This window comes from Pedobacter sp. UYP1 (assembly GCF_040547305.1).
Lineage (GTDB): Bacteria > Bacteroidota > Bacteroidia > Sphingobacteriales > Sphingobacteriaceae > Pedobacter.
Genome location: NZ_JBEPPL010000002.1, coordinates 57,672 through 114,559, shown reverse-complemented (window position 1 = coordinate 114,559; position 56,888 = coordinate 57,672). Strand labels below are relative to the sequence as shown.

Annotated in this window: 61 protein-coding genes (1 of these 61 only partly in view); 42 read left to right on the top strand and 19 right to left on the bottom strand. The window is 39.5% G+C overall.

Annotation, left to right across the window (positions count from 1 at the left end; translation table 11 throughout):
* The 5 genes from ABIB30_RS04480 to ABIB30_RS04460 form a co-directional block, all read right to left on the bottom strand.
* On the bottom strand, positions 1-5 hold the beginning of the coding sequence (locus ABIB30_RS04480) for a DMT family transporter (RefSeq protein WP_354299582.1). The gene continues 322 nt to the left of window position 1, outside the view; only the first 5 of its 327 coding nucleotides appear in the window; its start codon is at positions 3-5; the stop codon falls past the left edge of the window.
* A gap of 70 nt (positions 6-75) precedes the next feature.
* A complete protein-coding gene (locus tag ABIB30_RS04475; RefSeq protein WP_354299580.1) occupies positions 76-642 on the bottom strand; it encodes a Crp/Fnr family transcriptional regulator in 567 nt (188 codons plus the stop codon).
* Between the two features lie 9 nt (positions 643-651).
* The gene (locus ABIB30_RS04470; RefSeq protein WP_354299577.1) at positions 652-1,077 is read right to left on the bottom strand and encodes a hotdog fold thioesterase; all 426 of its coding nucleotides are present in this window, start codon (positions 1,075-1,077) and stop codon (positions 652-654) included.
* Positions 1,074-1,577: a DinB family protein gene (locus ABIB30_RS04465; protein WP_354299574.1), complete on the bottom strand. Its 504-nt coding sequence runs from the start codon at positions 1,575-1,577 to the stop codon at positions 1,074-1,076. Before ABIB30_RS04465 ends, ABIB30_RS04470 begins: the two co-directional genes overlap by 4 nt.
* The gene (locus ABIB30_RS04460) at positions 1,525-2,772 is read right to left on the bottom strand and encodes a sensor histidine kinase (protein ID WP_354299571.1); all 1,248 of its coding nucleotides are present in this window, start codon (positions 2,770-2,772) and stop codon (positions 1,525-1,527) included. Before ABIB30_RS04460 ends, ABIB30_RS04465 begins: the two co-directional genes overlap by 53 nt.
* 89 nt (positions 2,773-2,861) lie before the next feature.
* On the opposite strand from ABIB30_RS04460, the gene gltX reads away from it, so the two are divergent.
* From gltX to ABIB30_RS04420, 8 genes are all read left to right on the top strand, one after another.
* Entirely contained in the window at positions 2,862-4,370 is a 1,509-nt protein-coding gene (gltX, locus tag ABIB30_RS04455; protein WP_354299569.1) for a glutamate--tRNA ligase, read from the top strand.
* A gap of 71 nt (positions 4,371-4,441) precedes the next feature.
* A complete protein-coding gene (gene ypfJ / locus ABIB30_RS04450; protein WP_354299567.1) occupies positions 4,442-5,284 on the top strand; it encodes a KPN_02809 family neutral zinc metallopeptidase in 843 nt (280 codons plus the stop codon).
* Positions 5,285-5,305: 21 nt separating this feature from the next.
* A complete protein-coding gene (locus tag ABIB30_RS04445) occupies positions 5,306-6,430 on the top strand; it encodes a hybrid sensor histidine kinase/response regulator (protein WP_354299565.1) in 1,125 nt (374 codons plus the stop codon).
* A gap of 15 nt (positions 6,431-6,445) precedes the next feature.
* On the top strand, positions 6,446-10,039 hold the full coding sequence (locus ABIB30_RS04440; protein ID WP_354299563.1) for a response regulator: 3,594 nt from the start codon (positions 6,446-6,448) through the stop codon (positions 10,037-10,039).
* Between the two features lie 23 nt (positions 10,040-10,062).
* Entirely contained in the window at positions 10,063-10,434 is a 372-nt protein-coding gene (locus ABIB30_RS04435) for a response regulator (RefSeq protein ID WP_068404814.1), read from the top strand.
* A complete protein-coding gene (locus tag ABIB30_RS04430) occupies positions 10,435-11,262 on the top strand; it encodes a CheR family methyltransferase (RefSeq protein ID WP_354299560.1) in 828 nt (275 codons plus the stop codon).
* A complete protein-coding gene (locus ABIB30_RS04425; protein ID WP_354299558.1) occupies positions 11,262-11,825 on the top strand; it encodes a chemotaxis protein CheB in 564 nt (187 codons plus the stop codon). Before ABIB30_RS04430 ends, ABIB30_RS04425 begins: the two co-directional genes overlap by 1 nt.
* Before the next feature lie 13 nt (positions 11,826-11,838).
* A complete protein-coding gene (locus ABIB30_RS04420; protein ID WP_111632832.1) occupies positions 11,839-12,207 on the top strand; it encodes a response regulator in 369 nt (122 codons plus the stop codon).
* A gap of 57 nt (positions 12,208-12,264) precedes the next feature.
* Here the strand turns inward: ABIB30_RS04420 and ABIB30_RS04415 are convergent, their stop codons facing one another.
* From ABIB30_RS04415 to ABIB30_RS04400, 4 genes are all read right to left on the bottom strand, one after another.
* Positions 12,265-13,113, bottom strand: coding sequence for an IS3 family transposase (locus tag ABIB30_RS04415; protein WP_354300777.1), 849 nt, complete (start codon positions 13,111-13,113; stop codon positions 12,265-12,267).
* On the bottom strand, positions 13,113-13,268 hold the full coding sequence (locus tag ABIB30_RS04410; RefSeq protein WP_354299554.1) for a hypothetical protein: 156 nt from the start codon (positions 13,266-13,268) through the stop codon (positions 13,113-13,115). Before ABIB30_RS04410 ends, ABIB30_RS04415 begins: the two co-directional genes overlap by 1 nt.
* Positions 13,250-13,651 carry a helix-turn-helix domain-containing protein gene (locus ABIB30_RS04405; protein WP_354299551.1) on the bottom strand — a complete coding sequence of 134 codons (402 nt, stop codon included), beginning with the start codon at positions 13,649-13,651 and terminating at the stop codon, positions 13,250-13,252. Before ABIB30_RS04405 ends, ABIB30_RS04410 begins: the two co-directional genes overlap by 19 nt.
* A gap of 81 nt (positions 13,652-13,732) precedes the next feature.
* Positions 13,733-15,424 carry a DUF8614 domain-containing protein gene (locus ABIB30_RS04400; RefSeq protein ID WP_354299549.1) on the bottom strand — a complete coding sequence of 564 codons (1,692 nt, stop codon included), beginning with the start codon at positions 15,422-15,424 and terminating at the stop codon, positions 13,733-13,735.
* A 116-nt stretch (positions 15,425-15,540) separates the two neighbouring features.
* Here ABIB30_RS04400 and ABIB30_RS04395 point away from each other — a divergent pair, with 116 nt between their 5' ends.
* A complete protein-coding gene (locus ABIB30_RS04395; RefSeq protein ID WP_354300776.1) occupies positions 15,541-16,371 on the top strand; it encodes an N-acetylmuramoyl-L-alanine amidase in 831 nt (276 codons plus the stop codon).
* 59 nt (positions 16,372-16,430) lie between these two features.
* Here the strand turns inward: ABIB30_RS04395 and ABIB30_RS04390 are convergent, their stop codons facing one another.
* Positions 16,431-18,092, bottom strand: coding sequence for a glutamine--tRNA ligase/YqeY domain fusion protein (locus ABIB30_RS04390; RefSeq protein ID WP_354299547.1), 1,662 nt, complete (start codon positions 18,090-18,092; stop codon positions 16,431-16,433).
* A gap of 79 nt (positions 18,093-18,171) precedes the next feature.
* Here ABIB30_RS04390 and ABIB30_RS04385 point away from each other — a divergent pair, with 79 nt between their 5' ends.
* From ABIB30_RS04385 to ABIB30_RS04355, 7 genes are all read left to right on the top strand, one after another.
* Entirely contained in the window at positions 18,172-18,591 is a 420-nt protein-coding gene (locus tag ABIB30_RS04385; protein ID WP_354299545.1) for a cobalamin B12-binding domain-containing protein, read from the top strand.
* A gap of 3 nt (positions 18,592-18,594) precedes the next feature.
* Positions 18,595-19,377, top strand: a complete 783-nt coding sequence (locus tag ABIB30_RS04380; protein ID WP_354299543.1) for an enoyl-CoA hydratase/isomerase family protein — start codon at positions 18,595-18,597, stop codon at positions 19,375-19,377.
* A 167-nt stretch (positions 19,378-19,544) separates the two neighbouring features.
* Positions 19,545-20,951 (top strand): sigma-54-dependent transcriptional regulator, encoded by a 1,407-nt coding sequence (locus tag ABIB30_RS04375; protein ID WP_068404834.1) that lies wholly within the window; start codon positions 19,545-19,547, stop codon positions 20,949-20,951.
* Positions 20,952-21,165: 214 nt separating this feature from the next.
* A complete protein-coding gene (locus ABIB30_RS04370; protein ID WP_068404836.1) occupies positions 21,166-21,432 on the top strand; it encodes a YtxH domain-containing protein in 267 nt (88 codons plus the stop codon).
* 76 nt (positions 21,433-21,508) lie between these two features.
* A complete protein-coding gene (locus ABIB30_RS04365) occupies positions 21,509-21,889 on the top strand; it encodes a phage holin family protein (protein ID WP_354299540.1) in 381 nt (126 codons plus the stop codon).
* Positions 21,873-22,313 (top strand): hypothetical protein, encoded by a 441-nt coding sequence (locus ABIB30_RS04360; protein ID WP_354299537.1) that lies wholly within the window; start codon positions 21,873-21,875, stop codon positions 22,311-22,313. Before ABIB30_RS04365 ends, ABIB30_RS04360 begins: the two co-directional genes overlap by 17 nt.
* Before the next feature lie 180 nt (positions 22,314-22,493).
* On the top strand, positions 22,494-23,024 hold the full coding sequence (locus ABIB30_RS04355; RefSeq protein ID WP_354299534.1) for a TlpA family protein disulfide reductase: 531 nt from the start codon (positions 22,494-22,496) through the stop codon (positions 23,022-23,024).
* An 81-nt stretch (positions 23,025-23,105) separates the two neighbouring features.
* Here ABIB30_RS04355 and aspS read toward each other — a convergent pair whose 3' ends face one another.
* Positions 23,106-24,851 carry an aspartate--tRNA ligase gene (aspS, locus tag ABIB30_RS04350; RefSeq protein ID WP_354299532.1) on the bottom strand — a complete coding sequence of 582 codons (1,746 nt, stop codon included), beginning with the start codon at positions 24,849-24,851 and terminating at the stop codon, positions 23,106-23,108.
* A gap of 148 nt (positions 24,852-24,999) precedes the next feature.
* On the opposite strand from aspS, the gene ABIB30_RS04345 reads away from it, so the two are divergent.
* From ABIB30_RS04345 to ABIB30_RS04325, 5 genes are all read left to right on the top strand, one after another.
* On the top strand, positions 25,000-25,557 hold the full coding sequence (locus ABIB30_RS04345; protein ID WP_354299529.1) for an RNA polymerase sigma factor: 558 nt from the start codon (positions 25,000-25,002) through the stop codon (positions 25,555-25,557).
* Positions 25,547-26,089, top strand: coding sequence for a hypothetical protein (locus ABIB30_RS04340; protein WP_354299527.1), 543 nt, complete (start codon positions 25,547-25,549; stop codon positions 26,087-26,089). The genes ABIB30_RS04345 and ABIB30_RS04340 overlap by 11 nt, the downstream gene beginning before the upstream one ends.
* Positions 26,086-27,366, top strand: coding sequence for a DUF4097 family beta strand repeat-containing protein (locus ABIB30_RS04335; protein ID WP_354299525.1), 1,281 nt, complete (start codon positions 26,086-26,088; stop codon positions 27,364-27,366). Before ABIB30_RS04340 ends, ABIB30_RS04335 begins: the two co-directional genes overlap by 4 nt.
* Before the next feature lie 78 nt (positions 27,367-27,444).
* Positions 27,445-28,227, top strand: a complete 783-nt coding sequence (locus tag ABIB30_RS04330; RefSeq protein WP_354299523.1) for a TerC family protein — start codon at positions 27,445-27,447, stop codon at positions 28,225-28,227.
* 44 nt (positions 28,228-28,271) lie between these two features.
* Positions 28,272-29,327: a nucleoid-associated protein gene (locus ABIB30_RS04325; RefSeq protein WP_354299521.1), complete on the top strand. Its 1,056-nt coding sequence runs from the start codon at positions 28,272-28,274 to the stop codon at positions 29,325-29,327.
* A 3-nt stretch (positions 29,328-29,330) separates the two neighbouring features.
* Here ABIB30_RS04325 and ABIB30_RS04320 read toward each other — a convergent pair whose 3' ends face one another.
* Both ABIB30_RS04320 and ABIB30_RS04315 read right to left on the bottom strand, forming a co-directional pair.
* Positions 29,331-30,242 (bottom strand): bestrophin family protein, encoded by a 912-nt coding sequence (locus ABIB30_RS04320; protein ID WP_354299520.1) that lies wholly within the window; start codon positions 30,240-30,242, stop codon positions 29,331-29,333.
* Between the two features lie 83 nt (positions 30,243-30,325).
* Positions 30,326-31,513 (bottom strand): class I SAM-dependent rRNA methyltransferase, encoded by a 1,188-nt coding sequence (locus ABIB30_RS04315; protein ID WP_354299519.1) that lies wholly within the window; start codon positions 31,511-31,513, stop codon positions 30,326-30,328.
* A gap of 90 nt (positions 31,514-31,603) precedes the next feature.
* On the opposite strand from ABIB30_RS04315, the gene ABIB30_RS04310 reads away from it, so the two are divergent.
* The 3 genes from ABIB30_RS04310 to ABIB30_RS04300 all read left to right on the top strand — a co-directional run bounded on the left by ABIB30_RS04310 (position 31,604) and on the right by ABIB30_RS04300 (position 33,104).
* The gene (locus ABIB30_RS04310; protein WP_068404862.1) at positions 31,604-31,939 is read left to right on the top strand and encodes a tRNA-binding protein; all 336 of its coding nucleotides are present in this window, start codon (positions 31,604-31,606) and stop codon (positions 31,937-31,939) included.
* A gap of 5 nt (positions 31,940-31,944) precedes the next feature.
* On the top strand, positions 31,945-32,418 hold the full coding sequence (locus ABIB30_RS04305; RefSeq protein WP_354299518.1) for a nucleoside deaminase: 474 nt from the start codon (positions 31,945-31,947) through the stop codon (positions 32,416-32,418).
* Positions 32,419-32,498: 80 nt separating this feature from the next.
* A complete protein-coding gene (locus ABIB30_RS04300; RefSeq protein WP_354299517.1) occupies positions 32,499-33,104 on the top strand; it encodes a superoxide dismutase in 606 nt (201 codons plus the stop codon).
* A gap of 56 nt (positions 33,105-33,160) precedes the next feature.
* Here ABIB30_RS04300 and ABIB30_RS04295 read toward each other — a convergent pair whose 3' ends face one another.
* Positions 33,161-34,093, bottom strand: coding sequence for a hydrogen peroxide-inducible genes activator (locus ABIB30_RS04295; protein WP_354299516.1), 933 nt, complete (start codon positions 34,091-34,093; stop codon positions 33,161-33,163).
* Between the two features lie 67 nt (positions 34,094-34,160).
* Positions 34,161-35,090 carry a GDP-L-fucose synthase gene (fcl, locus tag ABIB30_RS04290; protein WP_354299515.1) on the bottom strand — a complete coding sequence of 310 codons (930 nt, stop codon included), beginning with the start codon at positions 35,088-35,090 and terminating at the stop codon, positions 34,161-34,163.
* Between the two features lie 117 nt (positions 35,091-35,207).
* Here fcl and trmB point away from each other — a divergent pair, with 117 nt between their 5' ends.
* The 6 genes from trmB to polA all read left to right on the top strand — a co-directional run bounded on the left by trmB (position 35,208) and on the right by polA (position 40,763).
* Complete coding sequence (trmB, locus tag ABIB30_RS04285; protein ID WP_354299514.1) at positions 35,208-35,858, top strand: tRNA (guanosine(46)-N7)-methyltransferase TrmB; 651 nt, start codon at positions 35,208-35,210, stop codon at positions 35,856-35,858.
* On the top strand, positions 35,858-36,184 hold the full coding sequence (locus ABIB30_RS04280) for an MGMT family protein (protein ID WP_354299513.1): 327 nt from the start codon (positions 35,858-35,860) through the stop codon (positions 36,182-36,184). The genes trmB and ABIB30_RS04280 overlap by 1 nt, the downstream gene beginning before the upstream one ends.
* 47 nt (positions 36,185-36,231) lie before the next feature.
* Positions 36,232-36,573 (top strand): carboxymuconolactone decarboxylase family protein, encoded by a 342-nt coding sequence (locus ABIB30_RS04275; RefSeq protein WP_041882030.1) that lies wholly within the window; start codon positions 36,232-36,234, stop codon positions 36,571-36,573.
* Positions 36,574-36,582: 9 nt separating this feature from the next.
* Entirely contained in the window at positions 36,583-37,146 is a 564-nt protein-coding gene (locus ABIB30_RS04270) for a DNA-3-methyladenine glycosylase I (protein WP_354299512.1), read from the top strand.
* The gene (locus ABIB30_RS04265; protein WP_354299511.1) at positions 37,147-37,842 is read left to right on the top strand and encodes a CPBP family glutamic-type intramembrane protease; all 696 of its coding nucleotides are present in this window, start codon (positions 37,147-37,149) and stop codon (positions 37,840-37,842) included.
* Positions 37,843-37,949: 107 nt separating this feature from the next.
* Positions 37,950-40,763: a DNA polymerase I gene (gene polA, locus ABIB30_RS04260; protein WP_354299510.1), complete on the top strand. Its 2,814-nt coding sequence runs from the start codon at positions 37,950-37,952 to the stop codon at positions 40,761-40,763.
* 99 nt (positions 40,764-40,862) lie between these two features.
* Here the strand turns inward: polA and ABIB30_RS04255 are convergent, their stop codons facing one another.
* From ABIB30_RS04255 to ABIB30_RS04240, 4 genes are all read right to left on the bottom strand, one after another.
* Complete coding sequence (locus ABIB30_RS04255) at positions 40,863-41,540, bottom strand: metal-dependent hydrolase (RefSeq protein WP_354299509.1); 678 nt, start codon at positions 41,538-41,540, stop codon at positions 40,863-40,865.
* Positions 41,541-41,558: 18 nt separating this feature from the next.
* On the bottom strand, positions 41,559-41,864 hold the full coding sequence (locus ABIB30_RS04250; protein WP_354299508.1) for a YbaB/EbfC family nucleoid-associated protein: 306 nt from the start codon (positions 41,862-41,864) through the stop codon (positions 41,559-41,561).
* Positions 41,865-41,966: 102 nt separating this feature from the next.
* A complete protein-coding gene (namA, locus tag ABIB30_RS04245) occupies positions 41,967-43,043 on the bottom strand; it encodes an NADPH dehydrogenase NamA (RefSeq protein WP_354299507.1) in 1,077 nt (358 codons plus the stop codon).
* Between the two features lie 118 nt (positions 43,044-43,161).
* Positions 43,162-44,316, bottom strand: coding sequence for a M28 family metallopeptidase (locus ABIB30_RS04240; protein ID WP_354299506.1), 1,155 nt, complete (start codon positions 44,314-44,316; stop codon positions 43,162-43,164).
* A 161-nt stretch (positions 44,317-44,477) separates the two neighbouring features.
* Here ABIB30_RS04240 and ABIB30_RS04235 point away from each other — a divergent pair, with 161 nt between their 5' ends.
* The 12 genes from ABIB30_RS04235 (at position 44,478) to ABIB30_RS04180 (ending at position 56,832) form a co-directional block, all read left to right on the top strand.
* Entirely contained in the window at positions 44,478-44,912 is a 435-nt protein-coding gene (locus ABIB30_RS04235) for a hypothetical protein (RefSeq protein ID WP_354299505.1), read from the top strand.
* 428 nt (positions 44,913-45,340) lie between these two features.
* Positions 45,341-46,048 carry a GNAT family N-acetyltransferase gene (locus ABIB30_RS04230; RefSeq protein ID WP_354299504.1) on the top strand — a complete coding sequence of 236 codons (708 nt, stop codon included), beginning with the start codon at positions 45,341-45,343 and terminating at the stop codon, positions 46,046-46,048.
* A gap of 79 nt (positions 46,049-46,127) precedes the next feature.
* The gene (gene argG / locus ABIB30_RS04225) at positions 46,128-47,321 is read left to right on the top strand and encodes an argininosuccinate synthase (RefSeq protein WP_354299503.1); all 1,194 of its coding nucleotides are present in this window, start codon (positions 46,128-46,130) and stop codon (positions 47,319-47,321) included.
* A complete protein-coding gene (gene argC, locus ABIB30_RS04220; protein WP_354299502.1) occupies positions 47,311-48,282 on the top strand; it encodes an N-acetyl-gamma-glutamyl-phosphate reductase in 972 nt (323 codons plus the stop codon). Before argG ends, argC begins: the two co-directional genes overlap by 11 nt.
* Positions 48,283-48,372: 90 nt before the next feature.
* Positions 48,373-49,506, top strand: a complete 1,134-nt coding sequence (locus ABIB30_RS04215) for an aspartate aminotransferase family protein (RefSeq protein WP_354299501.1) — start codon at positions 48,373-48,375, stop codon at positions 49,504-49,506.
* Complete coding sequence (locus ABIB30_RS04210) at positions 49,503-50,468, top strand: Rossmann-fold NAD(P)-binding domain-containing protein (RefSeq protein WP_354299500.1); 966 nt, start codon at positions 49,503-49,505, stop codon at positions 50,466-50,468. The genes ABIB30_RS04215 and ABIB30_RS04210 overlap by 4 nt, the downstream gene beginning before the upstream one ends.
* A gap of 68 nt (positions 50,469-50,536) precedes the next feature.
* A complete protein-coding gene (locus ABIB30_RS04205; protein WP_354299499.1) occupies positions 50,537-51,496 on the top strand; it encodes an alpha/beta fold hydrolase in 960 nt (319 codons plus the stop codon).
* 3 nt (positions 51,497-51,499) lie between these two features.
* Positions 51,500-52,288, top strand: coding sequence for an acetylglutamate kinase (gene argB / locus ABIB30_RS04200; protein ID WP_354299498.1), 789 nt, complete (start codon positions 51,500-51,502; stop codon positions 52,286-52,288).
* Position 52,289: 1 nt separating this feature from the next.
* The gene (gene proC / locus ABIB30_RS04195) at positions 52,290-53,108 is read left to right on the top strand and encodes a pyrroline-5-carboxylate reductase (protein WP_354299497.1); all 819 of its coding nucleotides are present in this window, start codon (positions 52,290-52,292) and stop codon (positions 53,106-53,108) included.
* 3 nt (positions 53,109-53,111) lie between these two features.
* Positions 53,112-54,179, top strand: coding sequence for a M20 family metallo-hydrolase (locus ABIB30_RS04190; RefSeq protein WP_354299496.1), 1,068 nt, complete (start codon positions 53,112-53,114; stop codon positions 54,177-54,179).
* A gap of 41 nt (positions 54,180-54,220) precedes the next feature.
* Entirely contained in the window at positions 54,221-55,552 is a 1,332-nt protein-coding gene (gene argH / locus ABIB30_RS04185; RefSeq protein WP_354299495.1) for an argininosuccinate lyase, read from the top strand.
* A gap of 26 nt (positions 55,553-55,578) precedes the next feature.
* Positions 55,579-56,832, top strand: a complete 1,254-nt coding sequence (locus ABIB30_RS04180) for a pyridoxal phosphate-dependent aminotransferase (RefSeq protein WP_354299494.1) — start codon at positions 55,579-55,581, stop codon at positions 56,830-56,832.
* The last annotated feature ends 56 nt before the right edge of the window (positions 56,833-56,888 follow it).

Below are 56,888 nucleotides of genomic sequence, written 5' to 3'. Positions count from 1 at the left end.
TTCATAATTTAATAATTTGATACAAAAGTACGACCTGCAGCTGGCGTGGCTTTTTACAAATGTTAAAAAATGAAACTATTTGATCTCTGCTCTGATTCTGCTCAGGGTAACTTGTGTAACCCCAAGATAAGAGGCAATATGGCCTAAGGGGATTCGCTGAATCAATAGAGGGTCTGTTTGCAATAGATCAATATAACGTTCTTTAGCAGGCTTAAACAAGCGGCCAATATAACTTTCCTCAGTTTTAATCAAGATAAGCTCTGCCAGCTTTCTGCCCCAGTTGGCCAGTTCTGTGTGTGTATTATATAAAGTTTCCAAAGCTTCAGTTTTTAATTCGTAGAGCCTGCAGTTTTCCAGCAGCTCTATACTTTCATAACCAGGTGTATTGTTAATATAGCTATGGTAGGAAAGAATAATATCACCCTCCATGCCGAACCAGAAGGTGATCCGGTTGTCTTTGCCGTCCACATAGGCACGCGCCACTCCGTTCTCTATGAAATATAAGGAGCGTTCTAACTTTCCGGCCCTGATAATCAGGTGGCCTTTGGGCAATTCTACTTCCTTTAATTCTTTCAACAACAGATTCAAATGCACTTCCTTTAACGGATAAATGCCTTTTATGGACTCCAGCGTATTTTGCAAAACTTTTAATTATCTTGTTTTAGGGATGATAGCAACTGTCAAACGGCTGATACAATTCATTTTTCCCCTGTCATCGTAAATCTTGATATCCCAGATATGTGTTTTCGCCCCTTTATGGATAACAGTACAAATTCCGGTAACTTTTCCACTTTTAACCGGACGTAAATGATTGGCGTTGATTTCAAGCCCTACGGCCTGGTACAATTCAGGATCTATACACATGAAAGAAGCAATACTGCCCAGGGTCTCTGCAAGTACTACAGAAGCCCCGCCATGCAATATTCCTGCAGGCTGATGCGTACGTTCATCTACTGGCATGGTTGCAGTTACCGAATTCTCACCAATTGCTGTAAATTGTATGCCTAAGAGTCCTCCTAAATGGTTTTTGGGTCTGTCATTAAGCTGCTGCGGGGTAAATTCGGTAAACCAGATCATAAGTATCTTTCGTTAATGATTTGTGTGTGGTGCATTAAATGTCCGGCGATCACATAAAGTAAAGCACGAACAGAGATTTGTCTTTCGGAAGCTGTTCCGCTGCGTTTAAGGTCGTGTTCATTTAAAGATTTAAACAAATATAGGTTCGCTTTTCTCAGCAATCTGAATTCTTCTGCAAAGCTGGTCAGGTCCCGGTCAGAAAAGTGTGCATGTGCTACATAATCATCTTCCTCAAAACCCGGTAAAGCAGTTTGCTCCAGGCGGGAAAAACAAGTTAAGCGGTAAACTAAAATTCTTTCGGTATCAATAATATGTCCTGCCATCTCTTTCAGCGTCCATTTACCTGCTGCATAAGCATAATCAGCCTTTGCGGTCAATGTGCTTAAGAAATCAGCAAACTCATCAGCCTGACGTTCCAGGAGTTCAATAATATCACTATTAACTTTTTCAATGTAAGTCAATGCCCATGCCGGGTATTCGTTTGGTTGAGGTCGGTTCATATTTAATACTGCTTTTTAGGATGATGCGAAATGTGGTTCCTTTGCCTAATTCAGAGTCTTTGACGAAGATCTGACCACTATGATAGTTCTCTACAATTCTTTTGGTTAGGGATAGTCCCAATCCCCAGCCTCTTTTCCTTGTGGTATAACCCGGTTGGAAAACGGCATCAAATTTAGATCTCGGAATACCTTTTCCTGTATCTGTAATGTCTATGAATACTTCTTCTTTGGCCAGATGCTCAATAATATTGACCGTAATGTGTCCTTCATTCTCAATGGCATTTGCTGCGTTTTTGAGCAGATTCTCCGTCACCCAGTCAAACAATGGGATGTTGAGCATGGCACGTACCTGATCGTCGCCGGTAATGGTGAAAATTACTTTGTCAGAAGTCCTTAACTGGAAATACTGGATGAAATTACTGATCACAGAATAAACGACATGATCTTCCAGTACGGGTTTCGAGCCAATCTTGGAAAAACGGTCTGTAATCACTTCCAGTCTTTTGAGATCATTCTCCATTTCAGCAATCAATGGGTCATCTTCAGCGTTAAAACGAGATTTCATCAGCTCTATCCAGGCCATGAGTGAAGAAATAGGCGTTCCCAGCTGATGGGCTGTTTCCTTTGCCATCCCTACCCACACCTGATCTTGCTCAGAACGTCTGGCAGAACTGAAGGCTACATAGGCCGTCAGTAAGAACAGGCCAATTACACCAAGCTGAATAAACGGGAAATAGCGTAATTGCGTTAAAATAAAAGAGTCTTTATGATAAATGTGCCATATTTTACCATCCAGACCGATAATTGGCGTACCCGGATGCTGCAGTTTCATTTGCCTCAGCTCCCTTTCAAAATAGGCAGGATCGTATGTTTTCTTGTATTGTTTTTCCACACCATAGTTGGTCTTTGCAGAGTCCAGGCCCTGATAGGAATTGATCAGGCCATCTCCATCGGTCATAATTACCGGGAGTTTCGTGTTTTTGGTAATCGTTTCAATCAGATCGGTAAAGCGGTCATCGTCATACATGACTAAAGACTGCTCGGTTACTTTTACATAAAGCTGAAACTGCACTTGTTCTTCGCGCTCCATCTTTTTAACGAAAAAGTCACTGTAGAACACCGATGCGGTTCCAATTACAATCGCAAAAATAAGGAGGAAGAACTTCCAGCGGCGTTTTTTTTCGTAGGGATTCATAGAATATGCAGGCAAAATACAAAATAGCATTCAAAAAGATATCAATAGAACGGTAAGCGCTTAAAAAATATATCTTTGTGATTCATAATATGGAAAAGAAAGTTAGAGTAAGATTTGCGCCCAGTCCGACAGGGGGCCTTCATTTAGGCGGTGTACGCACGGCTTTATTTAATTATTTATTCGCCAAAAAATACAATGGTACATTTGTATTACGTGTGGAAGATACGGATCAAACCCGTTTCGTAGCCGGAGCAGAGGAATATATCGCTTCATGTCTGGCCTGGTGTGGCATTCATCCTGATGAAAGTCCGCAGGTTGGTGGTGAATTTGCACCTTACCGTCAGAGTGAACGTAAACCAACTTACAAGCAATACGCTGATCAGTTGATTGCTGATGGCTTTGCATATTATGCTTTTGATACTCCTGAAGAATTAGATGCTAAACGTAAAGAGATTCCTAATTTTCTATACGGGCTGTCTTCCAGAATGAGTATGAGAAATTCGTTAACTCTTTCTGATGAAGAGGTTGATGTTCTTTTGAAAAATAATACGCCACATGTTGTCCGCATTAAAATGCCGGCAGATGAACAGGTGTCTTTTATAGATATGATCCGCGGGCTGGTTACTTTTGAAACCAATCTTGTAGATGATAAAGTGCTTTTAAAAGCTGATGGAATGCCTACGTATCACCTTGCTGTTGTAGCTGATGATAAAGCAATGGAAATCAGTCATATTTTTAGAGGTGAAGAATGGTTACCTTCAGCACCAGTTCATATTTTATTATGGAAATACCTGGGCTGGGAAGCTGAAATGCCAAACTGGGCACATTTACCGCTTATCTTAAAACCAGACGGAAATGGTAAATTAAGTAAACGTGATGGTGACCGTTTAGGTTTCCCTGTTTATGCTCAGAACTGGACAGATCCTAAAACCGGAGATATGACCAAAGGTTTCAAAGAGCTTGGTTTTATGCCTGAAGCTTTTGTAAACTTGCTGGCGATGTTAGGCTGGAATGACGGAACTGATCAGGAGCTTTTCACTATGGCTGAACTGATTGAAAAGTTTTCTGTAGAAAGAATCAGTAAAGCAGGAGCTAAATTTGACTTTGAGAAAGCTAAATGGTATAATCATGAATGGATCAAAAAAACTGATGCTGCCGGCTTGCTGGAAACCGTTAAGCAAGAGTTTGCTGCAAAAGAATTCACTTGGTCAGATGATGCTTTTGCCTTAAAAGTGATTGAGCTGATCAAAGACAGGTGTAACTTGTTAACTGATTTTGTTGCGCAAAGTGAGTATTTCTTTAATGCACCTGTGGCATACGATCTGCCGGCTGTACAAAGTAAATGGACAGCTGAAAAAGCAGCATTCTTTACAGCATATATTCCTATGCTTGAAGATGGATTAACTGCTTTAGAACTTGAAGATAAATTTAAGGCTTTAGCTGGGGAACATAGCCTGAAGCCAGGAGAATTGATGCTGCCATTCCGGATTATGCTGGTTGGTGGAAAATTTGGTCCTGGTGTTTTCGACATTGCAGTAACTTTAGGCGCTGAAAGCACTAAGAGCCGGATTTTGGCTGCTTTGACGGCATTTGGATAAGTTCTGGAATTATTTAAATTCAAGACAACAATTGACCTTAATATTTGTTATAACTGATTAACGCAAAAAATATGAAATGGTTCGGTAAGGGTAGTGATAATATAGAAGACGCAAGGGGTTCCTCTGGAGGAAAAACGTTGTTAGGCGGTGGTATTGGCCTGATTGTCGTGCTGGTCGGCTTGTTTTTTGGCACTGACCTTACCGGTCTGGTTTCACAATTACCTTTGGGCGAAACCCAGCAGGTGGAAGTTAAACAAGGGTCAAATACTGACCCTGAGCTGAAATTTGTGAGCGGAGTACTGGAATCTACAGAGCAGGTCTGGGATGAAGAGTTTAGTAAAATGGGCAAAACTTATGAGCATCCTAAACTCCAGGTATTTACAGGAAGTGTAGAGTCTGCCTGTGGTCGTGCAGATGCCGCGGTAGGTCCCTTTTATTGCCCCGGAGATCATAAAGTTTATATTGACCTTGGTTTCTATACAGACTTAAAAGACCGCTTTGGTGCAGCAGGGGATTTTGCACAGGCTTACGTTGTAGCACATGAAGTTGGCCATCACGTACAAAACTTATTAGGAATATCGGAGAAATTGGAACGCGCAGGTGGTTCGTTATCCAAAACAGAATACAATAAACTTTCTGTCAAACTGGAATTACAGGCCGACTTTTTTGCTGGTCTTTGGGCCAATCATGCACAAAAACTTAAGGATTTTGAATTAGATCCCGGAGATTTAGAAGAGGCACTAACTGCTGCAAATGCAATTGGTGATGATAAACTACAACAACAATCCAGCGGACAGGTTGTTCCTGATGCTTTTACACATGGCACTTCAGCTCAAAGAATGTACTGGTTCAAAAAAGGATTTGATACCGGGGATATCAACCAGGGAGATACCTTTACTAGTAATCAGCTTTAAAATTATTATTTATTTATCATAATGATCCTAATTGTAGACGATACACCAGAGAATCTGATCTCACTAAAAAAAGTTCTCGAAAGACACAATTTTGAAGTCGATACAGCTTCCTCGGGAGAAGAAGCTTTGAAAAAAGTACTCAAAACGGCTTATGTATTAATCATATTAGATGTTCAGATGCCCGGAATGGACGGTTTCGAAGTTGCAGAAGCCATTGCGGGATACAGTAAGGCTAAAGAAACAGCGATCATCTTTTTATCAGCCGCAAATACTGAGCTCAGCTTTATCACGAAAGGCTATTCTTCTGGCGGATTGGATTATATTACTAAACCTGTGGATATCAATATCCTGCTCTTAAAAGTGAAAACCTTTTACAGGATTTATGAGCAAAGCAGGAAACTTATAGAAATTCAGAAAACCCTGCTCGAAGAAATAGAATTCAGGAAAAGGGCTGAAAGAAAAAAAGATGAATTTATCAGTATTGCCAGTCATGAGTTAAAAACCCCTTTGACCAGTGTGAAGGGCTATGTGCAATTATTGGAAAGAAGTGTCGATAAAGGAGATATCCCGACGGTAAAAAAGCATTTAAAAAAGGCGCAGCTGCAATTGGATAAGCTGAGCGACCTGATAGCTGATTTACTTGATATTTCTAAAATTGAGAGTGGAAAACTGAAATTCAATAAACAATATTTCAACCTGAATATCCTTCTGGATAATATTCTGGAAGTCATCCACCAATCTAATCCTGAATTTACTATTATAAAAACAGGACACGTTCCTACGGAGATTTTTGCGGATGAAATGCGCATTGAGCAGGTCATAGTGAATTTTTTGACCAATGCTATTAAATATGCTCCCGGAACAACTGAAGTTCATATTAATATAACAGTTGCAGAGGACCGGGTAACTGTGGCAGTTAGAGATTTCGGTATAGGAATCGAACCAGAACAGCAAAAGAATGTTTTTGATAAATTTTACCGGGTAGAGGAAACATCGATCCATTTCCAGGGTTTGGGAATTGGTTTGTATATTTCTGCCGAAATTATCGAAAGACATGGAGGCACAGTAGGTGTAAATAGTATTCTAGGAGAGGGGTCTGAGTTTTACTTTAATATCCCTTTAATTTCAACAACGGAGACAGCTTAAAAATATTTCCTTTTTATGATCAAGAAAACATTGAAAAATAACCTTCGCTTTGGATTAGGGTTGTCTTTATTATTGCTTTTTATCAGTTCTTTTGCTTCTTATGTAAGTATCAGTAACCTGATTAAAAATTCAGACCTGGTTTCTCATAGTAATGCAGTGATCAGGCATACTGACAATGTTATATCTACTTTGAAAGATGCTGAAACTGGTCAGAGGGGCTTTTTGCTAACTGGCGAAGAAGTCTTTCTTGAACCTTATAATGGAGCCAAAGCTGAAGCAATCCGCTTGCTGGATACCCTGCAGCACCAAACCAAAGATAATGCCGCACAGCAGGCGAACATTGAGAAACTGAGAGAAATTATTGACGGGCGTTTAGGTGTACTTGAGAAAACTATTGCGATCAAAAGAAAAGGTGGGTCTGTCAGTATTGGAGATTTGCTTACTGGTAAGGCATATATGGACAAGGCCAGAATGGTCGTTAAAACAATGCAGACCGAAGAACAGAGTTTACTGGCTAAACGTACTGCAAGTCAAGGTAGATTAGCTGATTTTACACCAATTTTAATTATTCTGGCTGCAATCCTGGCTATCTTAATTACCATCTTCTTTTACCGGAGAGTGTCAACTGATTTCGACGCTAGAATCAAATTACAAGAAGAACTGGAAGAAACGAATAAAGAAGTTGATCACCGGATCCAGGTCATACAGGAAATAGCTGCTCAGATATCCAGTGGAAATTACCAGATCAGACTGGATGAAGTTTCAGAAGATGGCTTGGGAAGATTGGCAGTATCTCTCAATTCAATGGCTGAATCGTTACAATATTCTTTCTCTTTACTGGCTGATAAAGAATGGTTACAGTCTGGTATTGCGAACCTGAACGACAAAATGGTTGGCGAGAAAAACGTAGAAACGCTGGCCAACGATATTTTAGAAAATATTATTCAGCACACCAGCGCTCAGGTAGCAGCTTTTTATCTTTTAGAAAATGACCGCGAGCTGCATATGGCAGGAAGTTATGCCTTGCTGGCAGATCAGCAGAAAAAAACGCTGAAAGAGGGGGAAGGGCTTGTTGGTCAGGTATTAAAATCTGGCAAACAGATTTTGCTGAATGATATTCCTGATGGAGAGCTAACCATTAGTTATGCAGCTGGAAATACAAAACCTAAAAATATTGTTGCAGTACCTATAATCAGGGATAATATTATTGTTGGTGTAATGGAATTTGGCTCTTTGAATACTTTCAGCCAATTGCAGCTTGACTTTTTCAATAACATCGCAACCAATATTGGTGTAGCTGTCCATGTGGCACAAAACCGTAAAAAACTACAAGAATTCCTGGAAGAAACGCAAGCGCAGGCAGAAGAATTACAGGCGCAGCACAGTGAACTTGAAGGTCTGAATGCCGAATTGGAAGCACAGACTCAAAAAATACAGACCTCAGAAGAAGAACTCCGGGTACAACAGGAAGAGCTTTTACAAAGTAACCAGGAGCTGGAAGAAAGAACAACCTTGCTGGAGGAGAAAAATCAGATGATCCATGAGCACAATGTGGAGATTCAGCAGAAATCTGAACAGCTGGAACAAAGCACGAAATATAAATCAGAGTTCCTGGCGAATATGTCTCATGAGTTAAGGACACCGCTGAATTCGATTCTGCTGCTGTCTAAATTAATGTCTGATAATGAAGAACTGGATCCGGAATATATCGAATATGCTGAGGTTATTCAGAGTTCAGGGCAAGGCCTGCTTGGTTTGATTGACGAAATCCTTGATCTCTCTAAAATCGAAGCAGGGAAGATGAAATTGGAACTGGCGGATATCAGTCTGAATGAAGTGTCTTCAGATATGCGTTCTTTATTCAACCCGATAGCAAAAAACAAGAATCTGGAATTCAAAATCGAACAGGATAGCGAGTTGTCAACGCTTCATACCGATAAAATGCGTTTGGAACAGATTTTAAAGAACTTATTGTCCAATGCGATCAAGTTTACAGCTAAGGGAAGTGTAATCTTGACTATCCATAGCGATCAGGCAAATAATGCAATGATCTTCAAAGTAACGGATACGGGAATTGGTATTCCCGCAGCTAAACAAGGATTAGTTTTTGAAGCTTTTCAGCAGGCCGATGGGTCTACCAGAAGGAAGTTTGGCGGAACAGGGCTTGGACTTTCAATCAGCAGAGAGCTGGCTAAGTTATTAGGTGGTGAAATAGAATTAACGAGTGCGGAAAATGCAGGCAGTACGTTCATCCTTACTTTACCTTTAGATGGTATTGCGGCCGAACTCGAAGAAGAAATTCATGCAACCTATGATTACAGTGATGTTGAGGTTGTTGAATCATCAGGAATAGCATTACCTGAACGCTTTACAGTAGATCATATTCCGCAGGAAATTGAAGATGATCGTGCAAATATTGTCAAAGGAGATAAAGTTATCCTGATTATTGAGGATGATACTTCTTTTGCCAAAGCATTGTTAACTTTTACCCGTAAAAGAAATTACAAAGGAGTCGTTGCGGTAAGAGGTGATATTGGTATAGAGCTGGCTAACCACTTTAAGCCCTTAGCGATTTTGCTGGATATACAACTACCAGTAAAAGATGGATGGCAGGTCATGGAAGAATTGAAAGCGAATCCGGCAACAAGGCCTATTCCTGTACATATTATGTCTTCTCTGGAAGTGAAAAAGGAAAGCTTGTTGAAAGGAGCTGTTGATTTTATCAATAAGCCGGTCGCATTAGAGCATATGCAGCAGATTTTCCAAAAGCTTGAATATGCATTAAGCCGTCATCCTAAAAAGGTATTGATTGTGGAAGAAAATCAACAGCATGCAAAAGCATTAAGCTATTTCTTAAGCAACCATGCTATACAAACAGAGGTCGTAAATAATGTGGCACAGAGTGTCGATGCGCTACAGCGCAAAGAGGTGGACTGTGTAATTCTGGATATGGGTATTCCGGATAAAAATGCTTACCTGACTTTAGAAACGATTAAAAAGAGTGAAGGGCTAGAGAACCTTCCTATCATTATTTTTACGGGAAAAAATCTATCTCAGGGCGAAGAACGCAGAATTAAGCAGTATGCAGATTCTATTGTTGTAAAAACGGCGCACTCTTATCAGCGTATCCTGGATGAAGCCGGTCTATTCCTGCACCTGGTAGAAGAAAAGTCGGCAGAAAGCAAAGCAAAGAAGGCAACGGAAACTTTGGGTGGCTTATATGAAGTGCTGCACAATAAGACGGTATTAATTGCCGATGACGATGTCAGGAATATTTTTTCTCTGACTAAAGCATTGGAACAACATAAGATGAAAGTATTGGCCGCTACTGACGGAAAAGAAGCGCTGCAATTACTTAAAGAGAATCCATCGATAGATCTTGTCCTGATGGACATGATGATGCCGGAGATGGACGGATATGAAAGTACTAAAGAAATCAGAAAAATAAGCGCATTTAAACATTTGCCTATTTTGGCTGTTACAGCGAAAGCAATGATGGGAGATAGAGAAAAATGTATCGCTGCGGGTGCATCTGACTATATCTCCAAGCCAGTCGATGTAGACCAGCTAATTTCGTTATTGCGTGTATGGCTTTATGATAAAAATTAAAAAAAACCACCGTCTTTTAAGATATGGAAAAGAATAGAAAAGTATTAATAATAGATGACGATAACAGGAATATCTTTGCTTTAAAAGCAGTGTTAAAATCTAAAGGTTATCAGTGCATTTCGGCCATTGGTGGTGAGGAAGGTTTACAATTGCTGGAAGAACAAAAAGATATTGCAGTGGTATTAATGGACATGATGATGCCAGGAATGGACGGTTATGAAGCGATGGCTATCATGAGTAAAGATCCTGAATTAAAAGAAATCCCTGTCATTGCTGTTACAGCGCAGGCGATGCTTGGAGATAAAGAACGCTGCCTGAATGCGGGCGCAGTTGGTTATGTATCTAAGCCAATTAATGTAGACAGCTTAACCGATTTATTAGTTAAATATATTTAGATGAGCCAGGAATTATCTGTAATTACTGACGAGCAAGTTGAAATCTTGCTGGCAGATTTGCTGGAACATTACGGATATGATTTTACAGGTTATTCCAAAGCGTCTATTAAAAGGAGAATACTCAGATTGTATTCTCTGGATAAGCAGGTAAGTTTTGCAGAGTTCCGGTATACTATAAATAATGATACCACTTATTTTAAAAGGTTTGTAGAACAGATCACGGTTAATGTGACCGAGATGTTCAGGGATCCGGGTTTTTTCAAGACTTTAAGGGATGTTGTACTTCCTAAGCTTGGAACTTATCCCTTTATAAGAATTTGGCTGGCTGGTTGTTCAACAGGCGAGGAGGCCTATTCTATTTCTATTATTCTGAAAGAGCTGAATTTATTGCACAAATCATTAATTTACGCAACAGATTTAAATCCTGTAGTGCTGGAAAAGGCTGCGCAGGGAATGTTTGCGATGAGTCAAATGAAACAATATTCAGAGAATTATATTTTATCGGGTGGTGCGAAAGATTTTTCGAGTTACTATACTGCGAACTACTCTCTGGCGAAGTTCAGCGAGGATTTAAAAAGCAGATTGATTTTTTCTACACATAATCTGGTTTCTGATCACTCTTTCAATGAATTTCAGCTAATTTTGTGTCGTAATGTCCTGATTTACTTTGACCGGGATTTACAACATAAAGTTTTAAATCTTTTTGACGAAAGCCTGGAAGGTCTTGGTTATCTTGCATTAGGAAGTAAGGAGACACTTGATTTTTCTCCGCTTTCAAAAAACTATAAGCGGGTTCCCGCAGAAAAAATCTGGAGGAAAGTAGGTTAATGAAAGATTGTGAGGCATTAATTATAGGAGGCTCAGCCGGAAGCCTGGATGTACTGTTAAAAGTGCTGCCAGGACTTAGCCCTGCGCTTAGTTTTCCTATTATTATTGTAGTGCACAGAAAACATGGAGCAGACTCGCTGCTACCAGAATTACTTTCAGGAAGAACCAGCCTGATTGTGAAAGAAATTGATGAAAAAGAACCTATACTGGCGGGCACAATTTATGTTGCGCCGTCAGATTATCATACATTGATCGAAAAAGACAAAAGTTTTTCACTCGATTATTCAGAAAAAATAAATTATTCCCGCCCGGCAATAGACGCTACCTTTCAAACAGCTGCTGAAGTTTACAGAACTAAATTAGTGTGTTTATTGCTCTCAGGGTCCAATTCTGACGGGGTTAACGGGTTGATCAGTGTAAAAGCCTGGGGTGGAATTACTGCAATTCAGGACCCTGCTACAGCCCAGGTTTCTTACATGCCGCAGCAAGCTGCAATTCATGCTAAAATAGATTACACTTTACGCATTGAAGATATGACAGAATTCATAAATTTGTTGTCCTAATCTATACTGTTAAATGGCCGAGCAAAAAAAAGTATTCATTTTTGACGATAATACCGACATACTTGAATTATGTACATTTATTCTGGAAGATGCAGGTTACGAAATCAAAACCTCTTCTACTTCGAATAATATCATAGAACAGGTTATGGCCTATATTCCGGATATTATCTTTATGGATAACTGGTTACCTGACGTGGGTGGTATTGATGCCACCAGAGCGCTAAAAAGTGATGAGAAACTAAAGAATATTCCGGTTATCTATTTTTCTGCCAACAATGATGTAATGTCTCTGGCAGATGAGGCGGGTGCAGATGGTTATCTTTCAAAACCTTTCGATATTCAGGAATTGGAGAATATCATTTTGAAACACCTTCCTGCCTAAACTTCTTTGAATAAAAAAGGCCGTCATACTAGACTGACCCCAAAAAGTTGGACGAAGTTATGCAATGTTTTTAAGGTAATGAGTTCGGTATTCCACCGGACTCATTCCATTTAAATTAAGCCTTACTCGATCCCTATTATAATATTTAATATACTTTCTAATCTCAGAATGTAATTGTGATACCGAGTTATATTCATTTAGATAAAATAATTCTGATTTAAGCACTCCAAAAAAGTTCTCAATTATAGCGTTATCCAGGCAGTTTCCTTTTCTGGACATACTTTGCATTATCTGTTTATCTTTTAGTTTTTTCTTATACTTCTCTAGCCTGTACTGCCAACCCTGATCAGAATGAAGAATTGGTTTTTCATGGTTTTTGATTTTCCTGAAACCTTTATTGAGCATATCCAAAATCTGCCCATAGTTAGGCGATGTAGATAAGTTATAGCTTATAATCTCCCCATTAAACAGATCAATTATTGGCGACAGGTATAGCTTTTTCCCTTTTACTTTAAACTCAGTTATATCAGTGGCCCACTTTACATTAGGCTTGTCAGCAGTAAAATCCCGCTGTAATATATTATCCGCGGCTTTGCCAATTTCCCCTTTATAAGGCTTATATTTTTTGCCCCTTATCTTACTCTTCAAACCTATCTGCTTCATGATTTTAGCAATGGTTTTAAAGTTTACAGGGATGTTTAATTCTTTTCTAAGAGCTAACGTTATTCTTCGATAGCCATATCTCCCAAAATGTCTTTGATACAGTGTTTTAACCTCTTTTACCAAGTCTATATGCTTAGCTAAAAAAGCACTACTATGCCGATGATAATAGTAGCTGCTTCTTGCCAGCTCAGCAAGATGTAAAAGATATTCCAGTTTGTGTAAGCGCCTTAACTCCGTAACTATTACGGCTTTTTCTTTTTGACTTGCTTGCTTTGAGCTAAGGCTTCCAACTTTTTTAGATAAGCTACTTCTGCTCGTAAATATTCATTTTCGATGGTTAACCGCTCTAAATCAGTCATAGAATCGTTGATTCCGGGGATTACTTTTTTATTAACCATCCTTTTGCAGTTTTCTCCTTTTTGAAATGATCACCACGTTTATCTACCAGAACTTGATAACCACCCTGTTCAAACTTAACAATCCATTGATAGAGCGTTGAAAAAGAGGCAACCATGAAAATCGCACAGGTGTCAATCAAAGATAATCCGCTTGCCTGATAATACCGAATGATTTCAAGTTTTTCATCTGCGGTATACCTTTTAACCACCATGTTTTCCAGTCCTTTTTCTCCGTGATGTCCATGGAGTTTACACCAAAATTGTAACTGTGATTTAGCCAATCCATGCAGTTTGGAAAGTCCATGTACACAATTTTCTTCTCTCATTACCTTGTTGACTAAATCGAGTTTAAATTGATAATCGTATTTCTGTTTTCTACTCATAAAAAATACCCCAAAAAGTGTCTAACTTTTTGGGGCATGGCCATACTTTGAGCATGACGGCCTTTTTTATAGGAGATAAACTTATTTTACGCCTAATACGTCAACTCCCTGTTCGAATATAACATCAACCGGGATTCCTTTTTTGCTTAACCTGTCCAGGTCTGCTTGTAATTCAGGACTGATCACTGCATACGTTTTCTGTACTTTCTCTACTGCAGCCTTGTCGCCATTCCCCTGCAGGGTAAGGATTACATTGCTCAGGTCATTCATTGCAGTCTGGAATTTCGTGAAGTCTACTTTATAAGTTCCGCTTGCTGTTCTTACAAATGCACCTTTCTCCTTGAAGAAGTTGAAGCATTGCATATTTGCTTTACCGTGTGCACTTGAAGCACCAAATCTTACTGAACGTAGCAAGCCAGCCATAAATGTGGTATAGTAGGTTTTAATATCACCAGTTAACTCACCTTTTTTTAACAGGCCAGTAACCATATAAAGGCCCAGAATATCTGCTTTTCCTTCTTCTAACCATCCTGATTGTTCTTTTAGCGCTTCTTTTACAAAACCCTTACCAGTAACCGTGTTTTTAATACCCAGCCCATGTGCTACTTCGTGGAACATGACATTGGCAAAGAAAGCATCAAAGTTGATATATTGCTGTTGATCTTTATCGATCAGTTCAGCTGCAATCGGAACCAGGATCTTATCGAACTTAGCTTTCATTGCATTTTTCAGCTGTGATCTGCGCGTCCCTTTTTTCTGTTGAATTACTTCGTCATTCGGTAAATTAACTGCGATTGTTTTAGAGCCTGAATTACAGTCACCAGCATAATAAACAACATCATAAGCATTTAATTCTGAATCTGTACCTGGTTTTTCTTTTTTGTATTTCTCAGCTACCGGAAGTCCTTTTTGTAATTCAGGCAGCATACTTACATATTTTGCCAGACGCTTGCTCCATACCTTATCTTTCACTAAAACATAAGCTTCATAAGAAGTACGTGCATTGAACATCTTGTCTTCGTAATTCTCAATAGGGCCGATAATGATGTCCAGGATATTAGTCTTCATATCTAACCATGCATAATCACTCGCGTTAAAATTATCATTCATCAATGCATCTGCTCTAAGGTTCAGGTATTTTTTGAAACCTGCATCCTCTGTCATTAATGCGGCTTGTTTTAATAAACTGGAAGCTCTTTGAAGCTCTGAGGCATAGATTACATGGTAAGGAACACTGATCAGTTTTCCAGTTGAATCCTTTTGAATTACTGAATATGCATTGAATTTATCTTTTAAGTCAGACTTTTCCAGCTCAGTTTTAGTCATTCCAGCTGGATAGAAAGAAGCACCTTCTGGTTTAGCTCCAATGCCAGCAATAAATGGTTTATCACCATTTAATCTGTCCCATGGGCCATAATTTATCTTAATAAATTCTTTAGTTTTTTCATCTTTTAATCCTGCGAGCAGGCTGTCACGCTGTGGATAAGCTTGTTTCCAGAACAATTCGTCCATAATCTGGGCAGCCTGGATCAGCAGGGGAAGTATTTTTCGCTCATTCGCACTCAGTACATTCAGATTAGTTGTTAATTTAACCGTTTCATAAATATCCAGCCTGTTGTGTACGTATTCTTGTAAGCTGTCTTTGGCTGTACTTGGTTTCTCTGTTGTTGTGGTTGTAGCTGTTTTGGTCCCCGATGTATTAGTACAGGATCCTATGCCTGCAATGATCGAGCATCCTGCTAAAAATAAGGCTGCTTTGGTAGTTTTGTTCATGGTAATTTTTTATAACGCAACTAAATTAGGAAAAATAATAAGCCGGGCATAAAGATTAGTGTATTCTAACGCATTTATGTAAATATTAGTAATTTCACCGTTTATAATTACCTATGATGAGACAAATCCCTTTAAGTAAAAATATTTTACTGTTAAGTATCCCCCTGTTTTTCCTTGCGGCTTGTTCGACGAACAAATATGCAGCGACAAATAAGATCTATAAAACCCAAGCTAAAGGTTTCGGTGATATACTGACGGCTATGCCTCCGGTTAATCAAAATATTGAGACGCTTCCGGCTGACCAGCAGTCTTTTGTGGGATCTGTGAATTTTGGTATCCGCAAGCCTAATTTTATTATTATTCACCATACGGCAATGACCTCTACAGAAGGTACAATCAGAGCTTTCACCAAAAAAGAAACACAAACCAGCGCACATTATATTGTGGGAAGAGATGGAAAAGTAGTACAAATGGTCAATGATTATCTGCGTGCAAACCATGCTGGTGTTGCAAAATGGGGAAATGAATACGACCTGAACTCTTGTTCTCTGGGCATTGAATTGGATAACAATGGAAATGAACCTTATTCTGAGGCACAAATGAATAGCCTGATTGCATTGCTAACCTCACTAAAGAAAAAATATAATATACCAACTTCAAATATTATCGGGCACTCGGATATTGCACCCAAGCGTAAGATTGACCCTAATAAATTTCCATGGAAGCAGCTTGCCGACAGAGGTTTTGGTTTATGGTACGATGCTGTCCTGCAAATTCCCCCTGTAGAATTTGACCCAGCTATCGCTCTGCGTATTATTGGTTATGATGTAAGTAACCTGCCAGCAGCAATTGTTGCCTTTAAGCGCCACTTTGTACAAGTAGATATCACACCGGTGTTAACGGATGGTGATAAAATGATCTTATATAACCTTTATCAAAAATACTAACGGTCTTTTTGGACATAAAAAACCCCTGAACCTGATAAGGGGCAGGGGTTTTTTGGATTTTATTTCTTCGCTTTCGCCCAGGCGTCTTTCAAACCAACAGTTTGATTGAAAACCAGTTGATCTGCTGTTGAATCTTTATCCAGGCAATAATATCCCTTACGGATAAACTGGTATCTTGATTCCAGATCAGCACCAGCCAGATAAGGCTCTATATAAGCTTCCTTGATAACTTTTACGCTGTCAGGGTGCAGGTAGTCTTTGAAATCACCTTCTTCGCTGTCAGGAGATTCTACTGAGAATAAGCGGTCATAAACTCTGATTTCAGCAGTTTTAGCATGTTTCGTGCTCACCCAGTGAATAGTTCCTTTCACATGAATTTCGCTGGTATCCTCACCGCTTTTAGACTCAGGGATATAGGTACAGTGAATTTCAGTAACGTTTCCATCTGCATCCTTTTTAAAGTCTTCACATTTCACAATATAAGCGTTCTTTAATCTTACCATTGCACCAGGAGCCAGTCTGAACCATTTTTTTGCAGGTTCTTCCATGAAATCTTCTCTTTCGATCCAAAGTTCATTGCTGAAAGGAATCTCTCTTAAGCCACCTTTATCTTCAGCTTCAGGGTTGTTCTCACCAATCAGGATTTCTTCTTTACCTTCAGGATAGTTTGTAATCACTAACTTAATAGGATCAAGAACTGCCATTACACGGTTCGCTGTTTTATTTAAATGCTCCCGGACGCAGAATTCCAATAAGCTCAGTTCAATCAGATTTTCTCTTTTCGCGATTCCGATTCTTTCACAGAATTCGCGGATACTTTCTGGTGTATAACCTCTTCTTCTAAGGCCGCTGATGGTAGGCATGCGCGGATCATCCCATCCGGTTACTACACCATCATTTACTAATTGTAACAGCTTACGTTTACTCATTACTGTATAAGTAAGGTTTAAACGTGCAAACTCGTACTGGTGTGAAGGGAAGATGCCCAGCTGTGCAATAAACCAGTCGTACAACTCACGATGAGACACATACTCAAGTGTACAGATAGAATGTGTAATTTCCTCAATACTGTCACTCTGGCCATGTGCAAAGTCATACATTGGATAAATACACCATTTATTACCTGTACGGTGATGTTCTGCATGTTTGATGCGGTAAATAATCGGATCACGCATCAGCATATTAGGGCTTGACATATCGATTTTAGCACGCAGGATACAAGCTCCGTCTTCCAGTTCACCAGCTTTCATGCTACTGAATAAAGCCAGATTTTCTTCAACACTGCGGCTGCGGTATGGGCTGTCAGTACCAGGTTCTGTTGGCGTACCTTTAAGGGCCGCGATCTCTTCGGCAGTACCATGGTCTACATAAGCAAGACCATTTTCTATTAACTTAACGGCAAAATCATATAGGGTATCAAAATAATCTGAAGTATATAATTCATGTTTCCATTCAAAACCTAACCACCTGATATCTGCCTGCTGGCTATCTACATATTCGGTTTTTTCGGTCACAGGATTTGTATCATCAAATCTCAGGTTGGTATAACCACCGTATTTCTGGGTTAATCCAAAATTCAGGCAGATTGCCTTTGCATGACCGATATGTAAGTATCCATTAGGTTCAGGTGGAAAACGTGTAACTAAAGTTTTGTATTTTCCACTATTTAAATCGTTTTCAATGATCTCTTCAATAAAGTTCAATGATCTTTCCTCACTCATAAAAACTGTAAATTTATATTCAAAGTTAATATAAAAGAGCTAATTTACTTACATTTACGATGGATTATCGGTATAATTTATGAGCAAAACATTAAATAGGCCTATTCGTATTTTAGTGGCCAAAGTTGGCCTTGATGGTCATGACCGCGGAGCGAAAGTGATCGCGACCTCCTTGCGTGATGCAGGTATGGAAGTGATTTATACCGGTTTACGGCAGACGCCTGAAATGGTGGTCAATACCGCGCTGCAGGAAGATGTGGATGCAATCGGTGTTTCCATCTTATCGGGTGCACATATGACCGTTTTTCCTAAAATTGTGGAGTTCATGAAACAAAAGAAGCTAACCAATGTATTATTAACAGGTGGAGGAATAATCCCGGAGTCAGATATGGAAAAGCTCAAAGAGATTGGAGTGGGGGAATTATTTGCACCGGGAACAACAATGGTGACTATCGTCGACTATATCCGTGAATGGGCTAACGAAAATAGAAATTTTTAAAATATGAGCTATCAGAACTTATTATCAGAGATTAAAGCAAATATACTTTACGTAACGATTAACCGTGAATCCAAGTTAAATGCCCTGAATAAGGAAACGCTTGCTGAACTGGCAGATGTAATTTCTTTTGCTGCAAAAACAGAAGAGGTAAGAGGTGTACTTTTGACTGGTGCTGGTGAGAAAGCGTTTGTTGCGGGAGCTGATATCTCAGAATTTTCATCATATAGTACCGAACAGGGCGAAGCTTTAGCCAGAAGTGGGCAAGTCAATGTTTTTGATGCGATAGAAAACAGTACAAAACCTTTTGTAGCTGCAATTAATGGATTCGCCCTAGGTGGAGGATTGGAACTTGCTATGGCTTGCCATATTCGTGTTGCGGCTGATACTGCAAAAATGGGCTTGCCGGAAGTTACTTTGGGCTTAATTCCTGGTTATGGCGGAACGCAAAGATTAACCAGATTAGTCGGAAAAGGAAGAGCTGCGGAGTTGATTACTACTGCCGATATGATTACTGCTGACAGGGCAGAGAAAATAGGGTTGGTCAATCATGTAGTGCCTCAAACAGAGTTGATTGGCAAGGCCGAAGAGATCCTTAACAAAATTAAACAACGTGCACCTCTTGCTATTGCAGCAGCAATCAGAGCGGTGAATGCCGCTGTAAATGAGGGTGTAAACGGTTTTGAAGTCGAAATGGATGAGTTTGGTAAATGTTTTGGTACACAAGACTTTAAAGAGGGCGTAGGAGCCTTTCTGGAAAAAAGGCGTTCAGATTTCAAAGGGCGCTAACTAACTCGTTATAAATGGTTTAAATTTTGAGGAGAAGCGATATTAAGCGTTTCCGGGGATAAGTATGCGATTAAGGGGAATATAAATATATAAGTGTAGAAAATATTTCCCATATAAAATATTTCTTTATATTTATCATCGAATAAGTTTAGAATTTGTTGCTAGATATGAAAAGAATACTAATAGTAGATGATGAAATTAATATAGGTTTATTACTGTCAAAATTCTTAACCAGAAATGGGTTTAGTGTGAATACTGCGACCAGTGGCGTTTCTGCACAAGACTATCTGAGTAAAGATCAGTATGACCTTGTATTATGTGACTACAGGCTGGAAGATACCGATGGAAAGGAAATGCTCATTAAAATTAAAGAGAATTATCCGCAAACCGGTGTGATTATTATTACTGGCTATTCGGATATCAAACTTGCTGTTGAACTGATTAAATTAGGGGCTTACGACTATATTACGAAACCTTTATATCCGGATGAAATCTTAAATACCATAAATAAAGCTATCGATACACAGATAGCATTAAATGACACTACAGCCGAAGGTGTGAGATCTGAGGTGCAAAAAGCAAAGACTTCCAAGCCTGTTTATAACCAGGTAGAGAACTTTGTAGCCGGGCAGAGTCAGGCTTCAAAAGAACTGTTAAAACAAATTCAATTGGTTGCACCTACATCTTACAGCGTAATTCTGACTGGTGAGAGTGGTACTGGAAAAGAGTCTGTAGCAAAAGCTATTCACTTGAACAGTCCAAGGAGAGATAACCCTTTTGTGGCTATGGATTGTGGTTCGTTAACAAAAGAACTGGCAGGAAGTGAGTTTTTTGGACACGAAAAAGGATCTTTCACAGGTGCGTTAAATACGAAAATAGGCCATTTCGAAATGGCTAATGGTGGTACACTTTTTCTGGATGAAGTAGGAAACCTATCCTATGATTTACAGGCTGCTTTACTGAGAACGGTTCAGGAAAGAAAAATTAAGCGTATCGGTAGTACAAAAGAAATTGACCTTGATGTCCGTATTATTGTGGCAACGAACGAAAATCTGGCTACAGCGATTCAGAGAGGACGTTTCAGAGAAGATTTATACCATCGTTTTAACGAATTCGCAATCAACCTTCCGCCATTGAGCATGAGGGGAAAAGATATTATGATCTTTGCAAAGACCTTCCTTGACTTCGCGAATGAAGAGCTGGGCAGAAATGTACTGGGCTTTTCTAAGGATGTGGAAGAGTGTTTCTTAAGCTATAACTGGCCGGGAAATGTAAGAGAGCTGAAGAATGTGGTGCGAAGAGCAACTTTACTGACAGAATCAGATGAAATTCAGCTTAAAGCACTACCATTGGAAATTTCTACAGATGCTAAGGTAACTGCCATAGAAAATACGATCCACAGAAATCATGAAAAGTCGAGGGACTTGAAAAATGCAGCTTCAGAAGCAGAATATGAGGCGATCCTGAAGGTGCTTCGTGAGGTGAACTTTAATAAGACAAAGGCTGCAAAGATTTTAAATATAGACAGGAAAACCCTTTACAATAAAATGAAGGCAATCAACCTGGATACCTAGTCAACTCAAATCTTCGTGTCAACTTATTGAAGGACGGTGTTGTGCATTGTTTCCTCTAGTTCATTTTTTGTACCCTGCATTGAAAATTTCTATTCTGTTAAATTCTCAGAAAGATTAAAACAATTCCCGGGGCTGAAGAGTTATAACAAATAATATCACCTTATTATCAATTACATCGCTACAAAATCAATTATTAAACATAAAAATTAAAGTCATGAACGATAACTCAAAAGTATTAATTGGATTATTAACGGGTTTGGCTGCGGGTGCAGCATTAGGATTGCTGTTTGCGCCTGAAAAAGGAAGTGAAACCCGTGATCGTTTAAATCAGTCATTAAAAGACCTTGGTGATGCGATAAAAGAGAGAGCAGCAGATGAAATTGATCATTTGACTGGCTTAAAAGATAAAGTAGTAAGTTCTGTAAAGAGTAAACTGCATGAAGCTGAAGAAGAATTTGTAGATGATGCGGAACACGCTTAAACAATATTCTTATTAATGAGTTATTATAAGTAGTTCTGCAGGTTTATGATCAGAACAAGCTAAAGTTTAATTACCAATGGAGGAGAAGAAAGAAAAGAATATTGAGGAGCTATTTTCAGAGGCTAAAACCTATGTAGATACCCGGATAGAATATGCACGGCTGGTGTTAATTAAAAGGTCTGCCAAAGTATTTGCTGACCTGATTACTAATGCTATTGTGGGTGTTTGCTTTGTGCTGGCCTTTATTTTAGGGACGGTTACACTTGCGCTGTTCTTATCTACACTTTTTGCCAGTTATACTGCTGGTTTTGGTTGCGTTGCGCTGCTTTATCTGTTTTTAGCGATTATAGTATACGTAACTAAAGAGAAATTCATTGAGAAGGCTATTGTCAACTTCACGATCAGAAAATATTTTAAAAAACTACAGGAGGACGAGGAAGATGAGCAAAAAGTATGAAATTAATAACCTGCAGGATCTGAACGTCAGACTAATTAGTCTTAAGGTTGATTATAAGATGCAGGAAGAAATGATCAAAGATGATGTGAAGGTTTATTTTAAACAGTTTACTTTTGGTAACCTGATTAAGAAATACGCTACACCATCTGCATTTTTAAAGGTAGATGATAAGCTGAATATCAGTAGCAGACTAATGTCTATGGCATTGCCTATTTTAATGAATGGGACGCTTTTTAAGGGTTCAGGATTTATTACAAGGGCATTAGTTGGCCTTGCGACCAGTAAGGTGGGTAAAACGCTTGATGCGGAACATATTTCTGCGATTTTTAATACCGTAAAAGGTTTGTTTACAGGGAAAAAGAAAAAGGAAAAAGGGCCAGGGTTTGTGGATTACGGGATTCCTCCCGATAGTGAGTCCTTTTAAATAAAGTCATCGTACGGCTAAAAAAATAAGGCTGTATGGTTTGCGAACATTAGCCATCCTTTTGAGTGGAAGTAGTTCGTAAGCCATACAGCTTTATTTTTTTAGAGGCATTTTACGTTTGGAGTGTGGTGTCTTATACTGGCTTTATTTTGGTATTATTGTGTATAAACATATATCCTGATGAGAAAGCTAAAATATTTTATTGTTTTGTTCGCACTGTTGCCTCTTGTTTCTTTTGCGCAGCAGGATGAGGGCACCTTAACTAAAGTTGGGGAGGTTGTTCCTGTTTTTAATTTTGAGATTCAAAAGGGGAAAATGGTTTCTATTAGTGATTATAAGGGAAAATTGATTTTAATTAATCTTTTTGCTACGTGGTGCCCGCCTTGTAATGAGGAGCTTCCGGAGGTGCAGAAAAGGATTTGGGAGAAGTATAAGGATAATCCTGGTTTTGCTTTTTTTGTTTTTGGACGTGAGGAGGGTTGGGACAAATTAATTCCTTTTAAAGCGAGGAAGGGGTTTACATTCCCGATTCTGCCTGATGCCGACCGGGGAATATTCAAAAAGTTTGCGTTGCAGTCTATTCCAAGGAATATAGTAGTTGACGAGCAGGGAAAGATTATCTATCAGTCTATTGGATACGAGCCTAAGGAGTTTGCGGCATTGGTGGAGTTGCTCGATGCACATCTTAAAAAAGCAAAAAGCAGTAAATAATAAACAGCAAAGCCTTTCAGTTTTCACTGAAAGGCTTTGCTGTTTAGGGAACAGGAAATTTATGAGATCCCGAAGTCTCCCTTATAAATTGGTCTTGATTTTTAGCTCTTTCAATTGTTTCTCATCAATTGTCGAAGGACTATCAATCATTACGTCTCTTCCTGAATTGTTTTTAGGGAAAGCGATCACGTCACGGATACTGTCTAAACCAGCGAAAATGGAACAAAGTCTGTCAAAACCGAAAGCAATACCACCATGTGGAGGAGCTCCGAATTCAAAAGCATCCATCAGGAAGCCGAACTGTTTCTGAGCTTCTTCAGCCGTAAAGCCTAAATGTTTGAACATTAAAGCTTGTAAAGTACGGTCATGGATACGAATAGATCCGCCACCTATTTCAGTACCATTAACGACCATATCATAAGCATTTGCTCTTACTTCGCCAGGGTTGGTATCCAGCATAGCGATGTCTTCTGGTTTAGGAGACGTAAAAGGGTGGTGCATCGCATGGTAACGCTCAGATTCTTCATCCCACTCTAGAAGAGGGAAATCAAGTACCCATAAAGCACTGAATACGTTTTTATCACGTAAGCCTAATCTGGAACCGATTTCAAGACGTAACTCACTTAATTGTTTACGTACTTTATCCTTAGTTCCCGCCATTAAGAGCATCAAGTCGCCAGGTTTAGTCTGAAGTGCTTCAGCCCATCCTTTCAAGTCCTCTTCGTTATAAAATTTATCAACTGATGATTTGATTGAACCATCTTCACCATGTCTTGCATAAATCAGGCCGGTAGCACCAATCTGAGGACGTTTAATGAAATCAGTTAGCTCATCCAGCTGTTTACGTGTATAATGGGCACAGCCTGTTGCATTGATCCCAATTACTAATTCTGCATTTTCGAATACTGGGAAGTTTTTCCCTTTAACTACCTCGTTTAATTCAACAAAGCGCATTTCGAAACGTGTATCAGGTTTATCAGATCCATACCAGCGCATAGCATCCGAATATTGCATTCTTGGAACCTCTGGTAATTCGAAGTTTTTAACCTCTTTAAACAAGGTACGAATCAATCCTTCGAAGGTATTCAGAATATCTTCCTGCTCAATAAAGGACATTTCACAGTCAATCTGAGTAAATTCAGGCTGTCTGTCAGCACGTAAATCTTCATCTCTGAAACATTTTACGATCTGGAAGTATCTGTCAAAGCCAGAAACCATCAGCAATTGCTTAAAGGTTTGTGGAGATTGTGGTAAAGCATAGAATTCACCAGCATTCATCCGGCTAGGTACTACAAAGTCCCTTGCACCTTCAGGTGTTGATTTAATCAAGACAGGAGTTTCTACCTCGATAAAATCTAAAGCATCCAGGTATTTTCTGACAGACTGGGCCATTCTATGACGCAGCACCATATTATTTCTTACCGGATTCCTTCTCAGATCCAGGTAACGATATTTCATACGTAAATCATCGCCACCGTCAGTTTCATCATCAATTAAGAATGGTGGAATCTTTGAAGCATTCAATATTTCAAGATCAGTGATTTTTATTTCCACTTCTCCCGTTGGCATCTTAAGGTTTTTATTGGAACGCTCAACAACAAGTCCGCTGGCCTTGATCACAAATTCGCGACCTAAACTGCGGGCTTTTTCACAGAGCTGAGTGTTATCATCCATATTAAAAACCAATTGGGTGATACCGTAACGATCACGGATATCAATAAAAGTCATTCCTCCCAAGTCTCTGGATTTCTGTACCCAACCGCACAGAATTACGCTTTCGCCTAGATTCTCAATCGTCAGGGCTCCGCAAGTTGTTGTTCTTAACATTTTTTCATCGGATTAAGCCGCAAAAATATTCATTTTGAGCCATATATTACAAAGGGTTATTGATTTAACGAAGTATATTCAAAAGTTTTTTTATTAAAATGCAACGTTTGATAAATCATGATGTCATTTATAACGAATACGAAGAACATTGGAAGCAGTATACATAGACAAGAATATAGACCTGGTTAACGCTTGCCGGAAAGGTAGCCGGGCCGCACAATTTGAATTATACAAATTGTATGAAAGAGCTATGTACTGCGCTGCGCTGAGGATAGTGAACCATGAAGCTGAAGCTGAAGATGTTGTACAGGAGGCATTCTTGGATGCTTTTTTGCGGATTAGCGATTTCAGGGGTGATACCACTTTTGGCCTCTGGCTAAAACAGATCATCGTGAATAAGTCCATTAACTGTCTGCGCAAAAGAAGAGTGGAGTTTACAAATCTAGATGGGGTAGAGATTGTGGCAGAGGAATCAGCGGATCAGGAAGACCTGCAATGGAGAGTAGATGAGGTTAAAGCAGCGGTGAAAGGACTGGCAGATGGGTATAGAGTGGTACTTACACTCTATTTATTTGAGGGTTATGACCATGAAGAGATTTCCCACATCCTGAAGATATCGGAAGTTACTTCCCGTTCACAATTAATGAGAGCAAAAACCAAGTTGAGAAATATATTAGAAAAGAGAGGAGCAAGAGATGAGTACTAAATTAGAAGATTTTATCAGAGATAATAAGCGGGAGTTCGATACGGACAGGCCTTCAGCGGGCCTCTGGGATAAAATTGAAGCAGAACTGGATAAACAAGAAAAGCAGAAAAAAAAACTTAAAAGGACTTTTAGTCTTCAGTTATGGTCTGGGATTGCTGCATCACTGCTCGTGGTGCTGGGCATCACGTTCCTGTATGTAATTCCTGGAAAAAGAGGAAAGATCAGCGTGGAGGATGTAAACCCTGCTTATGCACAGAAACAGGTTAAATTTGTAAGTATAATTGAACAGAAACAAGATAGTTTACAGGCTTATGCAAAAACAAATCCTGAACTCTACCGCAAATTTAAAGCAGATTTTGAGGTTCTGAATAAAACTTATGAAGGGTTAAACAAAGAAATGGCCGGTAGTCCGAACCAGCAGATGGTCGTAAAAGCAATGGTCAGGAACCTGGAAATCCAGATTCAGCTGTTAAATCAGCAATTGTCAATTATTAATGAAGTTAGTCAATATAAAAAGGAGAATAGTATATGAAAAATCTGATCCTTGCGGGCGCTCTGCTATGTTCATTTAGTATGACCAATGCACAGACCGAAACAAACGCGAAAGTTAGTAATGAGCCTGTCTATACGGCAAACTCAGGCAGTTCGTCTCGTTCTAATCGCTCGTCTCATGCAGTTCAGCAAAGTACAGATACGCAAAATGGAGATGATCCAATGCGTTCAAAGACCTTCAGCAAGAGCTTTTCTTTAAGCCCGTCAGATAAAATAAATCTTCACAATCAATATGGAGGGATGGTGATTAAAGTCTGGGACAAGAAAGAAATTAAAATCGATGTGTCAATCAAAGCATTTAGCAACGAAGACAGAGAGGCTCAAAGATTAATTGATCAGGTTAATATTTCTGCGGATAAAGACGGAGATATGGTTACTTGTAAAACAAACATAGGTAGTGGAAGCAGATGGTCGGGACGTGGCCGCAGAAGAGAAGTAAAGGTGAATTATGTCGTTTATATGCCAGCTACAAACTCCCTGACTTTAACACAGGAATTTGGTAATGTCAATATGGATGATTTTGCCGGCCCGCTTTATGCAAAAGTACAATATGGAGACTTTATTGCCGGAAAACTATCCAACGCAAATAATTATGTTTCTGTTCAGTATGGCAAAACAACGATTACTGATATTAATAAAGCGGTTGTTAAACAGCAATATGGATCAGGCCTGACTATTGGAGCTGCCGGAACACTGGATTTAAATGCGCAATATGTAACCGTTCGTATCAATACGATAAGGGGGGATGCAATCATCAGGCAGCAATATGGTTCTGGAATCAGCATTACCAATGTCAATAACCTTGACCTTGATATACAATATGCGAATGTCAGGGTTGATAATATCAAAGGGAACGCAATTATCAGGCAGCAATACAATAATATTAAAATTGGAACCGTGGGTAAACTTGATCTGAAGTCACAATATGCTAATGTAGAAATTGGTGCTTTAAGGGGCGATGGTTATTTTAAGATGAGTTATAATAATTTTGATATCGTTGACGTAGGAGCAGGATGCAGGAACTTAACGATTGATGCAGATTATGTAGATACAAAATTAAAGTTCGCTGATGGTTTCAATGGTGATTTCAACGTACAAACCAGTTATAGTGGATTTAAATCCGGAGATCGGGTAGCTGTACGTCAGGCAGCATCACAGGATGATGATAATTCGAAAAACTATACCGGCAAAATCGGGAGTGGCGGAAGAGTAGCTGTCCGGATAAAATCGGATTATGGATCTGTTACTTTCAGGTAATAAAAAAACTAATTAGTATAAAGCTTGTTGAATAATTCAACAAGCTTTTTTTTTAGCTTTACAGCAAACCTTTAATATATGGAATTCTTTAGTACACCCGAAGCATGGATCTCACTGTTAACCCTGACTATCTTAGAGATCGTGCTGGGAATTGACAATATTGTGTTCATCTCCATTCTTTCGGGAAAATTGCCTGCACATCAGCAAAAAAAAGGCAGACAATTAGGACTAGGACTGGCTATGATTACCCGTGTATTATTGCTTTTATCACTAAGTTGGGTAATGAGCCTGACAGCCACGTTGTTTAACGTTGGTGAATGGATTAGCCTGGACAACAAAGAATGGTTGGAGAAACTGGCTATTTCAGGACGCGATCTGATTCTGATCATAGGAGGAATGTTCTTGATCTATAAAAGTACCCATGAAATTCACCTGAAGTTGGAAGGAGAAGAGGAGGAAGAAGGAAAAGTTAAAGTACATTCTTTTGCTGGTGTAATTGCCCAGATTCTTGTTTTAGATATTGTTTTCTCTTTAGATTCTGTAATTACTGCAATTGGAATGGCAGACCATGTTGAGATTATGATTGCTGCTGTAATTATAGCTGTAATTATTATGATGGTTTCTGCCAATGCAATCAGTGATTTTGTGAATAATCACCCTACTGTGAAAATGCTGGCACTTTCCTTCCTGTTGTTAATCGGCGTTTCGTTATTGGCAGAAGGTCTTGATCAGCATATTCCTAAAGGATATATTTATTTCGCAATGGCATTCTCTGTACTTGTAGAGATGCTGAACCTGAGAATGAAGAAGAAATCTACGAAACCTGTGGAGCTTAGAAATACCGCAAAAGAGGAAAAATAAAGTATTTTTGCGACTCGTTAAACAAGCTAAAAATTACAGCGTATATGATTTATTTTCCAGAAGCGTCTCTTTCAGAGCTTTCTATACATAGAATTGGCAACAAAGCACAAGATGAGTTTTATGTATTGTCTGAAGCCTCCATGCAAATTCAGGATGAGCATTTGAAGAACGTGCTGCTCCAGTATTTTTTAAGTCCTTATGAAAAAACGAATGAGGTTTTTCGTTTCTTTCACCCGAACGATGACTTAAACCTGAATGAAGTTTATCATTTCGTTGAGCAGGTATTTGAAACTGGAGAACTCTTTCATAAGAATAGTGAGCAGCTGGCAAAATACCTCTACGATACTTCTAATCATCCTAAAATCAAGGCTGGTGAGCTATATGTAGTTTATTTCGAAAATGTACAGATAGAAGGTGAGCTGCATGATGCAATTGGTATTTTTAAATCAGAGACCAAAGAGACTTATCTGAAAGTTTCTCCTGAACAAGCAGGTTTTGCATTGAGTTACGAAGAAGATGCGATTAATATTAATAAACTGGATAAGGGCTGCATTATTTTTAATACCGAAAAAGAAGAAGGGTATAAAGTTGCGGTTATCGATCAGACCAATAAGAGCAATGAAGCGGTTTACTGGAAAGATGAGTTTTTGAAGCTTAAGGTTCGAAATGATAATTACAATCAGACCAAGAACGTATTAGGCGTCTATAAAAGCTTTGTAACCGAAAAACTGGATCAGGAGTACGATATCACCAAGGCAGACAAGATAGATCTGCTGAACCGCTCTATGAAGTATTTCAAAGAGAAAGAAAGCTTTGATATGGATGAGTTTTCTAACGAAGTTATTGGAAATAAAGAGGGGATCGAATCTTTCAAAAACTATAAAAAGAGTTATGAGGAAGAATTTGAAACTCCTATAGCTGATAGTTTTGATATCTCAGGAGCTGCGGTTAAAAAGCAGGCTAAAGCATTTAAAAGTGTACTGAAACTGGATAAAAACTTCCATATCTACATTCATGGCAATAAAGAACTCATCGAAAAAGGGTTCGACGATGATAAATCCATGAATTACTACAAGGTTTATTTTAAAGAAGAAGAATAAGGTTTACAAGATATATTCATCATTGATGGGCTTAACTGGCGCAGGAATTTTTTCTGCGCCGATCATCTCCAGTAAGTTGATTTCTATCGTTCTTGTAATCTGGTTCAGCGGCACTGAAGATGAGTTATTCTCGAAAGGATCGATCAGGCTCATCCCATTGATCTGTGTAGATACAAAAACAAAACCAACCAGCCAGCCAATAAAAATAGCCCAGACACCTGCTTCATGGCTAACTACCAGGGTTAGTGAGACCACAAATAACCAGATAAAGACTTTCGTGAAATAATTATAGGTTGTCGGGAAAACGGTGTTTTTGATCCGTTCAGCTCTTCCCATATGATCGGAGAATTTAACAAGCAGCTGGTTCATCTCCATAAAACGAAAACCATCAATTAGTCCATCTTTACTCAATTGTTGCAGATCTCTGGATTGCAAGGTTAAAATGGCATTATGTACGTTACTGTGGAGATTGATTTCTTTCAGATCGGCCTCGTCCAGGTATTGCTGGTAGTTTTCATCAACTGCATCTCTGAGTTTGGCTTTCAGGGCATACAGAAAGCCAATATGACGGCGAACCATTCTATCTTTTAATACTTTATATTCCTGGTTGCTCATCTCATTCTGAGAGATGTAGGTGATTACACTTCTGGCCCATGATCGGGAATCATTGACTAAAGCGCCCCAGATTTTGCGGGCTTCCCACCATCGGTCGTAAGCCTGGTTATTATTAAATCCAATAAAAAAAGCTATCGCTGTACCTAAAACGGTAGGAATGATAGCTGGGATCTCAAAGTTGTGTTTAATCAGGAACGCTCTGGTCAGATACGCTCCTGTGCAGGAAAAGATCATGATAAGGTCTACTTGCCAGGTATTCCTTAGAATACGGCTTAACCTGATATTGTGTACTATTAGCATCCGGGAAATTTGCGTTTTGTCTAATCTACAAACAAAACGCAAATTTGTTTGCTACCCCTATGAATAAAATACTTTTATTTCTATTACAATACCCTCAATAATAAACCTTTAAGATATTCTCCTTCTGGAAACGAAATTCTTACCGGGTGATCTTCTGGTTGGTGGAATTGTTTGATGATCTGTACTTCTCTGCCAGCATCCAATGCTGCCCATGCAATAATCTGTTTGAAAGTTTCCAGATCAACAGCGCCTGAACAAGAGTAAGTAGCCAGGATACCGCCTTTTTTAAGCAATAGCATCCCTAATCTATTTAAATCTTTATAAGCACGTGCAGCTCTGTCTAAAGCAGATCTTGAAGGCGCATATTTTGGCGGATCAAGTACGATAACATCAAATAATTTCCCGTCTTCTTTAAAAACGCGCAGTTGTTTATTCACATCAGACTGTACACTGGTTTGCTGATGTTCCATGAAGCCGTTTAAACCAAGGTTATGTTTTAAGGTTTCCATAGCCAGCGCTGAACTGTCTACACTGGTTACATGTTTCGCGCCATGTTTTAAACTATTTAAAGTGAATCCGCCACTGTAGCAGAAGCAATCCAGTACTTCTTTGTCTTTGGTATAAGCTGCAAGAATTTCGCGGTTATCACGCTGATCGCAGTAAAAACCAGATTTCTGTCCGTCTGCAATATTGATATGATAGCGAACGCCATTTTCTTTGACTTCGATAAACTCTGGTGGAGTTTCTCCCCAAAGTAAGCCTTGTGAAACCTCCAGGTTTTCGTGTGTACGTGCATTGGCATCACTTTTATCAAAGATCCCGATTGGATTTAATTCTGCAATTAAGATCTCAATCAGTTCTGCTTTAACATTCTCCATTCCTGCACTCAGGATTTGTAAAGAAAGGTAGTCGGCGTATTTATCAACGATCAGCCCAGGCAGGTAATCGGCCTCACTAAATACCAAACGACAGGTATTTGTTTGCTGATCGCTCAGTAAGTGCGCACGTGAGGCAATCGCGTCTTTCAATCTCACTTCATACCAGGCCTTATCAATAATGTTGTCTTCTTCCCATTCCAATAAACGCACTGCTACGCGTGATTGGCCATTATAATAGCCATAAGCTAAGAAGGACTGGTCGGCTGCAAGAACCTTGACAACCTCTCCATTCAATGGACTACCTTTAACTTTATCTATAGCTCCTGAAAATACCCAGGGGTGTTTTTGGTGGACGGCTTTTTCTTTGCCTTTTTTAAGTACAACATCAATCATGTTACAAAGGTAACAAAAAGCAATAGTGAACATAGGGCATTATAAGCTGAAGATTCGTAATTTTATCGGTGTACAAACACGAGATCGAATATGGAAACTATTGACTGGAATGATTTTGAGAAGGTCGAATTAAGAGCAGGCACAATTTTAGAAGTCCTGGATTTCCCTGAAGCCCGGAAACCGGCTTATAAAGTAAAGGTGGATTTTGGAGAATATGGGCAGAAAATGAGCAGTGCGCAGATCACCGCTCACTATACTAAAGAAGAGCTTGTTGGCAAACAGATTGTTGGCGTGGTGAACTTCCCTAAGAAACAAATTGGCAAGTTTATGTCAGAGTTTCTGGTTACTGGATTTGCGGATGAAGATGGAAGTATTGTATTGACAACGCTGCTGGGGAAAGTACCCAATGGCAGTAAATTGTGTTAAACTAAATGAGTTATTATAATTTTTCTGAAGAAAAGGATCTACCACAAGAAGATGAGCATTATATGCGCCTTGCTTTGCAGGAAGCGCAAATAGCTTTTGATCAGGAGGAAATTCCGATCGGAGCGATAATCGTTTGTAAGGGCAGGATCGTTGGACGCGGACATAACCTTACTGAGCAGTTAAATGATGTCACTGCGCATGCCGAGATGCAGGCGTTTACGGCAGCAAGTTTAACATTGGGCGGTAAGTATCTGAAGGAATGCACGCTTTATGTAACTGTGGAGCCTTGTGTGATGTGTGCTGGTGCGGCCTACTGGACGCAGATCAGCAGGATCGTTTATGGCGCTTCGGAAGAGAAGCGTGGATTTACGAGTAAAAATGCTAATTTGCTGCATCCAAAAACGATAACACAAAAAGGAGTGCTGGCACTGGAATGTGCACAGTTGATGAAGCGTTTCTTTGAGAACAAACGAGGGTAAATGACAAAATCCTGAACAATACTTAACCTCGAATGTTATCTTTGTGGACCATTAATTTTTAAACTTAAATATACAATAATATGGCTTTTGAATTACCTGCGTTACCTTACGCAACAGATGCATTAGAACCGCATATCGATAAAACTACCATGGAAATTCACCATGATAAACATCACCAGGCTTATGTTACTAATTTAAATAAAGCTTTAGAAGGTAAACCTGAGGCTTCTCAAAGTCTGGAAGAAATCGTTAAAAACATCTCTAAGTTTCCTGCAGCAGTAAGAAACAATGGAGGTGGTCACTTTAACCACTCTTTGTTCTGGGAAGTTATGGGACACAATAAAGGTGGTGAGCCAACAGGTGAATTAGCTGAAGCTATCAAAGCTGCTTTCGGTTCTTTCGCTGATTTCAAAACTAAATTCGCTGAAGCTGGTGCTACACGTTTTGGTTCTGGATGGGCTTGGCTAAGCGTTGGTGCTGACCGTAAATTAGTTGTTTCTTCTACACCTAACCAGGACAATCCATTAATGGATATTGCTGAAGTTAAAGGTACTCCAATCTTAGGAATGGATGTTTGGGAACATGCTTATTACTTAAAATATCAAAACAAACGTCCTGATTATATCGCTGCATTCTGGAATGTAGTAAACTGGGATGCAGTTGCTGAACGTTTCAAAAAAGCGTAAGCTTTAAAGAAATATTAAATAAAAAGGGCATAACTTCAGGTTAGGCCCTTTTTATTTTAAATCCCTACAATATCTTTCTTCTTCTTCTGCTTCATCGCTTTTGGGATAACCGCTAAGATCTCTTCTTTAAGCGCATTCAGCATCCTTTTCTTGATATAGTTCTTGTGAGTGACCAAACTAATCTCACGGACAGGCTCAGGAGATTTAAATGTCCTTACTTTACTCAATTGTTTAGGAGTTAATTCCGCTAAAGCCAGCTCAGGCAATAAAGTAGCACCATTATTCATATCTACCATGCGGATCAAGGTTTCCACACTTCCGGTATTATAAGTTAAGCCCTGTAAGCGGTTATCTTTAGTAGACCTGCAAATATTCAGCACTTGGGAACGCATACAGTGACCTTCGTTCAACAACCAGATATTTTCATCTTCCAGATCATTTGCGTCGATATTTTTCTTCTTAAAGAGCTTACTGTTTTTACTAATGTAGGTTACGAAATTCTCATAGTACATCGGGATTTCTGTGATTGAATTATCACCAAGCGGGGTGGCTAATATTCCGCAATCCAGTACGCCGGTTTTAAGATGATGAATGATGTCTTCGGTGGTATACTCCCAGATCAATAGCTTTAAGTCAGGGTATTTTTCCATCATGGAGGCAATGACCTGTGGCAATAGGTAAGGAGCTACAGTAGGGATAATGCCTACTTTAAGTTCGCCAACGATATCCTGCTGCTGACTGCTGATGATTTCTTTTATTTTTTGGCTTTCCTGAAGAATCAAGCGAGCCTGCTCAATAATTTGAGAGCCGATTTCTGTAGGGATAACAGGTTGTTTACTTCTGTCAAATATTTTAACATTTAACATTTCTTCCAGCTTTTGTACCTGCATACTCAGTGTTGGCTGGGTCACAAAGCACTTTTCGGCTGCGCCAACAAAGCTTCTGTACGTATCTACAGCTACAATATATTCTAGTTGAACTAAGGTCATATAGCTAAAGTTTATTTTCTTTTACAAATGTATAAACTTTAGTTATATGACGGCTGGCTAAAATTGATTAAATATGTTTAGCCAGAAAATCCTGGTAAGCCAGGTGGATTCCTTGTTCCAATTCAACCTGATGTTTCCATCCAAGGCTATGTAATTTCGATACATCCATCAATTTGCGGGGAGTACCATCTGGTTTAGTACTATCAAAAGTAAGTTCACCTTCAAAGCCCGTCACTTTTTTAACCAGTAGCGCCAGGTCTTTTATCGTTAAATCCTCTCCGGTGCCGATATTGATCAGGTGAGGCTCATTGTAATTTTGCATTAAGAAATAACAGGCATTGGCCAGGTCATCCGCAAATAAGAATTCACGCATCGGTGAGCCTGATCCCCAGATCACAACTTCTGGTGTACCGTTAACTTTTGCCTCATGAAACTTGCGGATTAACGCAGGCAGTACATGGGAGTTCTGAGGATGGTAATTGTCATTGTAACCGTATAAATTAGTGGGCATGACAGAAATGAAATTACAATTATACTGGGCACGGTAAGCATCACATAATTTGATGCCTGCTATTTTAGCAATTGCATAAGGTTCATTAGTCTCTTCCAGCAAACCTGTTAAAAGATATTCCTCTTTTAAGGGCTGAGGAGCTAATTTCGGATAGATACAACTTGAACCCAGGAACATCAATTTTTTGACCCCTGTTTCATAAGCCTGATGAATCACATTATTCTGAATGGACAAATTCTCATAGAGAAAATCAGCTCTGTAGGTATTGTTAGCGATAATTCCGCCTACTTTTGCAGCAGCAAGAAATACATAATCGGGTTTCTCCGTTGCAAAAAAGTCTGTTACGGCCTGCTGGTTACGCAGGTCTAATTCTGAAGAAGTCCGGGTAACCAGGTTTGTATAACCTTCACTCAGCAATTTACGGTGAATAGCTGACCCTACCATCCCACGATGGCCTGCGATATAAATTTTTGCGCTCTTTTCCAATTTGTTCTGAAGTAATGTTCCTGCAAAAATACGAATTAGAGACGAGCATAACCACGCATCTAAAATTAAACAGACGCAGAAAAGATTAAATTGTATTTTTGCATAAAAAAAATAATAGTGGGTAAAGATAAGTTAAGGAAATTTGCTGAAATTGATACCTTCCCGAATGTCTATCAGATGGAGGAAGGAATGGCGCTTCAAGGCAAATGGGCAGTGCAGCATTTTAAAAACGACAATCCGGTAGTACTGGAGCTGGCTTGTGGTAAAGGAGAGTATTCAGTCAATATGGCTAAGTTTTTCCCCGAGAAGAATTTTATAGGCATAGATTTAAAAGGGAACCGTATCTGGAGAGGTGCAAGAACCGGAGTAGATGAAAACATCAATAACCTGGCGTTTTTAAGAATACAGATTGAGGACATTGCGGCCTACTTTGATGAAAATGAGGTAGATGAGATCTGGATTACTTTTCCCGATCCGCAGCCGCAAGACAGCAGAGAAAAGAAGAGATTAACTTTTCCAGGTTTCCTGAACAAGTATAAAGGCTTTTTAAAACCAGGTGGTAAGATTAATTTAAAGACTGACAATGACGGCTTGTATGCATATACAGTTGAAAAGGTTGAAGAGCTGAATCTGCCTTGTTATAAAAAGACTGATCATTTATATACTTCAGAATTCTACGATGAAGTATTAAAGATCAAAACACATTATGAAAGAATCTATTTAAAACAAGATAAAAACATAAATTACATTCAATTTTCTCTGGACTAATGGAACAATCATTTTATGAGCAGGTTTATGAAGTAGTGAGGTTAATCCCAAAAGGGAGAGTGACCTCTTACGGCGCAATTGCGAAAGCACTGGGAGCTGGAAAATCTTCCCGTTTAGTAGGCTATGCAATGAACAATGCTCATGATGCATTACCTCCTATACCTGCGCATCGGGTGGTAAACCATAAAGGTTTGCTTACCGGGAAATTTCATTTTCCCACGCCAGAACTGATGCAGGAATTATTAGAGAATGAAGGACTGGTCATTGAACAGGATAAGATAAAGGACTTCAAAATTCATTTTTGGGATCCTGCATTAGAGCTGTAATCAGTTATAAACAATACAAATGCTATAACCAGCTATTTAAATATTATATGGGTAAACTAGTAGAAGAATTTAATGACTACCGTTCAAAAATGAACGATAGAATCATGGAAACTGCCAATACAAACATCAAGCGTTTCTTTGCGCTGGATACCACAACCTATGCCGCTGGCGCATTGGATGTAAAAAGTAAAGAAATGATGGGTTTAGTGGCTTCCATGGTTTTGCGTTGTGATGACTGTATCAAATATCATTTAGAAAAATGCTTTGATGCAGGCGTGAATGATGCGGAAATTAATGAAGTATTCATGATTGCTAATTTGGTTGGTGGTTCTATCGTTATCCCGCATTATCGCCGCGCGGTAGAGTACTGGGATGAATTAAGCATGTAATATTACCACATGAGCGTAGAATTGAAGAGATGTGGATGGTGTGGAACAGACCCATTGTATATAAAATACCATGACGAAGAATGGGGTAAACCTGTTCACGATGATCAGATTTTATTTGAATTCCTGATTCTGGAAGGAGCACAGGCTGGCTTAAGCTGGATTACAATTCTACGCAGACGTGAAGGCTATCGCGCAGCTTTTGCTGATTTCGATGTGCAAAAGGTTGCGGCTTTTACAGAGGCCGATGCGGAGCGGTTAATGAATGATACTGGAATCATCAGAAATAAGCTCAAAGTCAATTCTGCCATTAAAAATGCACAGCTTTTTATAACGATACAAAAAGAGTTTGGTTCTTTCTCCAACTATATCTGGGGATTTTTACCAGACCAGAAACCTGTTGTTAGTCATTTCAAATCCCTGGCAGAAGTTCCGGCAAGAACAGAAATATCTGACGCCATTAGCAGCGACATGAAAAAACGAGGTTTCAAGTTTTTCGGAACAACGATTTGTTATGCGCATATGCAGGCTACAGGAATGGTTAATGATCACATTGAGGGCTGTATTGCACGCTAAATGCTGGAGCTCATTGATGATTTAACAAATTACCTGAAGCGTCCCTACTTGGTCAGAATCCCGGAAAAGGTAGATAAGCCTTTTAATTTATTACTGAAACTGGCATTGATTTGTATCGTTGCGGGTATTGGCTGCGGGATTTTACTCAGCTTACTAATCGGACTGAAGCTGATCCCTGATCCCGGGCCATCTGTAATTGACCATAAAAAGATGTCAAAGATTGTACTCTTTGCAATGGCTGTAATTTGGGCGCCTTTATCTGAAGAACTTCTTTTCAGAGCTCAGCTGAGACGCTTTACAGGCAGCCTTGCTTTTATAGCCTTGATTTGTGGAGCATTTTTAAGTGCGCTCACTCAAACAGACTGGGCCTACCTGGTCAGCCCTTTTATTTTTATCATTTTATATTTTATTTACCGGTATAACCTTGCCCGGAGCATTACTTTAAAGTTTGAATTCTGGGAGCGCATCTTTCCATGGCATTTTCACCTGACCGCGATCTGTTTTTCGCTGGTACATCTTAGTAACTATGAGAAGGGGATTAGTCTGTTACCGCTGGGAATATTATACACTTTGCCTCAGTTGGCTGTGGGGCTTATTCTGGGATATACCCGGATGAATTACGGGCTTAAATACTCTATTGCACTTCATGCAATGTACAATTTCTTCCCTGTGCTTTTATTTATCTCGAAATACTAAAAATAATCGCAAATTAGGTTAGCTCATCTACAGATGTTAACTTTGGGCAGATAACCTGTGGAGTAGCTGACAGCGTTCAATATTGATAAAAATATAAATATATACTAATGAAGAAACTTTTCCTGCTTGACGGTATGGCGTTGATCTACAGAGCGCATTTTGCATTAAGTAAAAGCCCTAGATTTACCTCTACCGGTATCAACACCTCCGCAGTAATGGGCTTTGCCAATACTTTAATGGAAGTCCTTAAAAAGGAAAAACCAAGTCATATCGCGGTAGTATTTGATACAGATGCACCTACCGAAAGACATACCGATTTTGTTGCTTACAAGGCACACCGGGAAAGCATGCCAGAAGATTTATCAGCTGCTCTACCTTATATCTTTAAATTGATTGAAGGCTTTAATATTCCCGTAATTACAAAGGATGGCTTTGAAGCAGATGATATTATAGGAACATTGGCTAAAGAAGCTGAAAAAGCAGGATTCACAGTTTTCTGTATGACGCCTGATAAAGATTTTGCGCAGTTGGTTTCTGATAATATCTTTATTTACAAACCAGCAAGAATGGGCAATGACATGGAGATAATCGGCGTTCCTGAAGTCCTTGCGAAATGGGAAATAGAAAACGTATTACAGGTCATTGATATTCTTGGTTTATGGGGGGATGCTGTCGATAATATTCCTGGAATCCCGGGAATAGGGGAGAAAACTGCAAAGCTGCTGATCAAACAATACGGTTCTATGGAGAATATTATTGCCAATGCAGAGCAGTTGAAAGGTAAGCAGCGCGAAAATGTGATTGCGTTTGCTGACCAGGGGATGATCTCTAAAAAACTAGCTACTATTATCCTGAATGTTCCTGTTGAATTTGATGAGCAATCTTTATTATTAGAAGAACCCAGCCGGGAATTATTAGAACCTCTTTTTGCAGAACTGGAGTTTCGTACTTTAGGAAAAAGGGTATTCGGAGATGGTTTCAGTATCGGAGATGCAAAAGCAAATGTATCACAGCAAACTGATTTATTTGGTAATGCAGTAGACGAGCCGGTTAGCAAAGCCAAAACATTTGAACAATTACCTAACTTATTTGAGCAGCCTCCGGTAGGAAAAACAATTGCAGATACTAAACCTGATTATCAGCTGGTAGATACAGCAGAGAAAAGAAAAGTATTAATTGATTTGCTGCTTCAGCAAGAAAATATCTCATTTGATACCGAAACGACCGGAATTGATGCAAACAGAGCAGAGCTGGTTGGGCTTTCTTTCTGTATTGAGGTTGGAAAAGCATGGTATATTCCTGTTTCTGCAGATCAGACAGAAGCGCAAGCGGTTGTTGATGAATTCAGGCCGGTACTGGAGAATGAGAAGATAGGCAAGATTGGCCAGAACATTAAATATGATATTCTGGTACTTAAATGGTATGGCGTAGATATCAAAGGAGAGTTATTTGATACTATGCTGGCACATTACCTGATAGATCCTGATACGCGTCACAATATGGATGTACTTTCAGAAAACTATTTAGGTTATACACCAATTTCTATTACTACGCTGATTGGCCCGAAAGGAAAAAATCAGGGAACGATGAGAGATGTGCCTGTAGAAAGCGTAGTAGATTACGCAGCAGAAGATGCTGATGTTACTTTACAGCTTGCTCATGTTTTCAGGCCAATATTAAAAGACCTGAACGCAGAAGAACTGATCACCAATATTGAGAACCCGCTGGTTTATGTCCTTGCAGATATGGAAAAAGAGGGCGTTAGAATTGATATGGAAACTTTGATCAGTTATTCTAAAGACCTGGAAGTTGACATTCGCAGATTTGAGCAAAGTGTTTATGATAAAGCAGGAGTCGTATTTAATCTGGCTTCTCCAAAACAATTGGGAGAAGTTCTTTTTGATAAACTACAACTTGATCCTAAAGCAAAAAAGACGAAAACAGGTCAATATCAAACCGGGGAAGATGTTTTATCGGCTCTGGCGCATAAAAGTGATATTGTAAAAGATATTCTTGATTTCCGTCAGCTGCAAAAGTTAAAATCAACTTATGTAGACGCACTTCCTTTATTAGTTAACCCAAAGACAGGCCGTGTACATACTAGTTATAATCAGGCAGTGGCAGCTACGGGAAGATTAAGTTCAAATAATCCGAACCTTCAGAACATTCCTATCCGTACAGAACGTGGCAGGGAAGTTCGTAAGGCATTTATTGCAAGAGATGCGGATCATTTGTTGCTTTCAGCAGATTATTCGCAGATAGAGCTTCGTATCATTGCTGATATCAGTAAAGAAGAAAACATGCTGGATGCTTTTAGCAAAGGAATTGATATTCACACGGCAACAGCAGCCAAGGTTTACGGAATTACCATTGAGGAAGTAGATTCTGCGCAGCGTCGTAATGCAAAAGCGGTAAATTTCGGTATTATTTACGGGCAATCTGCTTTTGGTTTATCTCAGAACCTGGGTATACCTAGAAAAGAAGCTGCGGAGATGATCGAGCAGTACTTTGCACAATATCCAGGTATCAAAAGATATATGACGGATACGATGAACTTTGCTCGTGAAAACGGCTTTGTAGAGACGATGATGGGTAGAAGAAGATATCTGAGAGATATCAATTCGGCTAATCAGACTGTTCGTGGTTTTGCGGAACGAAATGCAATCAATGCCCCAATTCAAGGGTCTGCTGCTGATATGATCAAGATCGCAATGATCCATATTCATCAGGATATCAAGGATCAGAAGTTACAATCGAAAATGACCATGCAGGTGCATGATGAGTTGGTGTTTGATGTGTTGAAATCGGAGGTGGATGCGATGAAGAAAATTATCACACACCGGATGAAGACTGCTATCAAAACAACTGTGCCTATTGAAATTGAAATCGGCGAAGGAAATACCTGGCTGGAAGCACATTAAGAAGGATTCTTTACTATAAAAAACCCGGCATCTTGTTTCTCAAAACAGAATGCCGGGTTTTTCTTTGGTAGCTATTGACGCTGCGGTCAATAACCTGTCTTAAAGTTGAATTGTTTCCCCTATTTCCGGTAACAATAACACTTTGCCTTCTCTCCCAAATTTTTCAACTGCATCTTTCGTATCAATCTCAATGGCAGGGAATGTGTTATAATGAACACCGATCACCTTGCTGCAATTAATGTATTTAGTTGAAATCAAAGCATCATCTACATCCATGGTGTAATTTCCACCAATTGGCAGAATCGCATAATCTAAACTATACAACTCAGCAAGAATCTTCATGTCAAGATTCAGCGAAGTATCACCTGCATAATAGATCGTTTTTCCTCCTGTCTCCAGCACGAATCCTGCAGGATTCCCACCGTAGCTACCATCAGGCATTGAACTTGAGTGCGTAGCCCAGACCATACGTAATTTTCCGAAGTCAAATTTCGCAGAGCCGTAATTCATTTGATGAATGTTAGTCAGTCCTTGTTTTTCTGCCCATGCAGCAACCTCAGGCATTGCAATAATAACCGCACCAGTTTGTTTTCCTAAAAGAACAAGGTCGGCTACATGGTCACCATGTCCATGACTTACCAAAATATAATCAGCCTCAATTTTTGAAATATCAACAGCTGAAGCAAGTGCATTGTGCGTGATAAATGGATCAAATAGAAACTTCTTTCCATCAGCTTCCAAGAGGAAGCAGGATTGTCCGTAATAGGTGTATTTCATCTTTATTTGTGTTTAATATTATTGACCGAACATTCCGCCTAAACCACCAATCATATCCTGGGTAGCCGCTTGCATTTCGGTCGCATTAACAGTTTCTGCCTGTTGCAGCACTTTATTGATTGCAGTTAAAAGTAGTTCCTCTACTTCTTCTTTGTCAGCTTGTTTAAAGAATTCTTCATCGATTTCTATAGCTGTAATTGTTTTATTTGCTGTTGAAGTTACTTTGATAGCACCACTTTCAACTTCTGCCTGAACGTAAACAGTATCTAAACGTTTTTTTATTTCTTCAGCCTTTTGCTGAGCAGCCATTAATTTATCGAACATAATTATCTTGTTTTATGAAAGAACAAAATTAAGACAAATTGGTTTAGAAACAGCTTAAAAATGGAAGCATCTGATTTTTGAAATAGCGGTACAAATAACTATTTAGCTCTTTTTTCTTGGTTTGGCACGTACATATTGATCAGGCCATTTGATTTCATCATCCAATTCAAAAGCAGCATGCAATGGAAAATAAGGATCTCTTAATAGTTCCCTCGCTAAAATAATCAGGTCGGCTTTTCCTTCCTGAAGGATTTCTTCTGCTTGTTTTGCTTCGGTAATTAAACCAACTGCGCCAGTTAATATGCCTGTTTCTTTTCGGATTGAAGCAGAAAACTGTACCTGATAGCCCGGGAAAAGCGGGATTTCCTGGTAGTGGACATTTCCGCCCGATGAACAATCAATCAGATCTACATCTTTTGTTTTCAGTATTGCAGAAAGTTGAACTGAATCTTCAGGAGACCAGCCTTTTTCGGCCCAGTCAGTAGCAGAAATACGAACAAATAAAGGTTTTTCAGTAGTCCATACTTCACGAACAATAGCTACAACCTCTAGCAAAAGACGAATTCTGTTTTCAAAGCTTCCGCCATATTCATCAGTACGTGTATTACTAAGTGGAGAGAAAAACTGATGAAAGAGATAGCCGTGGGCCGCATGGATTTCGATGACCTGATAACCAGCTTCTATACTCCTTAATGTTGCAGCCTTAAAATCAGCTTTTATCTTTTCAATATCACTGCCAGTTAAAGCGACAGGAGGTTCATCATGGTCATGAAAAGGAATTGCACTTGGCGCAACAGTCTTCCAGCCCCCGTCTTTCTCCAGGATTTGCTTACCACCATTCCATGGAACATCAAAACTTGCTTTTCTGCCGGCATGGGCCAGCTGAATGCCAGCTATAGAGCCTTGTTGATGAATAAACGAAGTAATCCTTTTCAGCACAGGGACATGGCCATCAGACCAGATTCCTAAATCACCTGGTGAAATTCTTCCGATCGGAGAAACAGCAGTCGCTTCCTGGATAATCAAAGCGGCTCCGCCAACCGCACGGCTGCCTAAATGAACTAAATGCCAATCATTAGCGTAACCATCTTCTGCAGAATACTGGCACATTGGGGAAACGACAATCCTGTTTTTCAGGCTGAGGTTTTTTATAGTTAATGGAGATAGTAAAATTGACATCGACGTATGTATTTATTAACAAATAAACGATCACAGTGTCAATTTGTTAGTTTGGAAATTGACACATTTAAAGATATGACAGAAAATCGATAATGAACATAAGCGTAGTGACCTATCCTCAAGAGGATTTCATCAATGCAGCATTAAATTTTACAAATAACTTAAATAAGTCAGCAAACTCCGTTAAGGGCAGGGTTGCAGGGATGTCATCCACATCGTGATAAGCAGTTATTCCTCCCTGAGTGTAAATAAAGAACGCTGGTACACCTTTTTCAGTGAAGAAATAATGATCGCTGTTGGCGGCTTTATTTCGTGGAGTAATTTTGCTGAGGTAGTGCTGTTGATCGTTGATTTTATTGAGCAAGTCGAATTGTTTCGGAAGGATAGCCGCATTGACTACGGTAATTCCTTTTTCTCCTGTTCCAACCATATCCACGTTGATCAGGAACTTGATATTGGAGAGTGGGATAGGAGGAAAAGTGGTAAAATAAGAGGAGCCTTTAAGTCCGGGCTCTTCACCAGCAAAACAAACGAAAGCTATGGTATAGGGTGCTGGATTTTTGGCGTAATATTTCGCCAGATTTAATAAAAGAGCTATTCCGCTGGCATTGTCATTGGCTCCCGGAAAAAACGTGTTTTCTCCCATACCGCCTAAATGATCGTAATGGGCTGTTAGCATTAATATAGAATCGGGGTGTTTCGTTCCTTTAACTACGCCGCAGATATTGCTGGTTATAAATTCAGGAATGACCTCATTGTCAATGTCTACGTTAATGGAGTCGGGTTTGGTAGTTAGTGCTTTCTTATTGATTTCAAGAACGGTATAGTCATTTGCTTTTTGTGCAACACTCCAGGTAAGCTTGTCTTTGAGTACAACGAACATCCGTTGGGAACGGTTCATGTAAATGCTGTCTTTTTGTTCCAGCTTCATAGTGCCACGCAGACCCCGGCTTGAAGGTTCAATAATAAAATCCTTGCCTGGGATCAACTTTTTTCCATTGATTGTCACGTCCATTTTTCCCGGAAAAGTATTCACGGGGTAAGAAAAATTCTGTCTGTAATCGTTTCCTTCCATTGGTTGCAGACCAGCCTTTTTAAATTCATCACAAAGGTAAACCGCTGCTTTTGCCATTCCCTCTTTGGTATAGCCTCGTCCCCAGAAATCGGGAGAGGCCATTTTGTTTATAGTTTTTCTGGCTGCGCGTAAATCCTGTGCAGAAGTTATTGAGGTAAATGTGAAGGGCAGTAAAAGAAGGAAAAGGAGTCTTTTCATAAAAAAGGGATATTAGCTTATCAGGATAAACGTACAAATAAATAAACATCTTGCATTTTAGAGAGCCTATCCAAGTTTAAAATAGATTTACGGGATTGTGATTGTGACTTTGTTGGTTAACTTAGGGGATAAATTTGTGAACGGTGTTTAAAGTCGAAATAATGAAAGTTACTAAGCCTCTGCTTTTATGTGCTATAAGTGTAATCGCATATCTGATACAAGGATGCGATAGCAGAGAGAAGAAAGTAGTCCGTACCTCTTACCTTGCAATTAAGGGAGCTGACACCGCTATTTTGAAATTAACTATTACAGGAACGCAATTTATAGGCCAGTATGAAGTGAATTATCATGGTAGTTTTAAAGATTCCGGAGATGTAAAAGGGGCTATCAAAGGAGACACTTTGATCGGTGACTATCATTTTCAGCACTATGGTCTTGAAAAATGGCTGCGAGGACCTATAGCCTTGCTAAAGAAAGATGGAAGGCTGATTTTGGGTACGGGTACACTGGAAAGTTATATGGGCATAAATTATTTCAAAAGGGGCGCACCAATTGATTATAGCGCACCTAAATTCATATTCCAAAAGTCATATTAGTTATCCTCTTTGTTTTATTAGTTTTCGCTCCTGAAATTTAACGAAAATTTAATCTTTATTGTCCACAGCTATCATGTATTTTTGAGTGTTGACTTCATGAGGTCCAAGGAGTTGATTAAATGTAAAAAAATAAAAAACCTGTTGCACAACTCGAAATTTATTTAAACCTTTACACTATTAATATTTTAAAGCGGGAATTATACAGAAAATGATCAAACAGATAATACATAAACTTTCAATCGTAACAGCAAAGAACATTGCTGCGAGAAGTTTGTATATTGAACGTCTGGAGCCTGTCATTTATGTAACAACCAGCCGGCAAAATTATACACCCCGTATTTGAGTTAATTCTAACTCAATCCTGAGAATTTTATAGCTCCTCAGAACCAATTAATAAGAATATTTTATCTTTTTTTCGTTAACTATTAATGAATATAAACGATTTTATAGTGCAGGTTGCACTTCCTGAACATCGTGTTTTTGCAGAAGAAATCTGTGAAGAAATGGCTGAATCTGCTAAGGCACGAGGTACAGGTATCGCTAAACGCTCGCCTGAATATGTTGCAGGAAAGATGACTGAGGGTAAATCAGTTATTGCTTTCCATAAAGACGGCTCCTGGGCTGGGTTCTGTTATATTGAAACATGGAGCCATGGGCAATTTGTAGCCAATTCAGGTTTGGTAGTCAGTCCTAAGTACAGAAAGATGGGACTTGCACATACCATTAAATACAAAATCTTCGAATTATCACGTCAGAAATATCCTAAAGCCAAGATCTTCGGATTAACGACAGGCCTTGCTGTGATGAAAATTAATTCTGACCTGGGTTATGAGCCTGTCACCTATTCAGAACTTTCACAAGATGAGGAGTTCTGGAAAGGCTGTCAAAGCTGCGTGAACTTTGAGATTCTGAAAAGCAAAGACCGTAAAAACTGTATGTGTACAGCGATGCTTTACGACCCTGCGACTCAGAAACATGATGTAGCAAAGAAATTTGCCGAAGAATTAGAGCGTAAACCTAAACTATACGAGCGTTTTATGCGCATTAAGCAAAGATTAGTGCTTAAGCCAAAATCATCAGATGATAAAGGAAGCTTAAAATCATTCTTACACCAATCAGTCCTATTTTTTAAATAATAACAACTAAAACGGTTATGGATGCCGCTTAGCGAAGAAACGCAGGCAAGCTTCCTAACCACAAAAAAACAAATTGCTCATGAAAAAGAAAGTAGTTTTAGCTTTTAGCGGAGGTTTAGATACTTCATTTTGCTGTATTCACCTGGCACAGGACCGTGGACTGGAAGTTCATTCGGTAATTGTTAATACAGGTGGTTTTTCTGATGAAGAATTACAGGAAATCGAAAAAAGAGCTTACGCTTTAGGGGTGGCTTCTCATGCTGTAGTTGATGAAACTGCAAATTATTACGATGGCTGTATTAAATACCTGGTATTTGGTAATGTATTGAAAAATGCAACTTATCCGCTTTCTGTAAGTGCTGAGCGCGTAAGCCAGGCTACTGCAATTGCAAATTATGTTAAAAAAATAGGTGCTGATTACGTAGCGCACGGTAGTACCGGGGCAGGTAACGATCAGGTACGTTTTGATATGATCTTTAATATTATTATTCCTAATGTAGAGATCATCACGCCAATCAGAGATTTGAAATTATCCCGCGAAGCGGAAATAGAATATTTAAGTAAACACGGAGTTGAGTATAGTGCTGAAAAAGCAAGATATTCTATCAACAAAGGCTTATGGGGTACATCAGTAGGAGGAAAAGAAACTTTAACTTCTAACGAGACTTTACCGGAAGAAGCATGGCCAACACAGGTTTCTGAAACTAAGAGCCGTAAAATCGAACTTACTTTTGAAAAAGGGGAATTGGTTGCCTTAGACGGTGAGCAATTAGAGCCAGTCAAAGCAATCCAGAAATTACAAGCAATCGCACAGCCTTATGGTATTGGTCGTGATATCCATGTGGGAGATACGATTATTGGAATCAAAGGACGTGTAGGTTTTGAAGCAGCAGCTCCAATGGTGATTATCAAAGCACACCATACTTTAGAAAAACATACTTTAACCAAATGGCAGTTGTCATGGAAAGAACAATTGTCTTCTTTTTATGGAAACTGGCTGCATGAAGGTCAATTCCATGATCCGATTATGCGTAATATCGAAGCTTTCCTTGCAGATACACAAAGTACAGTGAGCGGAAAAGTATTTGTAGAGTTATTGCCTTACAGATTTCAGATTATCGGTATTGAGTCTGAGCACGATCTGATGAGCAATAAATTCGGCAGCTACGGAGAAATGAATAATGCATGGAGTGGTGAGGATGTTAAAGGGTTCTCTAAAATATTTGGCAACCAGGTTATGATCTGGCATAAAGTGAACGGAAATGAAGATTAAAGCAGGTATAGTTGGCGGTGCCGGATATACCGGTGGTGAAATGCTGCGCCTGTTAGTGAATCATGATGGCGTAGAAATCGTATTTGTACATAGCAACAGCAATGGTGGAAACCTGATCTCAGATGTTCACACCGATCTTTTAGGAGATACTGATCTGCGTTTTACGGATGAACTTTCTTCTGCCATAGACGTGCTTTTTTTATGCGTAGGCCATGGCGATGCAAAGAAATTCCTGGCTGCAAATCCTATTGCAGCTGGTATTAAAATAATAGACCTGAGCCAGGATTTCAGATTAACTGAAGCTGCTGGTCAGGACTGGATTTACGGTTTACCTGAATTAAACAGAGACCGTATCAAAACAGCGAACTTTATTGCAAATCCAGGTTGTTTTGCAACTTGTATCCAACTGGCTTTATTGCCACTGGCAGCAAATGGATTATTGAAAAGTGAAGTCCATATCAATGCAACAACAGGTTCAACAGGTGCAGGACAAAGCCTTGCGGCAACTTCTCATTTTAGCTGGCGTAATAATAACCTGTCTGTTTATAAGGCTTTTGAGCATCAGCATTTAAATGAAATCGGAGAAAGCCTTTTACAGCTGGATGCTGACTTTAACCAGGAGCTGAACTTTATCCCACAACGCGGAGACTTTACCAGAGGTATTCTTGCTGCGGTTTATCTGGAAAGTGATTTAACGGCTGAACAGGCACAAAAGCTTTATGAAGACTATTATAGCGGACATCCTTTTACACATGTCAGTTCAAAGAATATAGATCTTAAACAGGTAGTGAATACGAACAAGGGTTTGGTACATGTAGAAAAACATGGCAACAAATTATTAGTCATCAGTATGATCGATAATCTGTTAAAAGGAGCAAGCGGACAGGCGGTACAGAATATGAATTTGATGTTTGGATTAGACGAACGGCAAGGGTTGAAGCTTAAAGCAGCAGCTTTTTAAACAACAAATACGCCTGCGAAACAGGCATTGCAATCAAATTATTTTATGAATCTCCTGAGGTGAAAACCTGGGGCAAAAAGCTTTAAAAAGATGAACTTATTCGATGTATACCCTTTAAATGATATAGAAATTGTTAAAGCCTCTGGCAGTACAGTATGGGACGCCAATGGGCAAGAGTACCTTGATCTTTACGGCGGACATGCCGTAATTTCTATCGGTCATACTCATCCGCACTATGTAAAACGTTTGACAGACCAGTTGAACAAAGTTGGATTTTACTCTAATTCGGTGAAAATACCTTTGCAGGCAGAGCTTGCTGAGAAGCTGGGTAAAGTTTCAGGAAAGACTGATTATCAGTTGTTTCTTTGTAACTCTGGTGCTGAGGCAAACGAAAATGCTTTGAAGCTGGCTTCTTTCTATAATGGAAGAAAAAAAGTGATCGCTTTTAAAGGAGCTTTTCACGGCCGTACCTCCTTAGCCGTTTCAGCAACGGATAACCCTAAAATTATTGCACCCGTAAATAGCACTGACAATATCATTTTTCTTCCCTTTAATGATGAAGATGCCTTGAAACAGGCTTTCGAATCTTATGGAGAAGAGATCAGCTCTGTGATTATTGAAGGTATACAAGGTGTTGGCGGAATTAAAGAAGCTTCTGTAAGCTTCCTTCAACTGATCCGCACGTTATGTGATCAATATAATGCAGTTTATATCGCTGACAGTGTTCAATGTGGTTATGGCAGAACTGGCTTATTTTATTCTCATGATTATGCTGGGGTAAATGCCGATGTATATACCATGGCAAAAGGAATGGGAAATGGTTTTCCTGTAGCGGGAATTTCTATTGCGCCTAAATTCACAGCATGGCATTCTATGCTGGGCACTACTTTTGGCGGAAACCATTTGGCTTGTGCAGCTGCATTAGCGGTGCTGGAAGTTATGGAACAAGATCAGCTGATGGAAAATGCAGCGAAAATAGGTGATTATTTAATCACTGAACTTAAAAAGACCGAAGAAATCCTTGAGGTAAGAGGACGTGGTTTAATGATCGGTATTGAGCTTCCTGAGGAACTTTCACAGGTTAAAAAGAACTTGCTGTTCAAGCAGTTTATCTTCACAGGCGAAGCCAAGCCAAATGTGATCAGATTGTTGCCTGCGCTTAATCTGACCAAAGCACAAGCAGATCAATTTTTAGAAAACTTTAAAATTGCTATAAAAGGATGAACCAGTTCACTTCAGTAAACGATGTTGAAGACATCGGCCAATTAGTAAAAGATGCCCTTGCTCTAAAGAGCAATCCCTATTCAGATCAGCAATTAGGTAAAAACAAGACACTTGGTCTTGTTTTTCTGAATCCAAGTTTGCGTACCCGCTTAAGTACCCAGAAAGCAGCCATTAACTTAGGAATGAGTGTAATGGTGATGAATATGGATAAAGAAGGATGGGCACTGGAAACTGAAGACGGAGTGGTCATGAACGGAACTACTGTAGAGCATATTCGCGAAGCAGCAGCAGTAATGGGCCAATATTGTGATATCCTGGGGCTTCGTTCTTTTCCAAAACTGGTGAACAGGGAAGAAGATTATAACGAAGATTTCTTTAACAAGTTTATCAAATATTGCGGTGTCCCTGTGGTAAGTTTAGAAAGTGCTACGCGCCACCCTCTACAAAGTCTGGCGGATCTGGTAACGATTAAAGAAACCTGGAAAGGCTCAGCTAGACCTAAAGTCGTTTTGGCCTGGGCACCACATATCAAGGCTTTGCCACAAGCCGTTCCTAATTCTTTTGCAGAATGGATGTGTAAAGCACAACAGGAAGATATGCTTGACTTTACGATTGTTCAGCCAGAAGGTTATGAACTTTCCGAAGATTTTACACCTGGTGCTCATATTACACATAACCTGCAGGAGGCATTAGCTGGTGCAGATTATATTTATGTAAAGAACTGGTCAAGTTATAAAGAATACGGTAAAATACTTCCCTATCCGGAAGGGTGGATGCTGAACAATGAACTTTTAAAAGGCACAAATGATGCGAAAGTAATGCATTGTTTACCTGTTAGAAGAGACCTGGAGCTTTCGTCTGAGGTATTGGACGGACCAAATTCTTTAGTGATCCATGAAGCGGGAAATCGCTTATGGGCAGCACAGGCGGTTTTGAAAGGTCTGTTACAAAAGCTATCTTAGGGGAGCCTGATTGATTGTTAAAATCAGGCCTCTATTGGCTTAAAAACCGTTAAAACCTAAGAAATCTCATGAAAAGGCTCAATCTTTTAATCTGTGCGCTTTGCTTTGCCGCACTCTCTTTTGCTCAGCAAAAAACTGTAGATAGCTGGACTGATGGTAAATTTATTACTGTCAATGGTGCTAAATTATGGGTGGTTACTGTTGGACAAGGTGATCCGATTATTTTTATCGCTGGTGGTCCTGGTGGCGCGCACCCTGGATTAAGAAGTTTTGATCCTTTGGCAGATGCGAATCATCAGCTGATTTATTTTGATGGGTTTGGCAGGGGAAAATCAGATACTGCTAAAGTAGTGTCGGATTATAGTCTGCAAAGAGATATTGAAGATATAGAAGGTTTAAGAAAAGCATTGAAACTGACTAAAGTGTCTCTTTTAGGACACTCTTATGGAGGACTGGTTGCACAAGGATACGCGATTAAGTATCCAAATAACGTGAGCCACCTGATTCTGGCCAACACTTTTCACAGTTATGTGATGTGGCAGGAGAATGATGACAATTCTAATCATGAGATCAAAACGAATTATCCGGAAGTCTGGGCAGACCTGATGAAAATCAGAGAACAGGGTGCTGTTTCAAGTGATGCTGCGCATCAGGAAATTTATGGTAAAGTTCCTTATGGATTTTTATATGCTTATAATCCTGGTCAGTTTGTTTCCAGAGGAAGAAAACCTTATCCAAACAGCATGAATACCAAACTATACTATCAAATGGTAGGGAGAGACGGTGATTTTTATGTGGGAAATGATATAGCAACTTTTGACTTCAGGAAACAGTTAAAGGATTTAAAGATGCCGATATTAGTAATTGGCGGTCGTTTCGACAGAGTAGCTACACCCTGGATGATGGTAAAGTATAAAGAATATTGTCCGCAGGCCCAGTTTGTCATGTTTGAGAAATCGGGTCATAATCCACAGGTGGAAGAGCCTGAAAAAGAGTTTCCTATCATCAATGAATTTCTTAAAAAATAAAGAATGAAGCAGTTAACGGTTATAAAAATAGGTGGAAATGTAATTGATAACTCTGAGAAGCTACATCAGTTTCTCGTTGATTTTACAGCTTTGCCGGGAGATAAAATCCTGATCCATGGAGGCGGTAAGATTGCCACAGAATTGGGAACTTCCCTGGGAATTGAACCTAAACTGGTTGATGGCAGAAGAATTACAGATATTGAGACCCTGCGCGTAGTGACTATGGTCTATGGCGGGCTGATTAATAAAAATATGGTAGCGCAATTACAGGCCAGAGGATGTAATGCGATTGGATTAAGTGGGGCAGATGGCAATGTGATTAAGGCAGTAAAACGACCGGTTAAAGAGATAGACTTTGGTTTTGTAGGTGATCTGGATGAAAATTCTGTATCCGTAACGACATTGGATAGTTTGCTTAAAAGTAACCTCATACCTGTTTTGTGTGCAATTACGCATGACGGAGATAGCCAGCTACTCAATACCAATGCAGATACAATTGCTTCGGCGGTTGCTGTTGCGATGTCTTCGGTTTATGAAACACGCCTGGTTTACTGTTTTGAGAAAAAGGGTGTTTTGCGTGATATAGAGGATGAAACTTCGTTGGTAACAGAGATCAAAAGAGAGGATTTTGAGCGTTTGCAAACCGAAGGAGTAGTTTCAGGCGGGATGATCCCTAAATTACATAATGCATTTGAAGCCATCAGACAAGGGGTTAGTGCGGTCTATATTGGCAAAGCAGATGAATTACCACAGATTGATACACAGGGTTTTGGAACCCGATTAATAGATTAATATGGGACAATTTACAGGCAAGATAGCGATACTGGGCAGTGGCAATATTGGAATTTCACTAGCCAAAGGATTAGTTAAAGCGAATTACGTACCTGCTGGTGCAATTACTTTAACCAGGAGGACTTTAAGCCATTTAACAGGATTTGCGAATCTTGGGTACCAGATCAGTGCTGATAATGCCACTGCTGTAGCGGCTTCGGATGTGATTGTTCTGGCTGTTTTACCACAGCAATTGAATCAGCTGATGGAACAGATTTCTGGTGCGATTGATATCAAGCGTCATGTTGTGATTTCTGTGGCCTCGGGAGTGAGCTGTGCAGCAATCCGTGAGAAACTAGGAGCGCAATTAGAAGTTATTCGTGCTATGCCTAATACAGCTATCGCTATTGGTCAGTCTATGACCTGTGTAGCTGCAGATCATGCTTCCGCAGAAAACATAGCTGAAGTAACTAAAATGTTTGAGACAGTTGGTGCAGTAGTTAAGATTAATGAAGACCTGATGACTGCTGCGACTGCGTTGTGTGCTTGTGGTATCGCTTTCTTTTTAAGAGGTATCCGTGCGGCTTCGCAAGGTGGTGTAGAAATTGGCTTCCATGCAGATGAAGCACTGAAAATGGCTGTTCAGACTGCAAAAGGTGCCGCAGATTTACTCTTGCAGATGCAATCGCATCCGGAGCAGGAAATTGATAAAGTAACTTCGCCAAAGGGGTGCACTATCGCTGGCTTGAATGAAATGGAGCACAACGGGTTCAGTTCATCCTTGATTAAAGGCATTAAGCTTTCGGCTATAAAAGCCGGGGCATTATATACAAAAGAATAAATTATGATAGAGACGCTGCAAAAAGATAGTTTGGAATTGTTGAAGAATCTGATCAGTATTCAATCTTTCAGTAAGGAAGAGGATAAAACTGCTGATCTGATCGGGCAATTTTTGCAGGAACGAGGAGTTAAAATACACCGTAAGCTGAATAATATCTGGTCTTACAATCAGCATTTTGATGCAAACAAGCCTACAGTGCTTTTAAATTCGCACCATGATACGGTAAAGCCAAACTCAGGTTATACCAGAGATCCTTATGAACCGAAAATAGAGGGTGGAAAGTTATACGGATTGGGAAGTAATGATGCAGGGGGCTGTCTGGTTTCTCTGATTGCTACTTTTCTATATTTCTATGCACAGGAAGATCTGGCTTACAATATTTGTTTAGCGACTACAGCCGAGGAAGAAATTTCAGGTAATAATGGACTGGAATGTGTAATTCCTGATCTTGGAGAACTGGAATTTGCTATTGTGGGTGAGCCGACAGAAATGCAGCTTGCAATCGCAGAAAGAGGATTATTAGTTTTGGATTGTACGGTTACCGGGAAAGCTGGCCATGCGGCAAGAGAAGAAGGCGACAATGCAATCTATAAAGCATTGAAAGATATTGAATGGTTTAGAAACTACCGTTTTGCAAAGGTATCTGAGGTATTCGGGCCTTTGAAAATGTCGGTTACCATCATCAATGCAGGTTCTCAGCACAATGTAGTGCCGGCAACTTGTACATTTACAGTAGATGTAAGGGTTACCGATGCGTATAGCAATGAAGAGGTGCTGAAGATTATCCGGACCAATGTGGATTGTGACGTCAAAGCCCGCTCTGTCCGGTTAAAGCCTTCCTCAATTGATAAAGAACATCCACTGGTTCAATCTGGTATTGCACTGGGCAGAACTACTTACGGTTCACCAACAACTTCTGATCAGGCTTTACTAAGTATTCCTTCCGTAAAAGTAGGGCCTGGCGACTCTGCACGCTCACATATGGCGGATGAATATGTATTCGTTAAGGAGATTGCGGAAGGTATACAACTATACATCGATATGCTTAAACCGGTTATCAACGGGAAATAACATTTGCTCTTTAGAGAGCGTTTTATAATTTATAATAGACAATGAAGATCTGGCAAAAAAATATAGAAGTAAATAAAAGTATTGAGAGTTTTACTGTAGGTCAAGACAGGGAACTGGATTTACAAATGGCGGCTTTTGATGTGTTAGGTTCTCTGGCGCATGTAGAGATGCTGGAGAGTATCGGTTTACTAACGGCTGCTGAGCTTGCTCAAATACAAAAGGAGCTGAAGCATATTTACGCTGAAATTGAAGCCGGAGAGTTTAAAATTGAGGATACGGTAGAGGATGTACATTCGCAGGTTGAATGGTTACTGACGCAGCGTATTGGTGAAGCAGGGAAGAAGATTCATAGCGGAAGATCACGTAATGACCAGGTCTTGGTGGACTTAAAATTATTTTTCAGAGACAGGATTGAAGAAATGGTCAGTAATTCTGCGGTCTTGTTTCAACAATTAATTGCGTTGAGCAATACACATAAAGATAAATTGCTGCCAGGTTATACGCATTTGCAGATTGCAATGCCTTCTTCTTTTGGGCTTTGGTTTGGTGCTTACGCAGAAAGCTTAGTAGATGATATGGAAATGATGCTGGCAGCCTGGAAGATTTGTAATAAAAATCCTTTAGGTTCTGCTGCGGGTTATGGCTCTTCTTTTCCATTAAACAGAACGATGACTACCAGTCTTTTGGGTTTTGAGAACCTGAATTATAACGTAGTTTATGCGCAGATGGGCAGGGGGAAAACGGAAAGGATATTAGCTCAGGCTATGTCTTCTGTAGCAGCTACCCTGGCAAAAATGGCGATGGACGTATGCTTATTTATCAATCAGAACTTTGGTTTTATCAAATTTCCTGATGAGCTGACTACCGGTTCAAGCATTATGCCGCATAAAAAGAATCCGGATGTATTTGAGCTGATCCGTTCCAGATGCAATAAGATTCAGGCCTTGCCAAACGAGATTGCAATGATGACGACTAATCTGCCATCGGGTTATCACCGTGACCTGCAATTACTAAAAGAAAACCTTTTTCCTTCCATCGTTTCTTTAAACGAATGCCTGGAAATGACAACATATATGTTACAGCATATTAAGTTGAAGGATGATATATTGGCAGATAAAAAATATGCTTATTTGTTTAGTGTAGAGGTGGTTAATGATTTGGCTTTAAAGGGCGTGCCTTTTAGAGAAGCTTATCAGATAGTAGGAGAGACGATTGAAAATGGTACCTTTGTACCAGGAGTTCAGGTAAATCACACGCATGAAGGCAGCATAGGAAATCTGTGTAATCCGGAAATTGAAGCGATGATGGATAGTATTCTCGACCAGTTTAATTTTGAAAAAACCAAGTTAGCTATTCAAAGTTTGCTAGCTTAATTCTAACCATTAATAAATTATAAAACATGAATGTATCGGTATTAGCAAACTCACTTATTGGATCTGAAATCATTAAAATCGGGAATGAGGTCAATGAGCTGAAGAGCAAAGGTGCTAAAATTGCAAATTTAACTATTGGTGATTTTGATCCTTCAATTTTTCCTATACCTGCGGGGCTGAAGGCTGAAATTGTTGATGCTTATAACCATAATCAAACTAACTATCCACCTGCTGATGGTATTTTAGCTTTACGTGAAACAATTGTAGACGTATTAAAGGACAGATATGATCTTGACTTTAAAACAAATGAAATATTGGTTTCTGGTGGTTCCCGTCCTTTAATTTATGCGACTTACCTTGCCTTGATTGATCCGGGAGATAAAGTTATTTATCCTGCTCCATCATGGAATAATAACCATTATTGTCACCTTTCTTCTGCTGAAGGAATCGCTGTGGAAACTACTGCAGAAAGCAACTTCATGCCTACTGCTGAGTTGTTAAAACCATACCTTAAAGGCGCAACTCTACTGGCTTTATGTTCTCCATTGAACCCTACAGGTACAATGTTTACTAAAGAACAACTGGAAGAAATCTGTGACCTTGTCATTGCAGAAAATAAATCAAGAGCTGAAGGAGAAAAACCATTGTATATCATGTACGATCAGATTTATTCTTTACTGACTTTTGGTAAAGAACATATCAACCCGGTTAGTTTACGTCCTGAGTTGAAAGATTATACAATTTATATTGACGGAATCTCTAAATGTCTTGCCAGTACTGGTGTACGCGTAGGCTGGGCTTTCGGACCAGATAAAGTAATCGGTAAAATGAAAGCTTTATTAACACATATCGGTGCCTGGGCTCCTAAAGCTGAACAAGTAGCCGTTGGTAAATATTTTGCAGATAAAGGACAGGTTGATGAGTTTTTAGGTGCATTTAAAACACAGATTCAGGACAGCCTTAATGCTTTATATGAAGGTTTTACCAGTTTGAAAGAGGAAGGTTTTGCAGTAGATGCGATTGCGCCTATGGGAGCGATTTATCTGACACTGAAGATCGACTATATTGGTAAAACTACTGCCGATGGTGATTTGCTAAAGGATAGTACTGATGTGAATTCTTACCTGATTAAAGAAGCTCAGGTGGCTTTAGTTCCATTCTCTTGCTTCGGTACAGATGAAACTAAATCCTGGTTCCGTGCTTCGGTTGGTGCTTGTTCACTGACTGATATCAAAGAAATGATTCCACGTATTAAAGCTGCGTTAAGCAAGTTGAAATAGTATTCTATTACTTCAATGATAATGGGTATTCTGGTTGCATGTTGATGTAGATTCAG

Excerpts from the sequence above, each read along its gene's own strand:
- ABIB30_RS04295 (WP_354299516.1), bottom strand. The coding sequence starts at position 34,093 with ATGACCTTAGTTCAACTAGAATATATTGTAGCTGTAGATACGTACAGA.
- ABIB30_RS04365 (WP_354299540.1), top strand. The coding sequence starts at position 21,509 with ATGGAGGAGAAGAAAGAAAAGAATATTGAGGAGCTATTTTCAGAGGCT.
- aspS (WP_354299532.1), bottom strand. The coding sequence starts at position 24,851 with ATGTTAAGAACAACAACTTGCGGAGCCCTGACGATTGAGAATCTAGGC.
- ABIB30_RS04210 (WP_354299500.1), top strand. The coding sequence starts at position 49,503 with ATGAACCAGTTCACTTCAGTAAACGATGTTGAAGACATCGGCCAATTA.
- argG (WP_354299503.1), top strand. The coding sequence starts at position 46,128 with ATGAAAAAGAAAGTAGTTTTAGCTTTTAGCGGAGGTTTAGATACTTCA.
- ABIB30_RS04330 (WP_354299523.1), top strand. The coding sequence starts at position 27,445 with ATGGAATTCTTTAGTACACCCGAAGCATGGATCTCACTGTTAACCCTG.
- ABIB30_RS04215 (WP_354299501.1), top strand. The coding sequence starts at position 48,373 with ATGAACTTATTCGATGTATACCCTTTAAATGATATAGAAATTGTTAAA.
- ABIB30_RS04230 (WP_354299504.1), top strand. The coding sequence starts at position 45,341 with ATGAATATAAACGATTTTATAGTGCAGGTTGCACTTCCTGAACATCGT.
- ABIB30_RS04420 (WP_111632832.1), top strand. The coding sequence starts at position 11,839 with ATGGCCGAGCAAAAAAAAGTATTCATTTTTGACGATAATACCGACATA.
- proC (WP_354299497.1), top strand. The coding sequence starts at position 52,290 with ATGGGACAATTTACAGGCAAGATAGCGATACTGGGCAGTGGCAATATT.
- ABIB30_RS04270 (WP_354299512.1), top strand. The coding sequence starts at position 36,583 with ATGAGCGTAGAATTGAAGAGATGTGGATGGTGTGGAACAGACCCATTG.
- ABIB30_RS04435 (WP_068404814.1), top strand. The coding sequence starts at position 10,063 with ATGGAAAAGAATAGAAAAGTATTAATAATAGATGACGATAACAGGAAT.
- ABIB30_RS04380 (WP_354299543.1), top strand. The coding sequence starts at position 18,595 with ATGAGCTATCAGAACTTATTATCAGAGATTAAAGCAAATATACTTTAC.
- ABIB30_RS04335 (WP_354299525.1), top strand. The coding sequence starts at position 26,086 with ATGAAAAATCTGATCCTTGCGGGCGCTCTGCTATGTTCATTTAGTATG.
- ABIB30_RS04425 (WP_354299558.1), top strand. The coding sequence starts at position 11,262 with ATGAAAGATTGTGAGGCATTAATTATAGGAGGCTCAGCCGGAAGCCTG.
- ABIB30_RS04180 (WP_354299494.1), top strand. The coding sequence starts at position 55,579 with ATGAATGTATCGGTATTAGCAAACTCACTTATTGGATCTGAAATCATT.
- ABIB30_RS04470 (WP_354299577.1), bottom strand. The coding sequence starts at position 1,077 with ATGATCTGGTTTACCGAATTTACCCCGCAGCAGCTTAATGACAGACCC.
- ABIB30_RS04320 (WP_354299520.1), bottom strand. The coding sequence starts at position 30,242 with ATGCTAATAGTACACAATATCAGGTTAAGCCGTATTCTAAGGAATACC.
- ABIB30_RS04265 (WP_354299511.1), top strand. The coding sequence starts at position 37,147 with ATGCTGGAGCTCATTGATGATTTAACAAATTACCTGAAGCGTCCCTAC.
- polA (WP_354299510.1), top strand. The coding sequence starts at position 37,950 with ATGAAGAAACTTTTCCTGCTTGACGGTATGGCGTTGATCTACAGAGCG.
- ABIB30_RS04405 (WP_354299551.1), bottom strand. The coding sequence starts at position 13,651 with ATGAGTAGAAAACAGAAATACGATTATCAATTTAAACTCGATTTAGTC.
- ABIB30_RS04190 (WP_354299496.1), top strand. The coding sequence starts at position 53,112 with ATGATAGAGACGCTGCAAAAAGATAGTTTGGAATTGTTGAAGAATCTG.
- ABIB30_RS04360 (WP_354299537.1), top strand. The coding sequence starts at position 21,873 with ATGAGCAAAAAGTATGAAATTAATAACCTGCAGGATCTGAACGTCAGA.
- argC (WP_354299502.1), top strand. The coding sequence starts at position 47,311 with ATGAAGATTAAAGCAGGTATAGTTGGCGGTGCCGGATATACCGGTGGT.
- ABIB30_RS04340 (WP_354299527.1), top strand. The coding sequence starts at position 25,547 with ATGAGTACTAAATTAGAAGATTTTATCAGAGATAATAAGCGGGAGTTC.
- ABIB30_RS04390 (WP_354299547.1), bottom strand. The coding sequence starts at position 18,092 with ATGAGTGAGGAAAGATCATTGAACTTTATTGAAGAGATCATTGAAAAC.
- ABIB30_RS04465 (WP_354299574.1), bottom strand. The coding sequence starts at position 1,577 with ATGAACCGACCTCAACCAAACGAATACCCGGCATGGGCATTGACTTAC.
- ABIB30_RS04325 (WP_354299521.1), top strand. The coding sequence starts at position 28,272 with ATGATTTATTTTCCAGAAGCGTCTCTTTCAGAGCTTTCTATACATAGA.
- ABIB30_RS04205 (WP_354299499.1), top strand. The coding sequence starts at position 50,537 with ATGAAAAGGCTCAATCTTTTAATCTGTGCGCTTTGCTTTGCCGCACTC.
- ABIB30_RS04460 (WP_354299571.1), bottom strand. The coding sequence starts at position 2,772 with ATGAATCCCTACGAAAAAAAACGCCGCTGGAAGTTCTTCCTCCTTATT.
- ABIB30_RS04440 (WP_354299563.1), top strand. The coding sequence starts at position 6,446 with ATGATCAAGAAAACATTGAAAAATAACCTTCGCTTTGGATTAGGGTTG.
- ABIB30_RS04240 (WP_354299506.1), bottom strand. The coding sequence starts at position 44,316 with ATGAAAAGACTCCTTTTCCTTCTTTTACTGCCCTTCACATTTACCTCA.
- ABIB30_RS04445 (WP_354299565.1), top strand. The coding sequence starts at position 5,306 with ATGATCCTAATTGTAGACGATACACCAGAGAATCTGATCTCACTAAAA.
- ABIB30_RS04315 (WP_354299519.1), bottom strand. The coding sequence starts at position 31,513 with ATGATTGATGTTGTACTTAAAAAAGGCAAAGAAAAAGCCGTCCACCAA.
- ABIB30_RS04395 (WP_354300776.1), top strand. The coding sequence starts at position 15,541 with ATGAGACAAATCCCTTTAAGTAAAAATATTTTACTGTTAAGTATCCCC.
- ABIB30_RS04310 (WP_068404862.1), top strand. The coding sequence starts at position 31,604 with ATGGAAACTATTGACTGGAATGATTTTGAGAAGGTCGAATTAAGAGCA.
- argH (WP_354299495.1), top strand. The coding sequence starts at position 54,221 with ATGAAGATCTGGCAAAAAAATATAGAAGTAAATAAAAGTATTGAGAGT.
- ABIB30_RS04385 (WP_354299545.1), top strand. The coding sequence starts at position 18,172 with ATGAGCAAAACATTAAATAGGCCTATTCGTATTTTAGTGGCCAAAGTT.
- ABIB30_RS04370 (WP_068404836.1), top strand. The coding sequence starts at position 21,166 with ATGAACGATAACTCAAAAGTATTAATTGGATTATTAACGGGTTTGGCT.
- ABIB30_RS04280 (WP_354299513.1), top strand. The coding sequence starts at position 35,858 with ATGGAACAATCATTTTATGAGCAGGTTTATGAAGTAGTGAGGTTAATC.
- ABIB30_RS04250 (WP_354299508.1), bottom strand. The coding sequence starts at position 41,864 with ATGTTCGATAAATTAATGGCTGCTCAGCAAAAGGCTGAAGAAATAAAA.
- ABIB30_RS04305 (WP_354299518.1), top strand. The coding sequence starts at position 31,945 with ATGAGTTATTATAATTTTTCTGAAGAAAAGGATCTACCACAAGAAGAT.
- ABIB30_RS04375 (WP_068404834.1), top strand. The coding sequence starts at position 19,545 with ATGAAAAGAATACTAATAGTAGATGATGAAATTAATATAGGTTTATTA.
- ABIB30_RS04235 (WP_354299505.1), top strand. The coding sequence starts at position 44,478 with ATGAAAGTTACTAAGCCTCTGCTTTTATGTGCTATAAGTGTAATCGCA.
- ABIB30_RS04255 (WP_354299509.1), bottom strand. The coding sequence starts at position 41,540 with ATGAAATACACCTATTACGGACAATCCTGCTTCCTCTTGGAAGCTGAT.
- ABIB30_RS04300 (WP_354299517.1), top strand. The coding sequence starts at position 32,499 with ATGGCTTTTGAATTACCTGCGTTACCTTACGCAACAGATGCATTAGAA.
- namA (WP_354299507.1), bottom strand. The coding sequence starts at position 43,043 with ATGTCAATTTTACTATCTCCATTAACTATAAAAAACCTCAGCCTGAAA.
- ABIB30_RS04400 (WP_354299549.1), bottom strand. The coding sequence starts at position 15,424 with ATGAACAAAACTACCAAAGCAGCCTTATTTTTAGCAGGATGCTCGATC.
- ABIB30_RS04355 (WP_354299534.1), top strand. The coding sequence starts at position 22,494 with ATGAGAAAGCTAAAATATTTTATTGTTTTGTTCGCACTGTTGCCTCTT.
- ABIB30_RS04410 (WP_354299554.1), bottom strand. The coding sequence starts at position 13,268 with ATGGTTAATAAAAAAGTAATCCCCGGAATCAACGATTCTATGACTGAT.
- ypfJ (WP_354299567.1), top strand. The coding sequence starts at position 4,442 with ATGAAATGGTTCGGTAAGGGTAGTGATAATATAGAAGACGCAAGGGGT.
- ABIB30_RS04275 (WP_041882030.1), top strand. The coding sequence starts at position 36,232 with ATGGGTAAACTAGTAGAAGAATTTAATGACTACCGTTCAAAAATGAAC.
- gltX (WP_354299569.1), top strand. The coding sequence starts at position 2,862 with ATGGAAAAGAAAGTTAGAGTAAGATTTGCGCCCAGTCCGACAGGGGGC.
- argB (WP_354299498.1), top strand. The coding sequence starts at position 51,500 with ATGAAGCAGTTAACGGTTATAAAAATAGGTGGAAATGTAATTGATAAC.
- ABIB30_RS04430 (WP_354299560.1), top strand. The coding sequence starts at position 10,435 with ATGAGCCAGGAATTATCTGTAATTACTGACGAGCAAGTTGAAATCTTG.